General features: G+C 64.8%; 46 protein-coding genes and 1 other RNA gene (1 of these 47 running past the window's edge). 16 read left to right on the plus strand and 31 right to left on the minus strand.

The genetic code is table 11. The features are described from left to right. Positions 1-2 precede the first annotated feature (2 nt). The 4 genes from G503_RS0109925 to arcA form a co-directional block, all read right to left on the minus strand. Positions 3-1,148, minus strand: a complete 1,146-nt coding sequence (locus G503_RS0109925) for a serine/threonine protein kinase (RefSeq protein WP_028026562.1) — start codon at positions 1,146-1,148, stop codon at positions 3-5. A gap of 322 nt (positions 1,149-1,470) precedes the next feature. Beyond that, a complete protein-coding gene (arcC, locus tag G503_RS0109930) occupies positions 1,471-2,427 on the minus strand; it encodes a carbamate kinase (protein WP_028027447.1) in 957 nt (318 codons plus the stop codon). A 201-nt stretch (positions 2,428-2,628) separates the two neighbouring features. Continuing rightward, positions 2,629-3,627 carry an ornithine carbamoyltransferase gene (gene argF, locus G503_RS0109935; RefSeq protein WP_028027448.1) on the minus strand — a complete coding sequence of 333 codons (999 nt, stop codon included), beginning with the start codon at positions 3,625-3,627 and terminating at the stop codon, positions 2,629-2,631. 190 nt (positions 3,628-3,817) lie between these two features. Continuing rightward, positions 3,818-5,041: an arginine deiminase gene (gene arcA / locus G503_RS0109940; protein WP_028027449.1), complete on the minus strand. Its 1,224-nt coding sequence runs from the start codon at positions 5,039-5,041 to the stop codon at positions 3,818-3,820. 696 nt (positions 5,042-5,737) lie between these two features. Between arcA and G503_RS0109945 the strand changes: the two genes are divergently transcribed. Then, the gene (locus tag G503_RS0109945) at positions 5,738-7,465 is read left to right on the plus strand and encodes an amidohydrolase (RefSeq protein ID WP_028027450.1); all 1,728 of its coding nucleotides are present in this window, start codon (positions 5,738-5,740) and stop codon (positions 7,463-7,465) included. Between the two features lie 127 nt (positions 7,466-7,592). Here G503_RS0109945 and mazG read toward each other — a convergent pair whose 3' ends face one another. Beyond that, positions 7,593-8,468: a nucleoside triphosphate pyrophosphohydrolase gene (gene mazG, locus G503_RS0109950; protein WP_051191119.1), complete on the minus strand. Its 876-nt coding sequence runs from the start codon at positions 8,466-8,468 to the stop codon at positions 7,593-7,595. A 335-nt stretch (positions 8,469-8,803) separates the two neighbouring features. Here mazG and mihF point away from each other — a divergent pair, with 335 nt between their 5' ends. The 3 genes from mihF (at position 8,804) to G503_RS0109965 (ending at position 10,732) form a co-directional block, all read left to right on the plus strand. After that, complete coding sequence (gene mihF / locus G503_RS0109955) at positions 8,804-9,112, plus strand: integration host factor, actinobacterial type (RefSeq protein ID WP_028027452.1); 309 nt, start codon at positions 8,804-8,806, stop codon at positions 9,110-9,112. A gap of 252 nt (positions 9,113-9,364) precedes the next feature. Continuing rightward, positions 9,365-10,279, plus strand: coding sequence for a TrmH family RNA methyltransferase (locus tag G503_RS0109960; RefSeq protein WP_028027453.1), 915 nt, complete (start codon positions 9,365-9,367; stop codon positions 10,277-10,279). Between the two features lie 3 nt (positions 10,280-10,282). Continuing rightward, positions 10,283-10,732, plus strand: a complete 450-nt coding sequence (locus G503_RS0109965) for a hypothetical protein (RefSeq protein ID WP_028027454.1) — start codon at positions 10,283-10,285, stop codon at positions 10,730-10,732. Positions 10,733-10,981: 249 nt separating this feature from the next. Here G503_RS0109965 and htpG read toward each other — a convergent pair whose 3' ends face one another. The 4 genes from htpG to G503_RS0109985 form a co-directional block, all read right to left on the minus strand. Then, complete coding sequence (htpG, locus tag G503_RS0109970) at positions 10,982-12,994, minus strand: molecular chaperone HtpG (RefSeq protein WP_028027455.1); 2,013 nt, start codon at positions 12,992-12,994, stop codon at positions 10,982-10,984. Between the two features lie 235 nt (positions 12,995-13,229). Further along, positions 13,230-13,679, minus strand: a complete 450-nt coding sequence (locus tag G503_RS14755) for a type II toxin-antitoxin system RelB/DinJ family antitoxin (protein ID WP_235715546.1) — start codon at positions 13,677-13,679, stop codon at positions 13,230-13,232. Between the two features lie 124 nt (positions 13,680-13,803). Then, positions 13,804-15,774, minus strand: coding sequence for a DHA2 family efflux MFS transporter permease subunit (locus tag G503_RS0109980; RefSeq protein WP_035022796.1), 1,971 nt, complete (start codon positions 15,772-15,774; stop codon positions 13,804-13,806). A 266-nt stretch (positions 15,775-16,040) separates the two neighbouring features. Then, positions 16,041-17,588 carry a helix-turn-helix transcriptional regulator gene (locus G503_RS0109985; protein WP_084636517.1) on the minus strand — a complete coding sequence of 516 codons (1,548 nt, stop codon included), beginning with the start codon at positions 17,586-17,588 and terminating at the stop codon, positions 16,041-16,043. A 210-nt stretch (positions 17,589-17,798) separates the two neighbouring features. Between G503_RS0109985 and G503_RS0109990 the strand changes: the two genes are divergently transcribed. The 4 genes from G503_RS0109990 (at position 17,799) to G503_RS0110005 (ending at position 22,427) form a co-directional block, all read left to right on the plus strand. Then, positions 17,799-20,216, plus strand: a complete 2,418-nt coding sequence (locus G503_RS0109990) for a DMSO/selenate family reductase complex A subunit (RefSeq protein WP_028027458.1) — start codon at positions 17,799-17,801, stop codon at positions 20,214-20,216. A gap of 13 nt (positions 20,217-20,229) precedes the next feature. Beyond that, on the plus strand, positions 20,230-20,862 hold the full coding sequence (locus G503_RS0109995) for a DMSO/selenate family reductase complex B subunit (RefSeq protein ID WP_028027459.1): 633 nt from the start codon (positions 20,230-20,232) through the stop codon (positions 20,860-20,862). A gap of 81 nt (positions 20,863-20,943) precedes the next feature. Continuing rightward, the gene (locus G503_RS0110000; protein ID WP_028027460.1) at positions 20,944-21,579 is read left to right on the plus strand and encodes a 4Fe-4S dicluster domain-containing protein; all 636 of its coding nucleotides are present in this window, start codon (positions 20,944-20,946) and stop codon (positions 21,577-21,579) included. After that, positions 21,576-22,427, plus strand: coding sequence for a dimethyl sulfoxide reductase anchor subunit family protein (locus tag G503_RS0110005; protein WP_028027461.1), 852 nt, complete (start codon positions 21,576-21,578; stop codon positions 22,425-22,427). Before G503_RS0110000 ends, G503_RS0110005 begins: the two co-directional genes overlap by 4 nt. A gap of 121 nt (positions 22,428-22,548) precedes the next feature. Here the strand turns inward: G503_RS0110005 and G503_RS0110010 are convergent, their stop codons facing one another. The 5 genes from G503_RS0110010 to G503_RS0110030 form a co-directional block, all read right to left on the minus strand. Continuing rightward, positions 22,549-23,544, minus strand: coding sequence for an acyl-CoA dehydratase activase (locus G503_RS0110010; RefSeq protein ID WP_028027462.1), 996 nt, complete (start codon positions 23,542-23,544; stop codon positions 22,549-22,551). Further along, on the minus strand, positions 23,541-24,740 hold the full coding sequence (locus tag G503_RS14760; protein WP_235715544.1) for a hypothetical protein: 1,200 nt from the start codon (positions 24,738-24,740) through the stop codon (positions 23,541-23,543). Before G503_RS14760 ends, G503_RS0110010 begins: the two co-directional genes overlap by 4 nt. Further along, a complete protein-coding gene (locus G503_RS0110020; protein WP_028027463.1) occupies positions 24,733-25,758 on the minus strand; it encodes an acyl-CoA dehydratase activase-related protein in 1,026 nt (341 codons plus the stop codon). Before G503_RS0110020 ends, G503_RS14760 begins: the two co-directional genes overlap by 8 nt. A gap of 311 nt (positions 25,759-26,069) precedes the next feature. Then, entirely contained in the window at positions 26,070-26,834 is a 765-nt protein-coding gene (locus tag G503_RS0110025; protein ID WP_028027464.1) for a DnaJ domain-containing protein, read from the minus strand. An 8-nt stretch (positions 26,835-26,842) separates the two neighbouring features. Continuing rightward, complete coding sequence (locus tag G503_RS0110030) at positions 26,843-28,051, minus strand: putative ABC transporter permease (RefSeq protein ID WP_051191121.1); 1,209 nt, start codon at positions 28,049-28,051, stop codon at positions 26,843-26,845. A 115-nt stretch (positions 28,052-28,166) separates the two neighbouring features. Here G503_RS0110030 and G503_RS0110035 point away from each other — a divergent pair, with 115 nt between their 5' ends. Together G503_RS0110035 and G503_RS0110040 are read left to right on the plus strand one after the other, a co-directional pair. Further along, positions 28,167-28,595 carry a hypothetical protein gene (locus G503_RS0110035; protein WP_028027466.1) on the plus strand — a complete coding sequence of 143 codons (429 nt, stop codon included), beginning with the start codon at positions 28,167-28,169 and terminating at the stop codon, positions 28,593-28,595. 103 nt (positions 28,596-28,698) lie between these two features. Next, on the plus strand, positions 28,699-30,024 hold the full coding sequence (locus G503_RS0110040; RefSeq protein WP_028027467.1) for a hypothetical protein: 1,326 nt from the start codon (positions 28,699-28,701) through the stop codon (positions 30,022-30,024). Positions 30,025-30,257: 233 nt separating this feature from the next. Here G503_RS0110040 and G503_RS0110045 read toward each other — a convergent pair whose 3' ends face one another. Continuing rightward, positions 30,258-31,139 carry a DUF4013 domain-containing protein gene (locus tag G503_RS0110045; RefSeq protein ID WP_028027468.1) on the minus strand — a complete coding sequence of 294 codons (882 nt, stop codon included), beginning with the start codon at positions 31,137-31,139 and terminating at the stop codon, positions 30,258-30,260. Positions 31,140-31,462: 323 nt separating this feature from the next. Further along, the gene (locus tag G503_RS0110050; protein ID WP_156891995.1) at positions 31,463-32,794 is read right to left on the minus strand and encodes an MFS transporter; all 1,332 of its coding nucleotides are present in this window, start codon (positions 32,792-32,794) and stop codon (positions 31,463-31,465) included. Between the two features lie 231 nt (positions 32,795-33,025). On the opposite strand from G503_RS0110050, the gene map reads away from it, so the two are divergent. The 3 genes from map to G503_RS0110065 all read left to right on the plus strand — a co-directional run bounded on the left by map (position 33,026) and on the right by G503_RS0110065 (position 36,508). Further along, positions 33,026-33,910 (plus strand): type I methionyl aminopeptidase, encoded by an 885-nt coding sequence (gene map, locus G503_RS0110055; RefSeq protein WP_028027470.1) that lies wholly within the window; start codon positions 33,026-33,028, stop codon positions 33,908-33,910. 365 nt (positions 33,911-34,275) lie between these two features. Next, the gene (locus G503_RS14765) at positions 34,276-35,391 is read left to right on the plus strand and encodes a helix-turn-helix transcriptional regulator (protein WP_051191122.1); all 1,116 of its coding nucleotides are present in this window, start codon (positions 34,276-34,278) and stop codon (positions 35,389-35,391) included. 202 nt (positions 35,392-35,593) lie between these two features. Then, positions 35,594-36,508, plus strand: a complete 915-nt coding sequence (locus G503_RS0110065; RefSeq protein WP_028027471.1) for a hypothetical protein — start codon at positions 35,594-35,596, stop codon at positions 36,506-36,508. A gap of 413 nt (positions 36,509-36,921) precedes the next feature. Here the strand turns inward: G503_RS0110065 and pdxR are convergent, their stop codons facing one another. From pdxR to G503_RS0110090, 5 genes are all read right to left on the minus strand, one after another. Beyond that, positions 36,922-38,325, minus strand: a complete 1,404-nt coding sequence (gene pdxR / locus G503_RS0110070; protein WP_028027472.1) for a MocR-like pyridoxine biosynthesis transcription factor PdxR — start codon at positions 38,323-38,325, stop codon at positions 36,922-36,924. Between the two features lie 21 nt (positions 38,326-38,346). Further along, positions 38,347-39,030: a TorD/DmsD family molecular chaperone gene (locus G503_RS0110075; protein ID WP_084636521.1), complete on the minus strand. Its 684-nt coding sequence runs from the start codon at positions 39,028-39,030 to the stop codon at positions 38,347-38,349. Between the two features lie 83 nt (positions 39,031-39,113). Further along, a complete protein-coding gene (locus G503_RS0110080) occupies positions 39,114-39,692 on the minus strand; it encodes a 4Fe-4S dicluster domain-containing protein (RefSeq protein ID WP_028027474.1) in 579 nt (192 codons plus the stop codon). A 13-nt stretch (positions 39,693-39,705) separates the two neighbouring features. Then, the gene (locus G503_RS0110085; RefSeq protein WP_051191123.1) at positions 39,706-42,372 is read right to left on the minus strand and encodes a molybdopterin-dependent oxidoreductase; all 2,667 of its coding nucleotides are present in this window, start codon (positions 42,370-42,372) and stop codon (positions 39,706-39,708) included. 202 nt (positions 42,373-42,574) lie between these two features. Next, positions 42,575-44,173, minus strand: coding sequence for a YfcC family protein (locus tag G503_RS0110090; RefSeq protein WP_084636525.1), 1,599 nt, complete (start codon positions 44,171-44,173; stop codon positions 42,575-42,577). 364 nt (positions 44,174-44,537) lie between these two features. Here G503_RS0110090 and G503_RS0110095 point away from each other — a divergent pair, with 364 nt between their 5' ends. Further along, on the plus strand, positions 44,538-45,494 hold the full coding sequence (locus G503_RS0110095) for a helix-turn-helix transcriptional regulator (protein ID WP_028027477.1): 957 nt from the start codon (positions 44,538-44,540) through the stop codon (positions 45,492-45,494). A 154-nt stretch (positions 45,495-45,648) separates the two neighbouring features. Then, entirely contained in the window at positions 45,649-45,969 is a 321-nt protein-coding gene (gene nrdD / locus G503_RS0110100) for an anaerobic ribonucleoside-triphosphate reductase (protein ID WP_028027478.1), read from the plus strand. A gap of 348 nt (positions 45,970-46,317) precedes the next feature. On the opposite strand, the gene recR is transcribed toward nrdD, so the two are convergent. From recR to ffs, 5 genes are all read right to left on the minus strand, one after another. Further along, a complete protein-coding gene (gene recR, locus G503_RS0110105) occupies positions 46,318-46,914 on the minus strand; it encodes a recombination mediator RecR (RefSeq protein ID WP_028027479.1) in 597 nt (198 codons plus the stop codon). Between the two features lie 24 nt (positions 46,915-46,938). After that, entirely contained in the window at positions 46,939-47,247 is a 309-nt protein-coding gene (locus G503_RS0110110; RefSeq protein ID WP_028027480.1) for a YbaB/EbfC family nucleoid-associated protein, read from the minus strand. Between the two features lie 55 nt (positions 47,248-47,302). Then, complete coding sequence (gene dnaX, locus G503_RS0110115) at positions 47,303-49,639, minus strand: DNA polymerase III subunit gamma/tau (RefSeq protein ID WP_028027481.1); 2,337 nt, start codon at positions 49,637-49,639, stop codon at positions 47,303-47,305. 3 nt (positions 49,640-49,642) lie between these two features. Next, positions 49,643-50,308: a VTT domain-containing protein gene (locus tag G503_RS0110120; RefSeq protein WP_028027482.1), complete on the minus strand. Its 666-nt coding sequence runs from the start codon at positions 50,306-50,308 to the stop codon at positions 49,643-49,645. 61 nt (positions 50,309-50,369) lie between these two features. Further along, an RNA gene (ffs, locus tag G503_RS16055) (signal recognition particle sRNA small type) lies at positions 50,370-50,463 on the minus strand. A gap of 233 nt (positions 50,464-50,696) precedes the next feature. Between ffs and G503_RS0110125 the strand changes: the two genes are divergently transcribed. Further along, positions 50,697-52,394 carry a serine hydrolase gene (locus G503_RS0110125; protein ID WP_028027483.1) on the plus strand — a complete coding sequence of 566 codons (1,698 nt, stop codon included), beginning with the start codon at positions 50,697-50,699 and terminating at the stop codon, positions 52,392-52,394. Positions 52,395-52,450: 56 nt separating this feature from the next. Here the strand turns inward: G503_RS0110125 and cimA are convergent, their stop codons facing one another. The 5 genes from cimA to hycI form a co-directional block, all read right to left on the minus strand. Further along, positions 52,451-54,052, minus strand: a complete 1,602-nt coding sequence (cimA, locus tag G503_RS0110130; RefSeq protein ID WP_028027484.1) for a citramalate synthase — start codon at positions 54,050-54,052, stop codon at positions 52,451-52,453. A gap of 201 nt (positions 54,053-54,253) precedes the next feature. After that, a complete protein-coding gene (locus tag G503_RS14770; RefSeq protein ID WP_051191124.1) occupies positions 54,254-55,510 on the minus strand; it encodes a chloride channel protein in 1,257 nt (418 codons plus the stop codon). Positions 55,511-55,574: 64 nt separating this feature from the next. Further along, a complete protein-coding gene (fdhD, locus tag G503_RS0110140) occupies positions 55,575-56,372 on the minus strand; it encodes a formate dehydrogenase accessory sulfurtransferase FdhD (RefSeq protein WP_051191125.1) in 798 nt (265 codons plus the stop codon). A gap of 53 nt (positions 56,373-56,425) precedes the next feature. Next, positions 56,426-57,256: a formate/nitrite transporter family protein gene (locus tag G503_RS0110145; RefSeq protein WP_035022800.1), complete on the minus strand. Its 831-nt coding sequence runs from the start codon at positions 57,254-57,256 to the stop codon at positions 56,426-56,428. A 15-nt stretch (positions 57,257-57,271) separates the two neighbouring features. Beyond that, a protein-coding gene (gene hycI / locus G503_RS0110150; protein WP_084636527.1) for a hydrogenase maturation peptidase HycI crosses the window boundary here: on the minus strand, positions 57,272-57,671 show its 3' portion. 113 nt of this gene lie beyond the right edge of the window; 400 of the gene's 513 nt are visible here — the last part of the coding sequence; the start codon falls outside the window, past its right edge; the stop codon is at positions 57,272-57,274.

Consider the following 57,671-nt stretch of genomic DNA (forward strand, 5'->3'; position numbering starts at 1 on the left):
GCTTACTTCCACATCTCGGGGCGCACGAGGGTGGGATCCTCGACGCGGTTCGGGAAGTAGTCGAGGCACTCGCCCTCGCGGTAGACGTCGGCGGTGGAGCAGTGCAGGCCGCCGCCGAACGGGTAGGCGTCGCGCAGGTCGCAGGGGATGACGTTCATGCCCAGCTTGTCCATCTGCTCCTGCTGGTGCACCTCGGAGGCCTCCACGATGACGGTCTTCGGGTCGAGGACCAGGCAGTTCATGGACAGCCACACGGAGGAGTAGCACAGCGCCGGCGGCTCGGTGTGGGCCGGGTCGGCGGCCTCGACGATCTGCCAGTCGTTGGCCTCGAAGATGGCGCGCTGCGGCTCGGGCAGCGGGCGGTGCGGGTTGTTGATGATCAGGCCGGGGCGCAGCGGCACGAAGGTCGCGTCGATGTGGATCGGGTAGGGGTCGCCCGGGAAGTTCACGGCGTGCACGCGGAACTCGGGGTAGTAGCGCTGGAACCAGTCCATGGCGGCGCGGTTGGTGGTCAGGCCGTGCTGGATGAACAGGTCCTTGCCCATGCGCATCACGTCGGCGGCGTCCCACATGGGCTCCACCTCGGTGGTCACGAAGTCCTTGGCGGCGGTGCGCTCGAGGCGCTCCTCCAGGGTGATCTTCTCGTCGTAGTAGTTGTGCTTGTAGGACTTGTCGGTCAGGCGCGGGCGGGGGGCCTGGGTCCACTTGAAGTCGGGGTCCTGCTCGAAGTACATCTCCATGAGGGGCCAGTAGGCCAGGTACTCGAAGTAGCGGCAGCGGAAGGAGTTGGCGGCGGCCATGATCTCGTTGCCGATGGTCAGCAGGATGTCGCGCGGGGGCATGCAGGTCATCATGGAGTCGTTGCGGAAGTCCGGGGTGCCGATGGCCTGGTTCCACTGCAGCGGGGTCGGGCGGTCGACGACGACGCCGCGGTCCTCGAGGATCTTCACGAGGTTCTCGAGGCACTCGTTGCCGCGCTCGACGGTCTCGAGCGGGCGCAGGCCCCACATGCCGCGCATCTCGGAGTCAACGGGCACCTTCTCGGAGGTGGCGGGCTCCTCCGGCGGGATGACGGAGTTGTCGCAGCGGCCGACGATGACGCGCTTCAGCGGGTCCCAGTCGTTCCAAGAGCTGACGATCTTTGCCATGATTCATTCCTTTCTTGAGTACGCCTTAACCGCACTCGCGACGATGAGGAATAGGAACAATCGATAAAGCCTATGGACAATTGTCATGCTTTATCAATGGGGTCAATATAGCACCGTTTTTGTTCACCTGCAAGAAAAACTTTCCCTGTTTAGAAGATATTTTTTTGTTGACCTATTGCGCATGTGTACAATAAGAAAAAGCGCGCTTTCCACCATCGCGGAAAGCGCGCTTTTTTCGCCATATGGCGGACCCGAAAAAGGCCCGATGGAGCCGCCGAGGGCGTCAGAGGAGGATCAACTGACGCCCCGACAGCGGGTCAACCTAGTCGGCAACGATGACGGTGCCGGTCTCGCCGCGCAGGCCGGCGGCCGCGCACTCCAGCGAGGTGATGAGGGCGCGGCCCTCGGGGAACTTCTCGACGTACTCGATGCAGGCCTCCACCTTCGGCAGCATGGAGCCGGGGGCGAACTGGCCCTGCTCGATGTACTCGCGGGCCTGACTCACGGTCATCTCGGAGATCTCCTCCTGCTCGGGGGTGTTGAAGTTGACGCACACCTTCTCCACCGCGGTGAGGATCACCAGCATGTCGGCGCCCAGCTCGGAGGCCATGAGCGCGCTGGAGCGGTCCTTGTCGATGACGGCCGGGGTGCCCACGTAGCCGCCCTCGGTCTCGAACACCGGCACCCCGCCGCCGCCGGTGGACACGACGATGTAGCCGCCGTCCACCAGGTCCTTGACGGCGTCGAACTCGACGATGCGCTTGGGGATGGGCGAGGCCACCACCTGGCGCCAGCCGCGGCCGGCGTCCTCCTTCACCGTGATGCCCATGGCCTCGGCCTTGGCCTTGGCGGTCTCCTCGTCCATGAACGCGCCGACCGGCTTGGTGGGGTTCTGGAACGCGGGGTCGTCGGCGTCGACGACGGTCTGGGTCACGATGCAGGCCGTGGAGCGCGGGATGTCGCGGGACTTCACGTCGTTTAAGATGGCCTGGGACAGCTGGTAGCCGATGTAGCCCTGGCTCATGGCGCCGGCCTCGGGGAAGGGCATGTCCGGGGTCTTGTCGTCGTTGGCCGCCGCGTAGGCGAACGCGTTGTTGATCATGCCGACCTGGGGGCCGTTGCCGTGGGACACGACGACGTTGGTGCCCTCCTCGATCATGTCGACGATGTGCTTGGCGGTGTTCTGCACGAGCTCCAGCTGCTCCTGGGGGGTGTTGCCCAGGGCGTTGCCGCCCAGAGCGATAACAACGGTCTTGCCGTCGCCCTTTTCGTAAGCCATTTACTTTACCTCAATCTGTTCGGTGAACCGCCGGCCAGCCTTGGTTGCATGTAAGAGCGGCGAGACGGTTGCAGGTAACATGGAACATGCAACGGATTCGATTCTACGGTTTTCGCCCGTGACGGGCCTTTTCGTCGCGCTTCCGTTGGCAAATAGTAAAGGGAGGGAGCGGGCGCGCTGCCCGCTCCCCGGAGGTGCGATTTAGCCGCACAGGGTGGCGTACATGACCGCCTTGATGGTGTGCATGCGGTTCTCGGCCTCGTCGAAGACCTTGGACTGCTTGGACTCGAACACCACGTCCTCGACCTCCATCTCGGTGACGCCGAAGCGCTCGGCGATGTCGGCACCGATGGTGGTGTTGGTGTCGTGGAAGGCCGGCAGGCAGTGCAGGAAGATGGCCTCGGGGTCAGCCATGGCCATGACCTCCTTGGTCACGCGGAACTTCTCGAGGTGCTTGATGCGCTCGGCCCACACCTCGTCGGGCTCGCCCATGGACACCCACACGTCGGTGTAGATGACATGAGCGCCGGTGCAAGCCTCGGCCACGTCGTCGGTGCACTTCACGGTGCAGCCGTTCTCAGCGGCGATGGCGGTGCAGGTCTCGACGAGCTCGGCGTCGGGCATGTTCTCCTTCGGGCCGCAGGCCACGAAGTTCATGCCGAGCTTGGAGCAGACGACCATCAGCGAGCGGGCCACGTTGTTGGCGGCGTCGCCCATGAACACCAGGGTCTTGCCCTTGATGTCGTAGTTGAAGTTCTCCTGCACGGTGAGGATGTCGGCGAGCATCTGAGTGGGATGCCACTCGGTGGTCAGGCCGTTCCACACCGGCACGCCAGCGTTGGCAGCCAGGTCCTCAACGTCGGTCTGGGCGAAGCCGCGGAACTCGATGCCGTCGTAGAAGCGGCCGAGCACGCGGGCGGTGTCCTCGATGGACTCCTTCTTGCCCATCTGGGAGGAGCCGGGATCCAGGTAGGTCACGCCCATGCCGAGGTCCATGGCGCCGACCTCGAAGGCGCAGCGGGTGCGCGTGGAGGTCTTCTGGAACAGAAGCACGATGTTCTTGCCCTCCAGGTAGCGGTGCGGGGTGCCCGTGCGCTTGAGGTCCTTGAAGTTCTTCGAGAGCTTGAGCAGGTAGTCGATCTCCTCGGTGGAGAAGTCCAGGAGGCGCAGGAACGGGCGGCCGCTGAGGTTTACAGGCATGTTGCTTCCTTTCACTAGAAAGTGTTTTATATCGCGCAGGCCTCCTGGGGTTCAGAGAGGCCCGCGCGTCTTTTTCGGCCCAGCGCTGGCTGGCTAGACTGGGCCGGAAAAGCCGTTACAGGATGCGTCCGAGGGACGCGGGTGCGCCGGACGCGAACGTCGGCGCGGGGTGCGCGGTTGCGCGTGAGACCTACAGGGCCTCGCGCCAGGCCGGCATGGACATGCAGCGCGGGCCGCCGCGGCCGCGGGAGAGCTCGGCAGAGGGCATCTCCAGGCAGTTGATGCCGTTCTTGTACAGCACGTCGTTGGTGACGTTGTTGCGCTGGTACACCACCACGGTGCCGGGGCGGACGCACAGCGTGTTGCTCCCGTCGTTCCACTGCTCGCGCTCCGCGGCGATGCGGTCGCCGCCGCCGCAGGGGATCAGCTGCACGGGCTGGCCGACGTACTCGGTCAGGATGGACTCCAGGTCCTCGTCGCGCTCGCGGATCCTGGTGCCGCCGTTGCCGTCGGGGGTGATCTCGAAGACGGTCAAAGGTCCCATGATGCCGGGGTGGATGGTGAACTTGTCGTAGTCGATCTGGGTGAACACCGTGTCCAGGTGCATCATGGCGCGGTTGTTCGGGATGTTAAACGCCAGGATGGTGTCGATGGAGGAAGTCTCGTCGTTGAACACGTTGTGAGCGATGGCGTCGATGGCGTCGGGCTCGGTGCGCTGGGAGATGCCGATGGCCAGCACGTGGTCGTTGATGTTCAGCACGTCGCCGCCCTCGATGTGGAAGGTGTCGTTGCGATCGTAGTAGGTCGGGGTGCCGGCGAAGTCCGGATGATAACGGAAGATGTAGTCGCCGTAGATGGTCTCGCGGTTGCGAGTGTGGGCGTACATGCGGTTGATGGACACGCCGTTGCCGATCATCGCGAAGGGGTCGCGGGTGAAGTACAGGTTCGGCATGGGGGCGCACACCAGCTTGCAGCGATCGGACACCATGTCCACCAAAAGATGGGTGTCAGAACCGGGCAGCTCCTGGAGGTTGATGCCCGCCATGGTCTTCATGACCATATCCTTGGTGCCGGCGTACTCGGCGTTGATGTAGTCCTTGATGATGTTCTTGTAGATGTCGGTGCGAATGCCGGCTTCGAAGATCCACTGATCGAGGAACTGGTCGCGCAGCTCGGGGTTGCCATCGATGACCTGGGTCATGAGGTCCTCGAGGTAGACCACTTCCACACCCTCGCCACGCAGGATGTCGGCGAACGCGTCGTGCTCGGCCTGGGCGACCTCCAGGAACGGGATGTCGTCGAACAGCAGCTCTTCCAGCGTGTTCGGGGTAAGGTTCAACAGCTCATCGCCAGGACGGTGAAGAATGACCTTCTTCAGGTTGCCGATCTCGCTCTTGACGTTTACTCCTTGCATAAAGCTCTCCAATCCGGCGCGTGTGCCGCGCCAACACTGCTGAGAAGTCGCAGCCCCTTCAGCTGCAACCCACCGCATTCGGTGCGATGCCCACAATGCCGCAGAAACACCCCGAAGCGGAAGGGCTAAAGAAGGCCTAGCCGTAGGTATAACTGATGATTATGCCTCGTGCTAACCGCCTACACCCTTCGTAAACGCTGGGCGAAACGCGCCGTTGTCCTCGGGTTTCTTGGATCGCAGCGAAAACCCGGTGGGCAACACCCCTGCAACCGACGTCACGATTTTTCTCGGCTGGGGAACATCATCGCAACCGTTCGATTTGTCGATGGTCTCAAAATATCATCATTTTTGTTCACTTGCAATAAAAATATTCCTATAGCTTCGCCTTCTTTTCAAATTTTCTTCTAGGAAGGCACTCATATTGACCGACGGACGTTTTCGGCGTGAATGGAGGCAACCGGGATGACCTCTTTATATAATACCTGTTCAAAGCTTTAGTCTATCAAAATTACGGACTATGACCGCCCCTTGTTGACTGGATGAGCACTGATATCAACAATAGAGCTGCCGCCCTTGTATGGGCTGGTCGGATGCCCTTTTCGCCAGTGGGTTGAGAAAAATATCTAGTGCAGGTGAACAATTTTTCTGAAGGGCGTATACTCCGAGAGGCACATCCCGTCGATCAAGGAGCGCTCCATGGATTCTCCCCTTTCCGCTGCCGATCTTCTGCTGACATCCCAGGCGGTCTTCACTGGCCTGGACGAGGAGCCGGTTGCGGCTACCGTGGCGGTCACAGGCGATCGCATTATTTGGGTGGGACCAACCGATCAGGTGCCCCCCGAGCTGCGCGGGCCCGCCACGGTGGAACGGAGTCTCGGCGATGCCCTGCTCATGCCGGGCTTTCACGACGCCCATCTGCACTTCTTCCATTCCGCCCTGTATCTGTCGCCCTTGGCCGAGCGCTTCTGCGGCGAGAACGAGGCCGACGCCGTGGCGCGGCTGGCGCCCCTGGCGGTCCGGCGGCCCGCGGGCTCGTGGCTGCTCACCCAGGGTTGGCGCGATTACCTGTGGAATCCGGCGGGTATGCCGAGCCGCGCCTCGCTGGATGCGGTCTATCCCGACCGACCCGTGGCCATGTATTCCGGCGACGCCCACACCCTGTGGCTGAACTCCTGCGCCCTGGAGCGCCTGGGCATCACGGAGGAGAGCGAGCCGCCGGCGGGCGGTTCCTACGACCGCGACGAAGAGGGACGCCTCACGGGCATCGTGCGCGAGGCGGCGGCCATGGCGCTGATGCCCCGCATCGTGGACGAGTTCTCGCGCGAGGAGCTGCTGGACGCCTACCGATCGTTCGCGGCCTACTGCAACGAGCACGGCATCACCGGGGTGTGCGACGTGTCGCTCATGGCCATGCCCGGGCTCGATTTCGTGCGGGACGACCTGTTCGCGGCCTTGGAGGAAGCCGACGAGCTGACCCTGCGCGTGTCGATGTTCCCCACCCTGTTGGAAGATCGGGGGCGCCTGGCCGCGCTGCAGGCGGCCCACACCGGACCGCTGCTGAGCGCCCGGGGATTCAAGCAGTTCTTCGACGGCGTGTCGAGCCAGCACACGGCCTGGGTGCACGACCCCTACAGCAACGCCCGCTTCGAGGGCGACTGCGGGCGGCCCACGGTGGGTGCCGCAGCGATGGAGGCCCTCGTGGCGCCCGCGGCGGCCGAAGGCTCGGCGGTGCGCATCCACGCCATCGGCGACGAGGCCATTCACCAGTGCCTCGACATCTTCGAGCGGCATCCGGTGGCGCAGGCCGAGGAGGCGGGGGCGCTGGCCAAGGCCTCGCTGGCCCCGACCCCCACGGGCCCCGCCGAGGCCAGCGCGCAAGCGGAGGCACTCGCGCGCCGCCACACCATCGAGCACTTGGAGAACTTCCAGCCCGACGACATCGCGCGCCTGGCAGCCGCGGGCATCGTGGCCAGCGTGCAGCCGCGCCACATCACGCTGGATCCGGGCGGCCCCGAGCGCGACCTGGGCCCCGAGCGCGTTCCTTATATGTGGCCCTTCCGCACCCTGCTGGATTCCGGCGCCGTACTGGCCTTCGGCACTGACTCGCCCGTGACCGACATCGACCCCATTCCGGCCGTGTACACCGCCGCCACGCGCCGCGACGCCGACAGCCGCCAGCCCGAGGGCGGCTGGCTGCCCGCTGAGCGCATCACACTGGCCGAGGCTCTGCGCGCCTATACGGCCGGCAGTGCCATCGCCGCCCAGCGCGAAGGCGAGGTGGGCCTTTTGGCCCCCGGCATGTTCGCCGACATGACCGTGCTGGCCCCCAACCCCTTCACCCTGGACGCCGAGGATATCCAGCAGACTCAGGTGCAGGCCACCTACGTGGGCGGCCGCACGGTGTACGAGCGGCAAAGCCGGTAGAGGCTGCGAAACGAGCGGGGCTCCGCATCCTGCGTCCCGTGGAGACGCGGGGCGCGGGGCTCCGCGAACAGCCGATTTACGGGAGCCCAACGACGGGCTCGGCAAAGGCGTGTCGGAGGCCGCTCCCCTAGCCTTCCAGCGTCTTGGCCATCTGCCAGAGGGCCTCCAACTCGTCCATCGTCATATCTTCCACGCGACGGCCCTGACCGGCCGCGGCCCCCTCCATGAAGGCCCAGCGCGTGCGGAACTTCATGCAGGTGGCGCGCAGGGACTCCTCGGCCTGAACGCCCATCTTGCGAGCCACGTTCACCAGGGAAAACAGCACATCGCCCATTTCCAGCTCCACGGCAGCCAGGGCAGCGGAGTCGGCCGAGCCATCCACCTTGCCGTTGCTCGACTTGGGCGCCGCGGCGTAGGCGGCGCGCAGCTCGGCGATCTCCTCTTCCACTTTGGCCCATACGTCGTCCACCGTATCCCACTCGAAGCCCGCCGAGGCAGCCTTCCGCGAGATCTTCTGGGCCTGCTTCAGCGCGGGGAAGCTGCGTGGCACGCCATCGAGCAGGCCGGCCGGCGCCGCGGCGGCGCTGTCAGCCGCCTCTTTCTCGGCCATCTTCACCTGGTCCCATACATCGAGCACCTCGTTGGCGTCCCCCGCGGCGGCATCGCCGAACACGTGAGGATGGCGGCGGACGATCTTCTCGTTCACCGTGCGGCACACATCATTAATAGTGAACTCGCCCGCATCGGCGGCGATCTGCGACTGCAGCACCACCTGCAACAGCACGTCGCCCAGCTCCTCCTGCATGTGGGGCACGTCGCGCGCCTCGATGGCATCCACGGCCTCGTAGGCCTCTTCCACCATGTTGCCGGAAATGCTCTGATGGGTCTGCTCTTTGTCCCAAGGGCAACCGTCGGGGGCGCGCAGGGCCTCGATGGTGGCGACGAACTCATCGAACGCCGGATGGGGCCGCACCTGCACGTCGGCTACTAATGTCTCTGCCATAGACTTCGCTTCCTTCCTCGGAGGTTTTCTCGGCATTATAACGCCCCCGTGCCAGGCCGCCGTCGCCCCGTCGCGATTTTCGGACCTGCTCGTATCAGGTCTTGCAACGCATGTGAACGATCATTTTCACCATTAAATCCCCATTTAGAGGGTAGAAAAGTGGGTTATTTCGACAAATCATGGCCCAATCGGCGGAAATGGGGTGTACAAGTGCATCATTTCTATTATTATCGTCTCTGCTAAAAGCGAGGAACGCTGGCATCTGGTCCCAACGATGCCAGCGTTCCTCGAGTGAATGCCCTGGTAACAGGGCGCCGAGAAGAAAGAGAAGTGATATGCCCGCACCTACCATGACCCCCGAGCAGCGCGCCGCAGCCCTCGAGAAGGCCCGCATCGTCCGCGCCGAGCGCTCCGAGCTCACTCAGAAGCTGTCCATGGGCCTGCTCACCCCCGCCGAGGTCCTCGACCAGACCGAGAACCCGGTGATCGGCCGCATGAAGGTGAAGGCCTTCGTGAACGCCCTGCCCGGCTACGGCAAGGTGAAGACCGAGAAGCTCATGGAGGAGCTGGGCATTCCGGCCGAGCGCCGTCTGCAGGGTCTGGGCTCCAACCAGATGCAGGCTCTGAAGGACGCCCTGGCTTAGGTCATCGTCCTTTGAGCACTTCCAAGCGCCAGCCTTTATAATGGGCTGGCGCTTTTTTTGTTCTGGCCCATCGAGAATCTGGCTTGGAATGAACGGTTTGGGGTACGAAAGCCCCCCTTTCGCGGCCATTCCCCATCCGCAGCCAGGGGAAACACGGGGAACATGTCGCGCCACGCAGCATATTTTTCCCTCAATTTCCCCCAAACCGTCCATTCCAAGCCCATTTTCCGGTTTCACCCCGAAAGGACGCCCATGACGCTCGTATATCTTGACTCGCTGAGCGATCCGCGGCTGGACGCCTACGCGCGGCTGACCGAGGCGCAGCTGCGCAGCAAGCTGGAGCCCGAGCGCGCCGTGTTCATCGCGGAATCGGAAAAGGTCATCGAGCGCGCCTTCGCCGGCGGCATGGAGCCGCTATCGCTGCTGATGGAAGAGAAATGGCTGGATGCGATGGCGCCGCTCATCGCATCCATGGAAGCGCGGGCTCGCCAGCGGCTCGGTGCACCGGAGCTGCCCGTGTTCGTGGCGCCCCACGACGAGCTGGCGCGGCTGACCGGCTTCGAGCTGACCCGCGGCGCCCTGGGAGCCTTCCGCCGGCCCACCCTGCCGAGCCTGGCCGACACCCTGCGCGATGCGCGCCTCGTGGCGGTGCTGGAAGATGTGACCAACCACACCAACGTGGGGGCCATCTTCCGCAGCGCAGCGGCCCTGGGCGTGGACGCCGTACTCGTCAGCCCCGCCTGCTACGACCCGCTGTACCGCCGGGCCGTGCGCGTGTCCATGGGCACCGTGTTCCAAGTGCCGTGGACGCGCATCGGAAATCTGGACGAGCCCAACCGCCCCGGCGAGGGCGCCTGGAGCGCCGAGGGCCTCTCTGCGCTGCATGATTTGGGCTTCACCTGCGCTGCCATGGCCCTGTCCGATGACTCGGTCACTCCTGATGAGCTTGTCACCCTCTTGGCCGAGCGCAAGGCGGCCACAGGCGAGGCTGCAAAACTGGCGCTCTTGTTCGGCACCGAGGGCGACGGGCTGGCGCCAGCTACCATCGCCCGCTGCGACTACACGGTGCGCATCCCCATGGCCCACGGCGTGGACTCGCTGAACGTGGCCGCCTCCAGCGCCGTGGCCTTCTACGCCTTCCGCCATTTGAGCCAGCTGGGGAGGTAGCCCGTGAGCGAGAACCGCCAATCCCGCTGCGTCGCCATCGCCGCCTGGGCGGTGCGGCTCTGCTTCGCCTTTGTGTTCGCGGCGAACGTGCAGTGCGCCCTGGGGTTCGCCCTTATGCCCGAGGCCTACATGGGCGCCTACGAGCTGGCCGGTGCATCGGGGCGCGTCGCCACCCAGGGCATCGGCGTGGCCTTCCTCATGTGGAACTGCACCTATCCGCTCGTTATCTGGCAGCCGTGGCGCCATCGCGTGCTGGCGGTTGTCGTGCTGATCCAGCAGGTGGTAGGACTCGTGGGCGAATCGCTCATCCGCGCCACGCTGCCCGCAGGCCACGATCTGCTCGCCCGTAGCATCGACCTCTTCATCACCTTCGATGCGGTGGGCCTCGTGCTCATGGGCGCGTCCTTCGCCGCGCTGCTCTTTGCCGCGAAATCTTGCAACAAACGCCGATAGATAGACACCTGCCGAACTCTGCCGGCGAAAACATGGGACGCCGGTCAGAGAAATGCCTGGTCGACGTCGCGAGATTGGCCGCCATGCCAGGCGGCATCCCTCTGTCGCTGCGGAAGATGTCTACCTACTGGCGTTTGTTGCGCAAAATTCACCCTTACGGAAACGAAGACGGCCACCCAGCAAGGGCGGCCGTCTCTTCCTTGATCGGAAAGCTGCGAAGAGTCCGCGCGGGCCTTTCCGTTTGCCGCCTTACTTCATGAGGGCGGCGATGGCCTGGGCGAAGGCCAGGGGGTTGTCGGGCATGATGCCCTCAACGATGAGCGCCTGATCGAACAGGAGGCTCGCATAATCGCGCACCTTCCCGTCGTCGCCAGCCTCGTGGGCCGCTTGCAGAGTGGCGAACACGGGGTGCTTCACGTTCACCTCCAGGGCCAGGTGCAGCTCGGGCAGCTCCTCGGCACCGGGCTGGCTCTTGAGCACCTGCACCATGGCCAGCGACACGCCGCCCTCGCTGGTGACCACGGCCGGAGCGTCGGTGAGCCGGGTGGACACCACCACGCGCTCCACCTTGTCGCCCAGCGCCTCGCGCATCGCCTCGAACAGCTCGGCGTTGCTCTCGGTGGCCTCCTCGGCCTCCTTCTTCTCTTCCTCGGTGGTCAGGCCCAAATCGTCGGCGCCCACGTTCTTGATGAAGTAGGGCTGCTTGTTCTCGTCGTCGCCGTCCACCGCGTGCTCGCCGTAGGTGCCCATAGCCATCATGCAGAACTCATCCACATCCTGGTCGCACAAAAGCACGTCGTAGCCCTTGGCCAGCACCGTGGTCACGAGCGGCATCTGCGCTAGGCGCTCGCGCGAATCGCCCGCGGCGTAGAAGATGGCATCGGCACCGGCCGGCGCATCGGCCAGGTACTCATCCAGCGTGATCATCTTCTGCTGCTTGGCGGAATAGAACAGCAGCAGGTCGGCCAGGGCATCCTTCGCCATGCCGTAGCTCTGGTAGATGCCGAACTTCAGCGTGCGGCCGAACTGCTCGAAGAAGCGCTCGTAGGCCTCGCGATCATCGTCGCGCATGTTCGCCAGGTCGGCCTTGATCTTCTTCTCGAGGCGACGGGCGATGGCGCGCAGCTGGCCGTTGTGCTGCAACGTCTCGCGGGAGATGTTCAACGTGAGATCGGAGGAGTCCACCACGCCGCGCACGAAGCCGAAGTAGTCGGGCAGCAGCTCCTCGCACTTGTCCATGATGAGCACGTTGGCCGAGTACAGGGCCAGGCCGCGCTGGTAGTCCTTCGAGTACATGTCCCAGGGCGCACGGCTCGGCACGAACAGGAGGGCATCGTAGTTCAGCGAGCCCTCGGCATGCACCGAGATCGTGCGGGCCGGGTCCTCGAAGTCGTGGAAGTCGGTCTTGTAGAACTCGTTGTACTCCTCCTGGCTCACCTCCGACTTGCGGCGCTTCCAAATGGGAATCATGGAGTTGATGGTCTCGATCTCGGTGTAGGTCTCCCACTGGGGCGCAGCGGGCGCCTCGGCGTCGTCGCCCTTGGCGGCCTCGGGCGCCTCCACCTTGCGCGTGCGGGTGACCTCCATCTTGATGGGATAGCGCACGTAGTTGCTGTAGCGCTTGATGAGCGAGGTCAGGCCATGTTCGGTGGCGAAGGTGCCGAAGGACTCCTCATCGGTGTCGTCCTTCAGGTACACGATGACGTCGGTCCCGTGCTCGGAGCGCTCGGCGATGACCATGTCGTAGCCCTCCACGCCATCGGATTCCCAGGCCCAGGCCTCATCCGAGCCCACAGCGCGGGAGATGACGCGCACCTTCTTGCCCACCATGAAGGCGGAATAGAAGCCCACGCCGAACTGGCCGATGATGTCCACGTCAGTGAGATCGGCAAGGCCCTTGGGCTCGCCTTCGGCCTCGCCCTCGGTTACGGCCTCGGCGGCCTCCTCGGCACGGGCGGCCTTGAACTCGTAAGAGTCGGAATGGGCGATGGTGCCCAGGTTCTTGTCCATCTCGTCTTTGGTCATGCCGATGCCGTTGTCGGACACCGTTACCGTGCGCGCCTCGGCATCGAAGGCCACGGAGATGGCCAGGTCATCGCGGCCCACGGCCACGTCCGGATCGGTCAGGCTGCGGAAGTACAGCTTGTCCACGGCATCTGAGGCGTTGGAGATGAGCTCGCGCAGGAAGATCTCGCGATTGGTGTAGATGGAGTTGATCATGAGGTCGAGCAGTTTCTTGCTCTCGGTCTTGAACTTGCGCATCGGGCATTCCTTCTTTCATACGGTCGGAAGACACTTAACCGCCCGAGTGTAGACCGTCCGCAGGTGAGGTCTCGCGGGTCCCTTGAGCTGAAAGGCAACGGTTGACCTGCGACGATAAGGACGTTAGCAGTCTTCCCTTTTGAGTGCTAATAGCACATTGTACGCAGAAGGAAACCTAAGTCAACCCCTATCAAGTTTTGTTCACAGAGAAGGGAGCGCCACCTGCACCGCTGCCTCATCCCGCATACGGAGGTAGGCGAGCATATCGGCGGCATCGAACACACCGGCCGGAGCCTTCCCGCGCATCTGCCTGGGAGAGACCGCCCTTCTCCTCTCGCACAAGGCGCTTGACTTCGCTGCAAATGATATAGAAGGCATCCTTCGCTGACGCGGACGCATAGGCGCTTTTCATGTTCGCAGTCTCGGTAAAATCCATGAGGGCCTTCGACATACCGGACCCCGCCGGCGCATCTTCCAGGAGCTGGCGCATCTCCCTCAGCTTGCGCGGGTTGCGGCGATTCCGCGCCGCGCAGGCCCACACCGCCCGAGCCGCCTGAGACGGCGTCCATCCGATGCCCTCGAACGCCTCGTTGCCCGCGATGCGAATACCGTCGTCAATCCGCATGTTCATCTGACCAGTCGTCATGGCAACCTCCTCAAAAGCTGTTTCAAGGAAGTACATCATGATCTCCAATTGCTATACATTCATAACGCCATCCACCAGAAGGGCCATCACCCATGGCTGGCGATGGCCCTTCAAAATGCCCGTTCAAGCACTCTAATCGAGGCGCACAACCTCGCGGGCGACCCTACTTCTCCAAGGCGTCGATGGCCTCTACGAGCGAGCGCATGATGTTGCGGCGCGACAGGGTGCCGACGAGCTTGCCATCCCGCACCACGGGCACCTTCTTGATGCGCTTGGCGGCGAACAGGGCGCACACCTCGTCGATGGGCGTGTCGGCCCCCACGGCAACGACGCGGCGGGTGGCCACGGCCATGACGTTCAAGGCCAAAAGCTCGCGCAGGCGCGTAGCGGCATCCTCGTCGTCCACGTAGCGGTAGCCGTTCAGCAGGGTGGAGTCCAAAAGCGAGATCTCGGTCTTGCCCAAGTAACTGGCCACGTCGCCGTCGGACACAAAGCCCACAAGCGCCCCCTCCCCGTCCACCACGGGCAGGCCGCTCGTCTGGTTCTCGTCCATAAGACGAATGACCTCCTCCATGGTAGCGGAATCCAGCGCGCAGACCGGCTGGCGGTTCATCACATCGGAAGCCACGTAGATGCGCTCTGGATCGATGGCCTCGTCGCGCGAGGCATCCACGGTCACGCCGTCGAAGCCGGCCGCGTAGTCCACGGGCTCGGGGCCGCCCTGGGCCGACGTCACCACCGCTGTGGCGCCCTTGCGGCCGTCGCGCACGAAGAACAGGATGACGAGAGCCGCCACGCACATCAGGACGAAGGTGGTCATGAAGGCCATGTGATCGCCCAAGTAGGCCTGCTCAAGCGGCGCGGCCTCGGGCGCCACCGCCGGCGCCAAGGCCGAGATGGATACGAGTACAGCCGTACCGAGGGAAGCCGCCACCTGGTTCAATGTGTTCGATACGCCCTGGGCGTGCTGGATGACGCTGTTGGGCAGCGAATTCACGCCCCAGGTGTTCAGCGGCGTCATGGTGAACTGCAGGCCCACCACGAGCACCGTGTAGGTAAGCGTCAGGGTAATGAACCCGCTGTCGATACCCAGGCGCGCCAGACCCGAGGCGCCCAACACCGCCACGATCACGCCGGGAATGACCACGCGGCGCACACCGAAGCGGTCGAACAGGCGACCCGACACGAGGCCCATGAAGGCGCCGATGAGCGCTCCGGGCAGCATGGCCACGCCCGACATGGTGGCCGAGAATCCCAGCACGCCCTGGATGTAGAGCGGCGTGATGACACCCGTGCCCATGAGCGCCGCCTGCACGATAACGATGATAATGACCGAGGTGGCGTACTTGCGCGTGCGCAAAATGCCCACCTGCAGCATGGGCTCGGGCAGCCTCAGCTGACGGCGCACGTACAGCAGGCACAGCGCCAAACCCGCCACCATGAGCGCCACGGTGACAATCATGTTATCGGAGGAAGCAAAGGTGGAAAGCCCGTAGAGCAGGCACACGAGGCCAGCCGTAGATAGCACTACCGACAGCCTGTCGAAGGGAGCGCGAGCGAAATCGCCGTAGTTCTTCAGCACTGCCACGGCCAGCACGATAACCACGACCGACAGCGCGGTCACAATGGCGAACAGGGCGCGCCAACCCACCGAGTCCACCAGCAGGCCGGCCACCGAGGGGCCCACAGCCGGAGCGAAGCCGATGATGAGGCCGATGACGCCCATGGCCGTGCCGCGCTTCTCGCGGGGGAACACAAGCAGGATCACCGTGAACACCATGGGCATCGACATGCCCGTGCACGCAGCCTGCAACACGCGGCCGAGCAGAAGCACCCAGAAGTTCGGCGCGATAGCGGCGGCCAGACTGCCAGCCGTGAACAGCGCGAACGCCGAGATGAACAGCTGGCGCGTGCTGAACCGCCCGATCAAGTAGGCCGACAGCGGAATGACGACTGCCTCCACGAGCGAGTAGCCGCTCGTCAGCCACTGCACCGTGGTGGCGTCCACCTGCAAGTCGGCCATAATGGCCGGCAGTGCCGGCGACAGCAGCGTCTGGTTCAGCACCGCCAGCAGCACGCCTACCAGCAGCACACCCACCATGACCATTTCTTTTCTTCCAACGCCCAATGCCATACGCGTCTACCTCTTTCTCAGAACTCTCGCGGTCAGAAAAGCGAATGTTCCGATGCTACAGGTTTTGATTGGCAAATGTAATAGCTGCAATCGGCCAGCGGCCGAATTCCCCACCGTTCTACTCCGCCGCCCTGCGGGGAAGGAAGGAGAGGCGGCCCACCGCGGCGGCGGGCGGGCTGAAGCTCGCCCCTACGGGACTTGCCCGACCCGCGGCCTGTTCGCAAACGCGCCCCTCTGTGGGGGCGGCCTTCAGGCGGCCCACCGCCCTACGCATCCAGCTGGTGCAGCATGTCCAGCAATTCCTGGCGCTTGTGGATATCAAGCTTCGTGTAAATATGCTTGGCGTGGGTGCGCACGGTGTTCTCGCTGATGACGAGGCGCTCGGCGATGGCGGCCATGGAATTACCGCGAGCGATCAGCTCCATCACCTCGGTCTCGCGCAGGGAAAGGCCGTGGGATTGCTGCAGAAGCAGGCACTGCTTCGAGATGCGGTCGCGAATGGCCCCGGCGTCTTCCGAGGCCGACGGGCGGTTGCGGCGGCGCTTGGGCGGTGCCGGCACCGTCGCCGTATCCCCCGCCCCGCGCACCTGGGGCGCCAGCGCCGTGAACTCGATGGGGTTGGCCGTCACCGTGCCCCGCGCCGCCACGGCCCTAAACAGCGTGCCCGTGGCCACCAGCAGGGTGAGCCCCAGCACGTAGCTGGATACCATGGAGATGAGGAACAGCCACTGCGACCCGGCCGGCGCCACCAACCCGCTCGACCACCCCAGCAGAAAGCCCCCGCTCTGCATGATGTAGGCCACGCCGCCGAAGAAGCCGTAGATGAACACCGGGTTGATGCCGCGGTCGCGGGAGATCTGAGCGCACTGCATCATCATGAGCATCTGCACCAGCGAGAACACCATATAGGTAAAGGCAGCGAACAGGTTCAGGTACACCGGCCCCTGAAACGGCAGCAGCAGAAACCCCGTGATCATCACCGGATAGACCACGCGAAACACCGAGGTCAGCCCGAAGCGGAAGCTGATGCGGTACCACAGCACCAGCAGCACCGCCGCCGACAGAAGAGCCCCGATCATGGAGGCCCCGTTCACCACGGCGCTGATCTCCTCGTGCAGCAGCGCGACCCCGCGGATGACCCCGCCGGCGAAGGCGAGCGAGCCCACGCACAGGGCGCTGCGCCAGTAGTCGGCCACCGCCTGGCGGTACACCCGGGGATGCTGGCGCGGCACGTCCTCGAACATGGGCTGGTCGAAGCGCATCTCGCGCACCGACAGTGCCACGCACAGGCCGCACAGGGGCACGAACACCAGCGGCACCAGAAACGCCGTCAGCGCGATGGGCACCAGGTACAGCGCGAAGTAGATGAAGGGCGCGATGGCGGTGCCCACAATAAGGCGGAAGTTGCCCGCCCGCGGCGGCAACGAGGCGAAGTAGCGCTGCCACAGCATGAACATGCCCGCGCACCCGATGCCCAAAAGCACCCCGCCGGCCGCCACCAGCACCAGAGCCGCCGGTGCCACGTACATGGCGGCGATAAGGCAGGCCGATCCCAAAAACAGCAGAATGGCCGACAGCGACACCATCATGCGGCGCGCCCCATGGGGAAAGTAGTACGACCCCCACATGCTGGCGACGAACGCGCCGCCCAGCGCCACGGCCTGAGCCAGAAAGAAAGTCAGCGTCACTTCGATGGTCTGGAACTCCAGGGGCAAAAACGGGAAGATGCCGCCCCACACCGAGGTGGCATTCACCGTGAGAAAGCACGCGTACCCCCAGCTGGATGCGTGCCCTATGCCCTCCCTGTGCGCCATGGGCCCCATCTTCCTCTCGTCGCGACCGCGGCCCATGGTAGCATAGGGGCGAGCCCGTACAGACCGCAGCGGGGGAATGCGATCTGCGCCAATCGAATGCGACCTGGGGTTTCTTCCTTAAATCACACGACGAGTGTGATTTGCCACCCTGCCCTTTCGGGTACTTTTGAAAGCGGCGAGAGGAACGAAACCCGAGAAGAGGAGGGACCTATGACCGAATCCAAAGCCACCGTGTCGCGCCGCACGTTCGTGACCGGATCGCTGGCGGGCCTGGCCGTCGCATCCGCCACCGGAGCCCTGTACGGCTGCACGCCGGCCGCCGACGACGACTTGGCCGCCACCGGCGAGGGCGCCGAGACCGCCCCCGACACCGTCGCCTGGAGCCAGTGCGTCGTAAACTGCGGCGGCGCCTGCGCCCTGCAGTGGCACATCCGCGACGGCAAGATCGCATACGCCGAGACCGACAACGTGGGCGACCCCAATGGCCTGCAGGCCCGCGCTTGCCTGCGCGGCCGCTCGCTGCGCCGCTGGATCAACAGCCCCGACCGCCTACAGCACCCCATGAAGCGCGTGGGCAAGCGCGGCGAGGGCAAATTCGAACAGATCAGCTGGGACGAGGCCTATCAGATCATTGCCGACAAGCTGAAGAGCGTTATCGACACCTACGGCAACGAGGCTGTCTACATGAACTACGGCAGCGGCGTGAGCAGCAGCACCTCGCGCCTGTTCCCCCGCCTGGCGAACCTTATGGGCGGTTACCTGAAGAGCTACAACGACTACTCCACCAATATGATGTGCGCTGGAATGCCCTTCCTGTACGGCGACGCCTGCTCCCCCTACGACAACGTATCCGCGTCGTCCATCTCCGAGGCACAGAACGCCGACCTCATCATCATGTTCGGCAACAGCCCTGCGGAAACCCGCATGGGTGGCGCCAACATCGCCTGGGACTTCGCTCAGGTGCGCGAAAAGGGCGGCAAGATCTACCACGTGGACTACCGCATGAACGAGACTGCGTCGGGACATCCGGACGAGTGGCTGCCCATCCGCACGGGAACCGACGCGGCCCTCGTGTCCGCCATCGCCCATGAGCTCATCGTGAACAATCAGGTGAACAAGGAGTTCCTCGACACCTATTGCGTCGGCTTCGACGAGGCTACCATGCCCGAATCTGCCCGGGGACAGCATAAGTCATACCAGGACTACATCATGGGCACCGGCTACGACATGGTGGAGAAAACCCCAGAGTGGGCCGCTCCCATCACTCAGATTCCCGCCGCCCGCATCCGCGAACTGGCCAGCGAGATCGCCAACGCCAAGGCGCTGTTCGTGGCCCAGGGCTGGGGCCCGCAACGCCACAGCAACGGCGAGAACACCTCGCGCGCCATCTGCATGCTGCCCATTCTGACGGGCATGATCGGCAAGCCGGGCACCAACACCGGCATGCGCGAAGCTGAGGCCGGCGGTCTGGTGGGTTCCATCCCCGCAGGCAAGAATCCCGTCGAAGTCGCCATCAACTGCTATCAGTGGCTGAATGCCGTGGACCACGGCGCAACCATGACCGCCGCCCGGGATGGCGTGCGCGGCGCGAACGCCCTGTCCAGCGGCATTAAGTTCATATGGAACTACGGTGGCAACTGCATCACCAACCAGCACTCCGACATCAACCTCGTCCATGACATCCTGCAGGACGAAAGCAAGCTGGAGTTCCTCGTGGTTGTCGACACGGTGATGACGGACTCTGCCAAGTACGCCGACATTCTGCTGCCCGACGCCATGCGCGCCGAGCAGTTCCATATGGCGAACAACGGCTACGCCGAATACTACCTGGGCGTACTCGTGGGCGAAAAGGCCCAAGACGCCCCAGGTGAGGCGCTGCCGGAGTACGAGTTCATGACGGGCATCGCCGACAAGCTGGGCCTGAAGGACGCCTTCACCGAGGGCAAAACCCAAGAGCAGTGGATCGAGGAGCTGTACCGCCAATCCGCCGATGCCATCGAGGGAATGCCCACCTGGGAGGAAATCCTCGAGCAGCATCACTTCAAGATGGAGGCGCCCGCGGCTATCGGCTTCGCCGACTTCGTGGCCGACCCGACGGCCAACCCGCTGGAAACCCCCTCGGGCAAAATCGAGATCTACTCCGAGCGCCTGGATCAGATGATCGCCGAGCTGGAGCTGGCCGAGGGCGACAACATCTTTCCTATCCCCGTGTTCGATCCTGGCTTCAACGGCTACGGTAGCGTGAACGAGGAGTTCCCCCTGTACTGCTCAGGCTTCCATCACAAGAGCCGCACCCATTCGTCTTACGGCGGCGTGGAGGAGTTGAAGCAGGTAGCCCGCCAGCAAATGTGGATCAACCCGCTGGACGCCGAAGCCCGCTCCATCGAGAACGGCGACAAGTGCCGCGTGAAGAGCGCCGTGGGCGAGCTGGAGATCGAAGCCCTGGTCACCCCGCGCATCATCCCTGGCACCATCGGCATCCCCCAGGGCTCCTGGCACGAGGCCGACATGGACGGCGACCGCGTAGACAAGGGAGCTTGCATCAACACCATCACTCCGTATCACCCCTCGCCGCTTGCCAAGGGGAACGGCGTCCATTCCCTCATCGTGCAAGTAACCAAGGCGTAAAGGAGGAAGCGACATGACTCAGTACGGATTCTATTTCGATAGCACGCGCTGCACCGGCTGCCGCACCTGCGAGATGGCGTGCAAGGACTACAACGACCTGCCGGCCACCTACGCCTTCCGCCGTGTGTACGACTACGAGGGCGGCGACTGGACCGACAACGGCGACGGCACGTTCACCCCGGCGACCTTCGCCTACCATGTGTCGGCGGCCTGCAACCATTGCGCTGCTCCGGCCTGTGTGGCGAACTGCCCCCAGGGCGCCCTGGATAAGGACCCCGACACCGGGCTGGTGCTGCACGACGACGAGAAGTGCATCGGCTGCGCCACCTGCGTGAACAGCTGCCCCTACGAGGTGCCCGTGGTGGACACCGAGCTGATGAAAAGCCGCAAGTGCGACGGCTGCTCCGCGCGCCTGGCTGAGGACAAGCAGCCTATCTGCGTGGAGGCCTGCCCCCTGCGGGCGCTGGAGTTCGGCGACATCGACGAGCTGCGTGCGGCCCATCCCGAGGCCGTCGACGGCATCGCGCCTCTGGCGGCGCCCGACGCCACCACACCCTCGGTGGCCATCCTGGCCTGCCCGGCGGCGAAGGAGCCCGGCGACACCACCGGCACCATCGCCAACCCCAAGGAAGTGGCCAACGCCTAAGCCCCCCTCCCAAGCGGGGTCCGCACCCGCGGGCCCCGCTTCCCCCGTTTTTAAGACCCCTCAAGAAGGGAAGCGCCTTCCATGCCCCGCGGATTCTTCTTCGACAACACGCGCTGTACCGGGTGCCGTACCTGTGCCCTGGCATGCAAGGACTTCCACGATCACGGTCCCGAACAGGCCTTCCGCCGCGTGATCGACTACGAGGGCGGGTCGTGGAAGGTGGCTGACGACGGCACGGTGGCCACCGATGCCTACGGCTATCACATCTCGCTTTCCTGCAACCACTGCACGAGCGCGGCCTGCACCAAGGTGTGCCCTACCGGGGCCATGCACCGCGATACCATGGGACTCGTGTGGCCCGATATGAACCGGTGCATCGGCTGCGGCTACTGCACCATGGCCTGCCCGTACCACGCCCCCGCCATCGACCAGGAGCTGAAGCGGTCGAGCAAGTGCGACGGCTGTCACCAGCGCGTGGCCGCGGGACAGACCCCCATCTGCGTGGAGGCCTGTCCCCTGCGGGCGCTGGACTTCGGCACCACCGGCGAGCTGGCCGAGCGTCATCCCCATGATTTCGACCGCTGCACGCGATCGATCATGCCGCTGCCGCCGAAAGAGGCCACGACCCCGAACTTGTTCGTGCTGGCCTCCCCGGCCGCACGGCGGGCCGAAGCGGGCGACGGCCGCATCGCCAATCGCGAGGAGCTGGGGCTATGAGCGGCTTCGACTCCTTTTCCCTGGCCCTGTTCACAACCCTGGCCCCCGCAGGTGTGGTGGCCTTCATCGTCTTAGCGCTCGTGCGCCTGACCTGCCGCAACCACGACGAGGCAGTGCGCGTCGACCGCATAATCGCGCTGCCCTTCGCCGTCACCCTCATCGGATTCATCGCCTCGGCCACACACCTGGGCACGCCGGCCAACGCCCTGCACGTGTTCTCGGGTGTGGGCACATCCCCCCTGTCGAACGAGGTGCTGGCAGCAGTGATCTTCCTGTTCCTCGTGGGCGCCTACTGGATGAGTGCCTTCAAGGTGAATTTTCCCGACTGTCTGGCGCGGCCCTGGCTTACCGTAGCCTGCGCGGCCGGTTTGGCGCTGATCGCCTGTACGTCGCTGGCCTACTCGGCGCGCACGGTGCCCACTTGGGACACCCCCTACACGCCCGCGAATCTCATCCTGGCCGCATGCCTGGCGGGCCCGGTGCTGGCCCTGCCGTTCCTGGCCCTGGCGAGGGTGCGTCGCCGCAGCATCGAGCGAGCGCTCGTGGTGGGCGCGGCGACGGCCCTGGTGCTGGGCACCGCATCGCTGGCGATGCAGAACGACGATTTGGCCACCATCGCGAACAACGAGGTTTCCGCGCTGTCGCTCGCGCCCCACTACGGGCTGATCATCGTGGCCTACGCAGTGCTGGGGGCGCTGGCCGTGGCGGCCGCTGGAGCCTCGCTCGGCCGCGCGCTCGCACCCCGCGGCGTGCTGGCCCTGCGCATCATCGCCACCATTTTGGCCTTAAGCGGCGTTTTTCTTGTGCGCACCGTGTTCTACGCCCTGCACATGACCGTGGGGTTTTAGGCGGCCGACGGATGGCCGAAGCCCGCCCCCTATGGAGGGCGACGGCACGGGCCGGTGGCGGGTCGGCAATACCCGTGGGGACGGCCTTGAGGCCGCCCGCCACCCCGCAGGCGCCCCCCGTTTACGCCGTGGTCTTCACGGCGCCTTTGTCGCAGCGGTTGCCCCAGCTGTCGATGATGTCCTTGTCGCGGTAGACGCAGATGATCTCGCAGTGGTTGGCGCACTTGTTGCACTCCACCTCGCGGGTCTTGAAGTCGAAGTCGAGCATGGCCTCGAAGTCGAAGGTGCCGCTCGCGAACGGGCCCGACTCGGCATCGTCGATGGGGCCCGCATCGGCCGCCAGAAGCGCCGCGCCGAAGGCGCCCATGAGGTGCCCGTCCGGGTCCACCGCCACGGGCATGCCCAGCTGCTCCTCGAAGGCGTGCACCACGCCGGCGTTCTTGGACACGCCGCCCTGGAACACCACGGGCGCAGCGATCTTCTTGCCCTTGCCCACGTTATTCAAGTAGTTGCTGGCCACGGCGTTGCAGAGCCCCGCGATAATGTCCTCGCGGGCGTAGCCCACCTGGATCTTGTGCACCAGGTCGCTCTCGGCGAACACGGTGCAGCGGGCGGCGATGTTCGCCGGCTTCTTCGAGGTGAGGGCCACGTCCCCGAACTCCTCCACCTCCACGCCCAGGCGATGGGCCTGGGAAGACAGAAACGAGCCCGTGCCCGCGGCGCACAGGGTGTTCATGGCGTAGTCCACGGCGATGCCGTCCGATACGCAGATGATCTTGGAGTCCTGGCCGCCGATCTCAAGGATGGTGCGCACGTCCGGATGCAGATAGGTGGTGCCCACGGCGTGGGCCGTGATCTCGTTCTTGATGACCGAGGCGCCCAGCATGGCACCCACGAGCCGCCGTGCGCTGCCCGTAGTGCCCGCGCCCACGATCTGGAAGTCGTCGCCAGCCTCGGCCAGCTGGGCCTCAAGCTCGCGCACGACGTTCTTCGACGCCTCGGTGGGATTGCCCTCGGTCCACAGATACGACCGCGCGATAATGGTGCGGTTCTCGTCGATGACGACGCCCTTGGTGGAAATGGACCCGATGTCGATCCCTAAGTAAGCCTTGGTCATTTTCTCTTCTCCTTCTTCATGGCGAGCATGTCGTAGAACGCCTCGAGGCGCGTGTCCAGGCCGGTATCGGAGGTCTGGGAGTCGTAGGTGAGGTACAAAATGGGCACGGCGAAGTCCTCGCTCACCTTCTGCAGCACCGGGATGCAGTCGATCTCGGGGGTGCAGCCCGCCGACTTCGCATGGATGATCCCGTCGAAGCCGCCCTCGGCGTACTTCTTCGCCGCGAGCACCGTCAAGGTGGAGGTGGGGCCCATGTCGTAGGTGAGATAGTCCTTCGCGCCCACGCGCAGGTTCGGCTCGTTGTAGCGCAGATAGCGGTTGGTGAAGTTCAGCATGCGGTGCACTTCCACACCCATGGCCACAAGCTTGTGGTCCAGCCCCAGGTTGCTGCGCTCATCGATGGCGGTGAACATCTCCCCCACAATGCCGATGCGGATGGGATCGGCGGGCTTGTCCAGCGGAATGGCGCGCATCTCGCCCATGGTGTCGCGATAGGCCTGGGCGATGTCGCGCTCGTCGGTGCAGGCGCGCATGGCGTCCATGGCGCGCGCCCAGGCGGCGTCGAAGGCCCCGCGCTCGCGTTCGAAGCCGGCATTGGCCAGGTAGAAGTCGCGCAGACTGTCCAGATGGGCAATCATGCGGGCCAGAGCCTTCATCTGCACCACACCGTGGGGAATGTCCACATCCGGGTTCACGGTCTTCAGCACTTCCTTGGCCCAGCCGATATAGCCCTTCTCGATGCCCCGGGCGAAGTTCAGCATGATGAAGTCGTAGCCCATGTCCCGCAAAATGGAGTCCTGCAGCTCGCCGTAATAGCCGAGCCGGCACGGGCCGCCGAACTGGATGAGGATATCAGCCCCCAAATCGAGCGCCTCGGCGAAGTCGCCCAAAATGTGCTTGAAGGGGGTGCACACGTAGTCGCTGGAATTCTGCACGCCCACCTCGCTGGCGGTGCGGGTGGCCTCGGGCAGGGGCAGGTAGTCCACATCGAGCACCTGCTCGCAGAAGAACTTGAACGCCGGATCATAGTAGCAGTAGCGGAAGAAGGCCGCCTTGGTGTACTTGTGGTGCTTGGCCTTGTGGCGGGCGCGCTTGGCCGCCTTGCGGTCGGCGTGCAGGCTCGGCGGGCGCAGCCGCTCCCGCTCGACGGACACCTTCGAGCGCACCTGCTCGATCATGGTCTGGGGCTTAGCCACGGACGTAGCCTCCCTTCTGCTGGAAACGCAGGATATCGACGAAGCTCTCCACGCGCGTCTCCACGCCGGCCGTGCCCGACTGCGCGTCGATCATCAGGTTCAGGATGGGAGTGCCCTGGATGCAGCGCATGATGGCGTCGTCGGTCATGGAGTCGGGGCCGCAGGGGAACGCGCTGATGAGCACGATGCCGTCGATGTGATCCTCCAGCATGAGAATGGCCCCGATGAGCTCGCGGTTGATAAGCCACGGCATGGTGTCGGAGAACTCGAAGCTTTTCTTGTAGGCCTTGTCGTGGTCCACGGCATCGGCGTAGACCACCGTGGCGCCCATGTCGGAAAGCGCGTCCACCACCGCACCCGACAGGTAGGGATCGTGGGTGATGTAGGGATGGGCCACCACGAGGATGCCCAGAGGGGCCGCGTCGGCCGAAGCCGCGCCCGCGCCCCCGGCGGCCCCGCGCGCAGCCGCACGGCGCTCGTCCAGGGAGCGCATGAGGCGCACCTGCGCATCGGAGAGGGCCTTGTCGTGGGCCTCCTGGGCATCCCAGGCCGCCTTGAATGCCCGGCGCCCGTCGCGGGGCGATACCCCCATGCGCGCGGCCATCTCCTCGAAGGGACGGCGCACGTCCTTCATCTTGCGGGCGTCGCGCACCTCGCAGGAGACAACGCGCAGGTGCTGATCGCGAAAGGTGCTCTTCACCATATCGGTCGCCGACTGGAACTTCGTGCAGAAGCCGGCGCGATGGTCGCCCGTGGGATAGCTCGGCACGAACACGGCGTCGCAGCGGCCGACAAGGCTCGCCACATGCCCGATGAACACCTTCGACGCCAGGCAGCACTCGTCCACCGACAGGCGCTCGCCCTCATCGGCGATGGCCTTGTCGGTGGCATCGCTCACTACGACGGTGCGGCCGATGCCCTCGAAGAACGTCGTCCACAGCACGCCGAACCGGTAGAACAGAAGCGCCCGCGGAATGCCCACCACGCGGACGTCGGCCCAATCTGTCGCTTGGGGCACAGAAACCTCCTAGCAGTCGAAACGCCGCAGGAATGCGGCGCAGATTCAGTCGATCAATTATCTTAGCACAGGGCCGCCCCGCGCCCGCGGCCCTCGCACCATTCCAACGGAAGCGGCACTTCCGCGCTCAAGAGCGGCGAAAAGCGACCGAAATGACGTTTGGGCGAGGGATCGGCCGCCTTCAAGGACCCGAAAGCGGCGGTTTTCGTCGAAAAAACGGGTTTTGGAGCCCTGGCACCTCGCTCAAACGTCATTTCGGTCGCCTGAGAGCCCATGAGCCATCCCATCTCCAGGACGCCTTCCCCCATGTTTTACAAGCAGCACAGAAACGGCTGGCAGAAGGTGGGGCCGCACAGCGCGCAGCAGCACAGGGCGGAAGGGTCGCAGCCCCCCGAGAACCCGCGACGCTCGCTCTCCTGCTGATAGGCCCGGGCCCGAGCCCCGATCACCGCCTCAGCCTGGCGATAGTCGCCGTTGGTGGGATCGGCCTTGCGGGCGGCGCGAATCTGATCCACGGCCGCCACCGTGTTGCCGGCACCGTAGTTCGCCAGCGCCGCCAGGTAGTACCAGCGCCCGTTGCGCGCCTCCAAAGGCAACCCCGCCAAAACCGAGAGCGCCGCCCGATAATTGCCGGCATCGATGAACAGCACCGCTTGGCGCACCTCGGCCGAATCGGTGGCCGACACCTCGGGCCGCGGCACCGCGCTCGCCTGGGCCCAGCTGTTGAAGATATCCTCCCAGTTCACTTCCACCCACTGGTACTGATAGCCGCCCGGCCCGGTACCTGCGCTCCCGGCACCGCCGGCGAAGGGGTTGCCACCCGGCGCGCCGTAGCCGGTATAGCCCGGGTTGTAGGGGGCGCTGTAGCGGCGGCGAGCATCTTCCCGGGCGTACTTCTCGGGATTGGTGATGCGGTCGTAGGCCTCGTTGATCTTTTTCAGGCGCTCCTCGGCCTCGGGATCATCGGGGTTCAGATCGGGATGATTCTCTCGGGCCTTCTTGCGGTAGGCCTTCTTGATCTCGTCGGCCGAGGCATCACGAGGCACGCCCAGCACCGCGTAGGGGTCGTCAATCATGAAAGCTCCTAGGAAGAACGATGGGCCGCGTCGGGGTTGATGCTCATGGACTCGAAGCGGTTCTCCATCCATTGGTTGTCGAAGTGCTCGGCGCAGAACTGCTCGAGCGCGTTATCGGGCGTCACCCCCGCCAGCCGCGAGTACCAGCAGTCCAGCGCCACCAGCGTCATCACGCCGTTGAAGATCATCAGCACCGCGCACACCGCCGTGATGGAGTAGCGCCAGCGCCAGGGAATGAGGTTCACCGTGTGCAGCAGGGCCGGCAGGGCCAGCTTCACCCACACCACGCCGAGCGCACCCCACATGCACATGAACATGAAGTTGGTGCGCCCGTTGATGTTGAGGAAGGTGCCGGTGTAGTCCCAGGCCACCGCACCGAAGGCATATTCCATGAACCAGCTGACGAAGTACTCGAAGGCGCCTCCGATCACCGCGCTCACCAAAAACACCACGGCAATGGGCGCGTTGTGGAAACGGTTCAGGGCCAAAGTCATGAGCAGGGCCCCGAAGCCATAGATGGGCGAGAACGGGCCCCACAGAAGCCCGGCGCGATCCTCGTAATGACCGAAGTCCACCACGAGCACATGGTAGATGGACTCGATCACCACACCGGCCACACTCGCGATAACGAAGATCCAGAACAGGTTGAAGAAGTCCAGCTCGATGAAGCCCGAGCCCGATTTGTCCAAGCCCAGCGTGCCCTCTTCCATTTCCTCGCGGGTCTCCATGAGGCGCAGGCGGCGCTGCAGTTCGCGCTCGTCGGACAGCGAGGGATCCACGAACACGTGGGCCACCACGAGCACCAGGGCCGCGACACCCAGGGGCCACAGACCCTCGTTGATGCCGAACAACATAAGGTCGCAGGCGAGGGCCACCACCAGCGCGATGGCCATGGACTCGGCCAGAAGCCGCGCGCGGCGGCGCTTGCCGCGCAACAGGCGAATGCCGAGCACCACCGACGACACGATGGCGAAGCACACCGCCGCCGTCAGGATGAGCGACAAAATGACGGTAAGCATCGACTCGTCGCTGAACGAGCCCTTGACGAATTCCTGGCCCACGGCCAGCCACACCAGCACCACTTCAGGGATGAGCAGCGCGCCGCCCACCACCAGAAGCGCCCCGAATATCTTCAGGGCCAGCGGCGTGCGCGCCTGCCCGCTCCCAATGCCGGGGTCGGGCTGCAAGGGGGTTTGTTGAAGAAGCGTAGAATCCATGGCGCTATGGTATCATGACCCCCGAATTCAGACCTCAAGCCCACAACATACCCGTAAGATGGCACCAATCTGACACCCTTGCAGGCCGGGCCGAACCCTATGGAAAGGAGCGCCGGTGACTACCGAGCAGACCGACAGCGCTACCTGGTACCTCCGCATGTTCTCCTACCTGCTCATGTTGTGCGGCGTGTTCGGCTGCATCACCGGCATCGTCGTCATCTACCAGGCCTTCGCCGAGTCCGCGCCCACCGAGGCGACGCTGTCCCTTGCCATGCTGGCCTTGGGCGTGGCCGCCGTGGCGACGAGCGGCATCACCTTGGCCGCGGGCATCGTCGGGCGCATCGCCTCGCGCAATCCCCGCCGCTTGTCATCGCTCTACACTGTGGCTATGGCCGGCATCGTGGGCACTGTGGTGGGCCTGGGCCTGTGCTATGCCACGGGCGACGATCTGCCTACATCGCTCATCTTCAACCTGTTCCTTATGGGTATCTGTCTAGTGGTTACCAACAACCTGCGGAAGGACGCCGACCGCACATCCGCCTAAACTCTGGCAAATCTGCGCCCAAAGGCCTCCTGATCTTGTACAATGCACATCAAACGGCATTGGCCGCGTGGGGATGCGGCCGCGCTACTTTTCAGGAGGATTCATGACTGAACACGATCCACAGAAGGCCGCTCGCGACGCGGCAGCCGCCTTCATTCAGAGCGCCGGCCCTGAAGCGGCCCCCACGTCCGGCACCGCGGGCAGCCCGGCCGAAGCCGCCCGCGCGGCCAAGGAGGCCTATGGCGCCACCGAGGCGGCCCAGGCCCAGACCGGCCAGAAGAACCGCACCATCGCCGTCGTCGTCGGCGTGGTGATCGCCCTGCTCGTGCTGGCCGGCGTCGGCGCCTTCCTGTTCACTCAGGGCGTCTTCACCAAGGGTGCCACCCCCGAGCAAGTCCAGCGCGTACCGCTGTCCGACGCCCGCGTGATCGCCGCCTTCGACGAGGTCACCATGGAAGCCCCGGACATCACCCGTTACGCCTACGTGCCCCAAGACGCGCTCATCGGCCCCAAGTTCACCGACATCGTGGTGAACGAGCCGGTGGACCTGGGCGCCCCCAGCAACCAGATCGTGTCGTGCACCGCCACGGCCACGGCCGTGTTCAAGAACAAGGGCATCGAGATCGACGTCCCCGTCACGCTGCCCTTCGAGTATTCGGTGGAAGGCGAGACCTGGGTGCCCGGCGAGCTGACCCAGGGCGACCCCACGGCCATTCCCCTGGCCTCGGCCAGCGCCACCGAGATCGTGGACAACCGCAACGCCATCCTGACCGCCTATGATCCCACCTACGGCGAGGCCATGGCCGACGCCACGGTGGTCAGCACTGCGGCTGACCTCACCATCGACGGCGGCCCCATCACCATCGACCTGTCGAAGAGCGTCCAGCAGAAGCAGGAGGACGGCTCCACCATCGACGAGCTGCGCAACTGCACCGTGGGCATGACCGTGGCCTGGTCCAACGATCAGGGCTGGCTCGTCACCGTGACCGACGCCGGCGAGATCGACACCCAGACGAGCCGCATTCCCGATCCCAACGCCGCGGCGACGGTGGCCCCCGCCGACACCTCGCCCCAGAATCTGGGTGCCGTGAACTTCGGCGACACCATCGCCGTCGCAGGCACCCTGGAGGCTGTGGAGAACACCGGCGAGCTGGCCAAGGGCAACAACTACACCAACGGTGCGGCCAATCTGGACGCCGGCGGCTCGGTGCAGCTGGTGCTGCGCCTGACGCGCCCGCTGGACATGACGCTGAACGGCACGGCCTACCACCTGACCACCATGGCCGTGGCCCTGGGCCCCAACGTGACCGAGGATGAGAAGAACAGCCTCATTGGCCGCAAGGCCGACGTGAAGGGGCCGCTGGATGAGAACTTCCTCACCAACTGGTGCCCCGCCGGCATCAAGGCCATGGAGATCCACGTGGAGTAACAGGGCGGCGGCCAGTCTGCGCCGAGCAGGAGAGTTGGGGGGCCTCAAGCAATGGGTCGCGGCAGGCGGCCTAAAGGCCGCCCCTACGGCAGCGCGGTACGTTGGAAAGGATGTCGGCGTTGCAGACTGGAGGCCCTTTCGCAGGCGAGGGCTTCAGCCCTCCCTCCCCCAGACACAAGAAGAGCGACCCGCGCCACCAACGCGGGTCGCTCTTTTCATGCGAGCCGAGCTCGCTACTGCAGCGGCGCGCCCGGATTCTGGGGATAAGTAGGCGTAGTGGGCTGCACGGGCTGAGTCGGAGGCACCACAGGCGCCAAGGCCGTCCACTCGGGAGCATAGCGGGCCACCCAATGGCCGAGACCGCGCAGCGTAATCGTATTGGCCACGGTTTCAGCGATCATGGCCAGCACGTACACGACCAGTCCGGCAAGCAGCGCCGGGCCGAGAATGAAGCTCATGATGGCCAGCGCATCCGTCATCGAAGCCGTACCCACAGAGGACGACGACACGATAGAAGGCAGCGCGCCGCCCAGGCCCAGTAGCATGGCCACGAACATGATCACACCGCCCACGATGCCCACAACGAAGCTGACCACCAACCCCGGCACCAGCGTCACCAGCAGCAGCTGACCGATGTTGCGCTGGGCCACCTTCCAGAGATCCTTCACGTTGAAGCCATCACCGATGCTGTAGCCCATGATCATGCGCATCTGCATCAGCGCGATAACGGCCATGGCCGCCAGCGACAGAGCCATATAGACGAGCCATCCCAGAATGGGAATGATGCCCAGAATCATGCCGACCACACTCATGACGATGCTCACCGCCAGCGCGATCACAAAAGCGTAGAAGCCGAACTCGAAGTTCTTGCCGGTCACGCGCTGGACGGGCAGCGGCGTGCGGCCGCCGAAGGGAACCTCGCGGGCCCAGTGCAGCAGATAGCCCAGCACCACGAAGTTCAGAATGGGCACGCACATGATCAGGCCGAGCACCACAAGTTTGCCGACGTAGCCCGGCGTCGCCTTGATGTCGGCCCAGGCGGCGCCGAGGCAGCCCTGGGCGTACGCCGGCTGCGTCGGCTGCGGCTGAGGAGCCGTGTAGTTCATTTGATCCATGACGATCCTTTCTCTTCTGCGGGCAGCACCCGCCTCACCAGGGCGGCGGTCAGCTCGTTTCGCGCGAGAATGCGTCCGTCCGCGTCGTCGCGCCAAATGGCTGGCATCGTCGCGTCCCCATTGTGACAGCCCGAACTTACTGACGCACAATCAGTAGCGGAATCGTCATCTTTTCAGCAGAGAGCGGGGATCGCGGGCGAGCTGAAGCCCGCGGCCCTACGGAGCCTGCCGAGTTCCGTGTCCATGCCGGATGCCAAGCACTTGCAGGGGCGGGTTTCAGCCCGCCCGCTCAACCGCCCGTCGGCCGTCCGCTCGGCCTCCCCTTACGACAGCTCGCGCCTCTCCATAACCGTATAGGCGGGGCGAATGTTGCGCTTCACGATGCGGTAGCACAGAAGCGCGGTTAAGGGCATCCCCAGGCACAGCACGGCACCCACCTTGAAGGAGGCCATGGTGCCGAACAGGTCGATAATGGCCCCGGCCGTAGTGGGCCCGAAGGCCGCGCCGCAGGTGTAGCCGGCATTCAGCCAGGTGATGGCCTCGGTCAGACGGGCGTCGGGCACGGCTCGCTCGCACACGCCGTTGGCCACGATCAGCAGCGGCGAATAGGTGGCCGCCCCGATCAGCGCCACCACCATAAGCGAGGGTGCCGAATTGATGAAGAACATGGTGCCGAAAGACAGCCCCAAAGCGCAGGCGGCCACCACCAGCTGCTTGGCCAGGGGCGCCCGCAAGCGCACCATGCCGAACAAGAACCCCACAACCATGGACACCGCACCAGAGGCCATGAGCACGGTCCCGGCAAAATCGGGGCTGTGCAAATCTTCAGCCAGCGACACCGTCGCCGTGTCGAACAGACCCAAGAAGGCCCCGGCGAAGGCATAGATGATAAACAGCACCCGCACCGCCGGCGACGTGCGCATGAGGCTCTTCTTGGGCACCGAGCGACCCGCCCCCGCGCCCACCGCCGCCGGCTCGCCCTCCACCTCGGCAGCAGCAGTCTGCGCGCCCTCGGCCAGGTTGTCCGACCAGCCGGGCACCGGCTCGGTGGACTTCGACGCGCACAAGAGTGCCACGCCCACGGCAAAGGCGGCCCCACCTGCAATCATGCCCGCCGTCGGCACGATGGCCGCCGCCAGGGCGATGGAGATAGACGGGCTGAAGATGAACGCCATGTCGTCCAGCACGCTCTCGTAGGAGAACATGGTGCGCAGATCGGGAGCCGCCTCGCCCAGCTTCCCCGACCGAATCAGATAGGTCCACCGCGCACGGGCCATGGCCTGGGGGCTCGGGTAGAATCCCACGAGCAGCGCACCCACGAACAGCGGCCACACCGGTCCGTGCACTGCCGTGTTCCCCACTAGAACGACCAGGCCGAGCAGCGACACAGCGGCCGCCTTGGGCACCACGGCCGACTGCCCGCGCTCGTCGATGCGCTTGGACACCCGCGGCGTTACCACGAAGATGGACAGCGCGATCAGCGACGAGGCCAGCCCTGCCGTGAGAAACGAGTACCCCGACAGGGTGAGCATGGTCACCACGCCGATGTTCAGCATGGCGCCGAAGAAGCGCATGAGCAGGCAGGCGATGTCGAAGGCGTAGGCCGATCGCACCTGCAGCACCTTCTTGTACACACCGGGACTCACCGCCGCCATGACCTTCACCTCGCTTTCGTCCGTGCAATCCTCGACAAGAGACGCCCGGCCAACCAGCCGAGCGCACGTTATCAGGGTACCACGCCGCCCGCACCTCGCGGAAGGAGAACCCGCCAAGAAGCCGGCCGCCCCGTTGGACGCCCCCACAAGAGGACGGTCCTAGCCGCCAACTTGTAGTACCATAGGCGGCGAACTTTTCACCGAGCAAGCCTATTTCAAGGAGCATCACCTATGTACGATGGACTGACGAGCCCCGGCCGCAACGACGAGTGCTGGTGCGGCAGCGGCAAGAAGTACAAGAAGTGCCACCTCGATTTCGACGAGCGCCTGGAAGGGCTCTTCGAGGCCGGCGAGGACGTGCCGAGCCGCGATCTGCTGAAGACCGCCGCCGACATCGAGGGCGTGAAGCGCTCGGCTGCCGTGAACGTGGGCGCGCTCGATTACGTGGCCGAGCGCATCGGGCCCGGCGTGACCACCGAGCAGATCGATACATGGGTGCACGACTATACCGTCGAGCACGGGGCCATCCCCGCGCCGCTCAACTACGAGGGCTTCCCGAAAAGCGTGTGCACCTCCGCCAACGAGGTGGTGTGCCACGGCATTCCGAGCGCCGACGAGGTGCTCGCCGAGGGCGACATCGTGAACGTGGACTGCTCCACCATCCTGGACGGCTACTTCTCCGATTCCTCCCGCATGTTCTGCATCGGCGAGGTATCGCCCGAAGCCGCCGACCTGGTGCGCGTGACCAAGGAAGCCGTGGAGGAAGGATTGAAAGCCGTGAAGCCCTGGGGGCATTTGGGCGATGTGGGCGCCGCGGTGAACGAGTACGCGAAGGCCCACGGCTACACGGTGGTGCGCGAGTTCGGCGGCCACGGCATCGGCCTGGAATTCCACGAGGATCCCTTCGTCAGCTTCGTCACCGAGCCGGGAGAAGGCCCCATCATGGTGCCGGGCATGATGTTCACCATCGAGCCCATGATCAACGCCGGCGCCCAGGAGATCGACATGACCGACCCCAATGGCTGGACCGTGCGCACGGCCGACAAGTCGCTCACGGCCCAGTGGGAAGTGCAGATCGTCATCACCGAGGACGGCTACGAGCTGCTCAGCTGGTAAGAAGCCGCCGTCGAGCGCGGCAGAGGGACGCGGTTCCGGGGACGTCTGAGCGCCCCCTGGAGAACGCGATTGTTAAGCAATAGCTTCCCCTTCAGCATCAGCGATTACGGGATGGTACCGAGATGCGTGCGTTATCTTCGCTATTGCTATGATCGCGTTCGGAAGGGGATGAGCGCGAAGTCGGCCACGGAACCGCGTCCCTCTGCCGCGCTCGACACCGAAGCGTTGGCCTGACCTGGGGTTGGCAACCGCAGGGCGCTTGAAAATGATGCCGCAAGTTGGTGGATTCGGCTCGCCGGCTACCGTAGAGTGGAATGCGTCGACACCGCCTGACCGATCGCATATTCACCCCGAGAGGACCCGCTATGAGTTTCCGAGACAACCTGCAGTATCTACGCGCCACCCACGCCATGACCCAAGAGCAGCTGGCCATGATGGTGGGCGTGAGCCGCCAATCCGTCACCAAATGGGAGGCCGAGCGCGCCTACCCCGAGATGGACAAGCTGCTGAAGCTGTGCCAGATATTCGACTGCACCTTGGACGACCTGGTGACGGGCGACCTGACTGCCACCTCCCCCACCCCGCGGGCCCAGGCCGCCGCCGACGCCATGCGACAGAGCGCGGGCGGCCCGCCTCAGGACGTATGCGGCTACGACGAGCACATGCGCGCCTTCGCCAACCGCATCGCCGCGGGCGTGGGCGCCTTGCTGGTCGGCGTGTCGCTGCTCATCCTCGTCGGCACCCTCGCCGAGTGCTTCGCCCCGAACCTGGAGGCCCTGGGGCTCATCCCCCTGTTCGCAGGCATCGGCATCTGGCTCGCGCTTATCCTCCCCGCCATCTTCCGGCACAGCGAGTTCCAGCGCAACCACCCCTACATCCAGGACTTCTACACAGCCGACGACCGCCGCGAGACCCAGCGCACCTTCTCTATCAGCCTCGTGGCGGGGCTTCTCCTCCTGTTCGTCGGCGTTGTCGCCGCGAGCTTCTCCGACGGCCACGGCGCCCTTGCCGAGGGCATCGCCTCCGCCGCGATGGTGGCCCTCCTCGCCGCAGGCGCATGGCTCATCGTGCGCGCCTCCATCCTGCTGTCCCGCGTGAACGTCGCCAACTACAACGAGGCCCGCGAGCAAGCCATGGCCGAAAGCGACACGTGGAAGTACCTCCGCGAATCGGACGCAGCCCAGCTGCGCGGCTTGTACACCGACGAGCAGATCTGCGAGCTGTTGGGCATACCGAACGCCTCGGATGCGGAAATTGCCCGCGCCCGGGCGCGCCTGGAACGACGCCATCGCAAGAGCCAGCTCACGAGTGGTCTGTGCGGCATCATCATGATCATTGCCACCATAGTGGGCATGGCGCTGCTGCTCGTGCCCCAGTGGCACACGGCCTACTTCTGGATGGCCTGGTTCGTCGGCGGCCTTTTGTGCGGCGTGGTCGGCATCGCCGTGTCCACCTTCATCAAAGACGATCCCGCGGCCTAGGAAGCGATCCGGGCCCTTCGCACCGACACAGCACCAAGACCCACAGTGGCCGCCCCTTTTCACGGGGCGGCCACGGCTTCTGGCGAAACGATGGCGGAAATCCTACGGTCGCCATACGCTTACCGAGCGGCTCGGCGCAAACGGCTTGAGGGGTCCTATGCTGGGAAGCACTTGCTGACACCTTCCCCTGAGAGGAGCCACCATGGCTGAAAACACCAATCCGGCGCCCCCGGTCTCCGACGGCTACACCGCCGAGGGGCGCACCCTGGAACAGGAGTCCCTCGCGAGCACTTATCCCACCAATCCTGCCACTCCTATCAGCGACCCCGTCACCGCCGCCGCAGGCGATACGAGCGAGATGCTGGGCGAGGTCCTGCAATCCCAAGCATTGAACCCCCTCGAACCGGCCGTGACCAACGATCCCGTACCGCTGGAGGGCGCGGCGAGCGCCGGCGCCGTGGCTGGGGCGGCCGGGGCCGAGTCGACGACGGCCGCTGCGGCTGCACCCTTCGTACCGCCCACCCAGGAAGGCTACGGATTCCAAGGTCGCGCCATGGAGCAGGAGGCCCTGAATCAGGCCTACCCGGGCCAGCCCATCCGCACAGAACAGCCCGCAATGCCCTATTACGCCGCCCCGCAACCCCCTGAGGCCGGATACGGCGCGCCGACGGCTCCGTCCTCGGTCGCCGCCTCCCAGGCGGCCTACCAGGCGGCCTACGGTGCACCGAGCGCCACTTCGGCAGCCGCGTCGGGAACCGCCGCACCGGTGCCCCCAGCCTATACTCCCCAAGCTGCCGTTACGGCCGCAGCCCTGAAGAAATCGCGTGAGGGCCTCGACCCCCAGCGCATCTTCCTCATCTGCGGCATGGCCGTCGGCGCCATCATGATCGTATTCGGCCTGTGCATGCTGGCCTTCTACACCCCCGCTGAAATCAGCGAGTTCTACGATCCGTCGCACTTCGGCGGCAACCAGGCCTTCACCAATGCCGGGGCCACTGCCGCCCAGGTGCTGAAGGCCGGCTTCTCCATGCTGCTCATCGGCCTTGGTGCCGCCGACATCTGCGCCTTCGGTGCCAAACTCACCAAGCGCGCCTGCAAGCCCCAGCTTGACCGCTAAAACGCCGTCCCGCCCCGGAACGCGATCCCCCGCGCGCCGTGGCGAAGGGCAGCTCTGCGGCATGGCGCTTCCGTAGGGCCCCCAGACTGGCCGCCCCCGCCCGGGAGACCCCGGGGACCCTACGGAGCATTCGCCACTTCGACCCACCCTCCTCTGCGGGGCGCTCTTCCTTCGCATCGCCCCCTCCTCAAACCGCTGAAGAGAAAAGTAACGGTTGAAGTTTTTGTTTTGCTTTTTCTATGATGCTGGTATAATGGTTTCCAACTTACGAGGAAGCTCACAAGCTTCAAATAGATGAGGGTTCTGTTTTTGGAGGGGACAGAACCCTTTGTCTTTTCTCGGGGCCATGGTTTGCAAGGCGCTCCTCTGGATGAAGAAGCCCAAAGACGTGCTCTGCTCGAGAGCAGGCGCCTTCAGCGCCAAGCACGAGCCAAGGCGCGGATGCCGGGGGCAATGAGGCGATGGGAAATGGCAGAGTAGCCCATGAGCAACGTTCCTGGCTGCGCTTTCTTCGCGTCAACCCAATAAGGATGTGAAGGATACACCCGCACGCCCTCCTCAAGTCCCAAGGCTATCAGCTCCTCAGTTGGACGAGCATCGTCCACATGGAGCCACAGATGCAGTCCCGCTCCTTCTCCGTCGATGGCAACCTTATCGCCGAAGGCCTCATGGAGCGCCCCTATGAGAAGTCGTTGGGACGTGCGATGGTACTTCACCTGCCGCCGCACGTGCTTTTCATAGAAGCCATTCCCGAGCATAACGCCCAGGGCTTTCTGCGTGACCCATGAGACAGGACACCAGTACGACCTCATTCGATCGCGGTAAGGCCCTACAAGCTCAGGAGGCAGTACGAGATAACTCACCCGCATAGCCGGCGAGAAGGCCTTGGAAAATGTGCCCGTGTAGATGACGCATCCGTAGCGGTCCAAGGATTGAAGCGAAGGTATGGGACGCTCCTGGTATCGGTATTCGCTATCGTAATCGTCTTCGAGGATAAAAGCCCCCTGGGCATGGGCCCATTCAATAAGCCGCATCCGATCCGCGTAGGACATGATACGCCCCGTGGGAAACTGATGGGAAGGGGTCACGAATACGATCTTTGCGCCGCTGCGCTCCAAATCGCCGAAGAACGCCTCGCTTGACGACACATCAAGCGAGGCTATCGAGAACCGGTTGCTTGCAAGCACCTGCGCCACACCGGCAAAACCCGGCTGCTCGATAGCGACAATATGGCGCTCAGGATCGAACAGGTGCATGAGCCGCTCAATGCCGTCCCGCGTTCCCGATTGGATGGCAATCTGCCCGGCCGAGCACCGCACGCTGCGGGCGCGGCCAAGATAGCCGCTCAGAGATTCGCGCAACGAGAGCAACCCGAACTCGTCGGAATAATCGTTGGAACCCTCTAGGGAGCACAGCGCCTCCCCCACCGCCTTGCGCAGCGCTTCAGCGGGAAACAGCTCCGTTGGAAGGCTTCCGTAAAAGAAGTCGTAGGGAACCGGGGGGTCTGCGGGGGCCTTGAGCATCTCTGCCAAAATGCCCTCCGAACGCTCGGGCCAATCGGCCCCGCATCCTTCCGTCGGCATAGCCGGATCGACGTAATAACCCGAGCGGTTCCGGGACACGACATAGCCCTCGGCGTAGAGCTGCTGGTAGGCCTTATCCACGGTGTTGCGCGAAACGCCCAGCTCTTCCGCCACATAGCGCACCGAAGGCAACTTTGCGTCGGGCTCGTAAATGCCGCGCACAATGTCTTCGCGCAAGCCCTCGTACAACTGGACGTAGGCCGGTGTTGCCGAACTTCGCTCAATGGAAATCATGCCCGCCCCCTCTTCTCGGGTCTATTGTAAGGCGTTTTCCGCTCGCGAGCCATCTCCCTGCACCAGGGTGCTCGCCACCTGGGCGAGCGCCGCATAAGCCGAAGACGGCTCCTGTGCCGACAGGCGAACGGAGAACGTGCCGATCCACCGCCCCACGTGCTCGCGCAGAAACCTCTGCCGAGTCCCTCTCGCACGGGTAACAGCGGCGTCGTCCCCCTCGCTCAGAGCATAGAGCTCTTCCCGGCACAGAGCTGCCACGAAATACAACTCCGTAGCAAGAAAATCTTCGGAGACCCGCGGATAACCCTGAACGCGGTATCCGAAGGATGCGTAGAACTTTCGCACCGACAAGGTGTCACGGGAGAACAGCCCCCGCGAGCCGGCCGTGTGCGCCGATTCCCAAGGAGGCACCGGCAAGACGCCAGGGCCGAGGAACAGCCTTGTGTATTCGGGGCGAGACAGGGCCGCCGCCAGATCGGAGCGCCGCAGATCAGAATCGAGCTCGCCGCATTTCTCCACAGCCCCCGCTTCCACCAGGCATCGCCAAGCCTGCGCCGTCAGCGGCGACGACAGCGCTTCCCGCAAGGCGTCATCGGGCTCTTCGGCGAACACGCGGGCAAGCAACTGGTAGAGGTAGTGGCGCGCGGCCGCCTGCTCGGCAAGCGCTTCGGTCTCGATCATGTCGGCATGAGCGATTTCCATCATCACTCCTTTGACGAAACGGGAATCGGCCGTGCGGCAGCCGAGGACAAGACGCCTCGTCCGCCGCACGGCCCGAGGAGGGGTGCCTATACGGTAAACGCCGAGCCCTCGTTCTCAAGGGCAACGGCCTTCGCCCGCATAATCAGCGAGGGGGTCGTCTCGCTAGCGGAAGGCATGCACGGCAGCTCGGACACGCATTCCCCGCCATACTGGGCGCGCAGCTCCTCGATATCTCCGAACCTCAGCGCGCGCATGGTGCAAGCGGCCACGCAGACAGGGTCTTCCCCCTGCTCGCGAAAGCCGAGGCAGCCATCGCATTTCTGCACGATCTTCAAATCGTCGCGGAACTGCGGCGTCCCGTAGGGACATGCCTTCACGCAAGACTGGCAGCCGATGCACACCTCGTCGTCGTGCTGGATGGTACCATCCGCCTCGTCCACGGCCATGGCGCCGGCGGGGCACACCTCAACGCAGGCCGGCGACTCGCAGTGGTTGCACCCCAAGCTCACGTGAAACATGGACGCTTCGGGATAGGCGCCGCCCGTCAGGCTGAACACCCGGCGAAACGACACCCCCAACGGGACATCGTGAGCCTCGATGCAAGCCGCCTGGCACGTACGGCAGCCAACGCAGGCGCTCTCGTCGAAATAAAAACCTTTTCTCATGGCAATCCCCTTCTTACTCGTTCGCGGCAAGAACCACTTGGGCAGCCGCATCTGCCCTCAAAGCGGCTCCGGCATATGGCTCGACCTTCACGTTGAGCGTGTTGTAGCCCGCCGTGCCCATGCCGACGCACACCGACCCCGTAAGGGAGTTCACCGCACCGGCAACATCCACGCCGCTCTCGTCTAATTGAGCCCAGGCGCCGTTGGGCAGCCCCACGCAGCCGGGCATCGTCAGCGGCGAGAGGCTGGCATGGCGCAGCACCGAGCCGTATCGACTGGAAACGAGCACCGTGTCTCCGTCTTCGATACCCAAAGCCGTCGCATCCTCGTTGTTCATAAAGACCGGGTGCTCGAGAATGCTTGCCAACATCATGGTGTTTCCGAACACCCCGTTGGCGAAGCGCATATAGTGGGGGTTGTAGCACTGGAAGGGGTAATCACCCTTCTTTTTGGCTCCCCAATCGTCGAAAGTCTGCTCGAAGCCCTCGACGGGCACATGGTAGGTGGGATAGGGCTTGTACGTATCCTCGGAGTACCCCATGGCGTTCAGGGCATCGGCCTTCCACTGGCAGCAGATCTCGAACTTGCCGCTCTCGCTTTCGCGCGGGTTCTTTTGGGGGTCGGCGATAAAATCCTCGTAGGCGATATAGCCGTAGCCGTCATCGGCCGAGGACCGCGGAATCTGGTAGACGCCTTTCTCTCGGAACTCGCTCCACGAGATAAGGCCCTCCTGCGGGGTGCCCTCCACCCCCCAGGCGTCGATATCCTCCTGGGTGATGGATACCAGGGTTACCTGGTTGTCCGCAGAGCCGTCGGCCACCGTGGTGCCGGCAATCTCGTTGAAGGTCTTCTGCCGCTCCGACAGGGGATGCAGCCCGCGGTGGTCGTAGCCCATAGCCTCGAGAATCAGGTTGTCTATCTCATCGCTCGATTTCGACTCGTAGACCGGCTCGCAGACCTGCGAATAGCAGAACACGACCTCGCGACCCCCATCGCCCGTGCCCATGAGCGTGCCGCCGTCGCGCTCCAAGTCGCTGCAGAGCGGCAAGATGATATCGGCGTACTGGGCATCGAGGCGCGGAACGAAGCTGCGGTTCACAACAAACTCCACCCGGTCGCTGCGCAGCGCCTCCACGGCTTGGTTGGTGTCGAGCAGAGAGCGCATGGGCGACCAGTTTCCGTTCTCGATCATGCGGATGTCGATGGTGCGCTCCTCGCCGGGCACGACGTCGATGCCGCACGGGTTGCCGACAAAACGGTAGGAGCCGGTGGCCACCGCCCGCCACAACTCCGAGGAGCCGATGAGGTCGTCGGGGGCCTCGAAACCGAAGTCGGGACCATCCACGCCCAGCGCCTCGGCAGCCTCGGCCTCGCCCGAGCCGCCGGTGAGAATGAGGTTTACCGGACCGTCTGAGGCGCTGTCAGCATAGTAGACGCCGCAAGCATGCCCGGGCTTTCCGAAGTGGCCGCCCATAGCGCCGACGGTCATCATCAGCTGGGGCAGGTCCTCGGCGCCGTTGCAGCGGTAGGCCGCGAAGGAGCTTGCGATGAAGACAGCCTTGTCGCAGCCGAGCTCGCGAGCAAACCACGTGATGTCCTCGGCGGGGGTGCCGCATATCTCGCTCGCCCACTCGGGCGTCTTGGGAACACCGTCGTAGTCGCCGCGCACGTAGCCGAGGAAGTGCTCGCCGTCCCGAGAGGGGCTCTCCTCATCGAAACCGATGCAGTAGGTATGCAGGAAATCCCAATCGATAAGGCCCTCGCCAGCCTCGTCCTGTCGCACCATCTCGTAGGCCACGGCAAGCAGCAAGGCGGTATCGGTGCCGGGACGCGTGCGAACCCAGCGCGCTTCCAGCATGCTGGCACTGGCATTGTAAGTGGGCCCCACGAAAACAAACTGGGCGCCGCGCTCTTTGGCGGCCAGGAAATGCCACGTGGGAGATCCCATGGCCGACCATGCGGGGTTGCAACCGTACAACACGATGGTCTCGGCATTGGTCGCCATGTCGTAGCGATCGTTGCACTGACCGCGCTTCGCGTTGTCGGTGAGGCCGAGCTTCGAGGGCCCGAGGCGAGCCGAGCCCTGGGAGTTCGTATCCCACATGCCCACATAACCCCCGAGATAGCCGTGCAGCGCGCTGCCAAAGGCACTGGGCACGAGCACGGAGCGCGGACCGTAGGTCGAGTAAATGCGCTTAGTCTCGTCGGCGACATACCGAATAGCCTCATCCCAGCTAATGCGCTCCCATTCGTCGCGGCCACGCAACTCGGGATGGAAGTTCTTGCCCCCCGGCTGCCAGCCCTTGCGCTTCAGGGGATACTTGATGCGGTCGGCCCCGAACGCCATCTCCCCGATAGCACGCCCGCGCAGGCAACCGCGCTGCTGGGGGAACTCCTGGCTGTCCTCGTGGGTGTCATCGGTCTTCTGACGCAAGATGACGCCGTCTTCCACGAGCGCCTTGTTCAGACAGCGGCCGCCGCACGACTGCATGCAGGAGATCGTCGTCCACACCCCCGCCTGCTCCTGCGGCTCAGATGGCGCATCGCCGGTTTCGGCCATCTTCTCCACCGAGGGCGCGCATCCAGCCAGGGACAGGCCCGCCGCAGCCGCCGTCGAGGCAGCCACAAACGCACGGCGGTCCATAGCCGGCTCTCGCTGCGCGAATCGGTCGTCAGTCATTTCCTCTCCTCTCTCCAAAAGGGTGGAAGGGTTTCCTTCCATCGCGCATGGTACGAAGCGGAAAGACACAAGCCACAGGGGCAGTTTCGGTTTCTTCGAGAGGACAGATGGCCCCTTCCTCAAAAGGCGAGGCCCTCTCCGGCATAGCGGGGAGGGCCTCATGGCAGAGAGATACAGGGACGCTCTATGCCGATGCGCGGCGTTAGGCGGCGAACACCACGGAGCAGATGCTCAGCAGGATAGCACCGAACACCAGGGTGAACACCATCATGGGCCATACGAACTTGAACCAGTGGGACATCTTCATGTCCAGCATCTGCAAGGTCGCCATCACCAGGCCAGTCGGCGCGATGTAGAGCATGGCGTACTGACCGAACTGGTAGGCGGCCACGATGATCCAGCGCGGAATGCCCACGGTGTCGGCCAGCGGCGCGAAGATGGGCATCGACAGCACGGCCAGGCCACTAGAGGAGGGCACCACAAATCCGAGCACGAAGAAGATCAGCAGCAAGCAGATCACGAACATCGGGCCGCTCATGCCGGTGACCATGTTCGACGCGGCATTCAGCATGGTGTCGCTGATCATGCCCTCGGTGAGCACATGATTCACACCGCGAGCCAGGCCGATGATGAGGGCCACGGGCACCAAGCTCGATGCGCCAGAGCCGAAGGCGTCCACCATCTTCGCCTCTCCCACGCCGTCCTTGCCCGTGCCGCCGATGAACATCACCAGAATAGACAGGGTCACGAACTCGGCCGCCATCTGCGGGAACCACCAGCCGAGGTTCATAACGCCGATGATCATGATGATGAAGGCCATAACAAAGATCACCAGCACGATCTTCTTGCGGATCGAGAACTCATGAGCCGCTGCGCTGTTGTCGTCCAGCTCCCACTGGGCATTGAACTTCTCGCGATCCTCGTAGGAGTAGCTGAATTTCGGATCGGCCTTCACCTTCTTGGCGTACCAGTGCAGGTACAGCAAGAAGACGATACCGCCCACCACCAGGGCGAATGCGCGCACGGCAATGCCCTCGGTGAACACGGTGCCCGCCGCATTCGATGCGATAACGGCCGAGAAGGGATTCACCGTGGAAAACGTCGTGCCGATGGAGCCGGCCATGAAGATCGCTCCCACGACCACGATGGAGTCGTAGCCGAGCGCGATGAATATGGGTGCCAGAATCGGATAGAAGGCCACGGCCTCCTCCTCCAGGCCGCACATGGTGCCGCCGAAGATCATGAACACCGACACGCCGAAGACGAGCAGGAACTCGCGACCCTTGGTCTTCTTCGTCAGGGCCGAGAGCCCGCTCTCGAAGGCACCGGTGACTTTCACCACGCCGATGAGGCCACCCAAGCACAGGATGAACACCATGACGTCGATGCCGTCGATGACGCCCCATACCATGGAATAGGGGATATCGGCTATGGACACCGGGTGCTGATCGAGGCCCTCGTAGGTACCGGGGATCGACACAGCCTTGGTGATGGCGCCGCTCGTGAACTGATCGATGCTGATCTTCACGCCCAGCTCGTCAAGAGTTTCCTGGGTCGCGTCCAGGGTGGACACCTCGCCGGTAGGCGAGGTCATCTCCAACTTGCCGCTGTCGGCATCGTACAGCAGCTTGGAATACTGGCCCGCGGGCACGAACCACGTGCAGATCACGGCGATAATGGTCACGATGAACAGAATCGTGAACGCCGAGGGGAAGGAGAACTTGCGCTTCTTCTTCTCCTTCTTTTCCTTCGGAGCTTGCTCCGCGTCCAGGGGAACACCCTCCATGGTTGCTTCGGCCATGTCGATCTCCTATCTAACTCGGGGGCAGAGGGTAGGGCGCCACCCCGCGGCCCTTCGTCGTCGCTCGATGAGCCGCGGGGGGATGTCGTTGCTGAAAGTGTAGATTCCATGAACCCCGCAGGGCTAGGCATAACGCGGTGATGGTATCGAGATGCAGCGGATATAACTTGGGGATACTGTGAAGACGCTTTTCTAAACAAGGACTAAACCGCAGGTCAAACCCATTGTGAAAGATGACTCATTCACACATCGACAACAGAATGTCCATTCTTAATCCCGATTGGGTACACTAGTGTCGCGCCGGCGGGACCGCCCACAGAGGCCCACGGCATCGCTCCGCCCACCTTGTATTCCGAGGAACGCCATGACCCTGCTGTTCTACTACACGCTCATCATCATGTTCTTCTACACCATCGTGGCGGCCACGAGCCTCTCGGCGTTCTATGTGTCGCGACGCAAGACCTTCCTCTACGCCACCGTCGGCTTCGCGTTCTACTTCTTCGACGTGTCGCTCGTGTTCATGGACAACTTCATCACCCCCGATGCCGTGTTCAGCGCGCCGACGTTCTACGACGTGGGCAATCCCTACGCCTCCATCATCACCGGCGGCGGGGCCTTCCTGTTTCTGTGGCTTGCCGCCTGCCGGTACTGCCGCGAGGGGCATTGGGCCATCCGCTACCTGCCTGTGGCCGTATGGGCCGCGGCCAGCCTGGCCGCCTACCAGCTGATCGGGAACATCCAGTGGCGCGAGTTCGTCTACTATTCCATGCGCACGGCCCTGCAGCTGTTCTGCTACGCCGTACTTGCCCTGTGGTACTGGCGCTCGTCGGATCCGCAGCGGCGCTCCATCATGAAGGGGCATCGTGTGGCCTTCTTCTGGGCCATCGGGCTCACCTGCGGCATCATCATCGAAAACGTGTACTTCCAGTTGATCTACGACCCGTCGAATCTGCCTCATGGGATGTGGATCATGGCCGAGCGCAACCCCTTCGAGAACGCCCTGTTCATCTGCGTCGGCCTGGCCGTGCTGCGCGGCGCGGCCGTGTCGCTGCGGCTGCGCGCCCGCAGCCTGCCCGAAGGCGAGGACCCGCTGCTCGTGGAATCTATCGACCGCCTGCTGCCGCTGTACAGCCTGGGCCACGATTTGTCCAAACGCGAGGAAGAGGTGCTGCGCCTGGCCCTGATGGGCAAGGACAATCAGAACATCGCAAGCACCCTGTCGCTCACGGCGGGCACGGTGAAGGTGCACATGCACAACATTCTGAAGAAGACCGGTCACGGCAATCGCACCGAGCTGGCCGAGGACTTCTGGGAGAAGTAACAGCTTTTCCCAGCGTAGGCAGCATCTTTGCAACTTCCCAAAAAAAAGTGTCCACAATCGCCAATATATTGTGGTACTATACCGATTCGCTAACTAGATATGGTAACTCTTGGGTCACCTCAGCCGAGGTGGCCCCGCGACTCAAGGAGCTCTCATGGAGAACAAGACCATCGACGGCGTGAAGGTGACTGTGAATTACGCTCAGGCCGGCGACGCCCCCGTGACCGAGGACGAGATCAAGGCCTACATCAAGCGCGGCTACGACAAGTACCCTCACGGCAAGCTGGAGTCCCTCGTGCTGGACGTGGATGGCGAGGACGTGGGCATCCACTACGGCCTGGCTCCCATGAAGTTCGATCGCATCCGCCGCATCACCGGCTACCTGGTGGGCACCCTGGACCGCTTCAACGACGCCAAGCGCTCCGAGGAGCACGACCGCGTGAAGCACGAGGTCCCTTCCTGCTGCATCAAGTAGCTTTGCTTGCCACAGAGAAACCATTTTCGCAAACAGCGAAGAGGGCCGCTGCCGAACAATATCGGCAGCGGCCCTCTTCGTTGCCACGGAGCCTCGCGCGGGCAAAAGGCTCGCGCGGTGGTCGCTGGCACCCAAGCGTGCAGTTTTTTTTCGATAGAGCGACTTGGAAAATGCGGTGAGGTGCAGAAATTGACGATTTCGCGAGCTTTTGTGTCAAAAGGCGCTCATGTGCGTCTTCGTAACTCGCTCAATCGCACATTCCTGCATCTTCTCCTTCGTCCGTCGCCCAGAAGCCTGCTTCAAAAGAAACCCCGGCGCGAAAAGCTGCCGGCCTATCAGAGCGCCCGTCTACAAGGGCAGGCGCGCCTCGAGGGCGCGACCCAGGGTGACCTCGTCGGCGAATTCCAGGTCGCCGCCCACGGGAAGGCCGCTGGCAGGGCGCGTCACCTTCACCCCCAAAGGCTTGATCAGGCGCGCCAGATAAGCGGCCGTCGTCTCCCCCTCGATGTTGGGGTTCATGGCCAGCAGCACCTCGGTCACCTCTTCGCGGCCCAGGCGACCCATCAGCTCGGCGATGCGCAGATCGTTGGGGCCGACGCCCTCCATGGGAGCCAGCACGCCCCCGAGCACGTGGTACACGCCGTTGAATACGGCGGTGCGTTCGATGGGCGGAATGTCGCGGGGCTCGCTGACCACACAGAGCACCGAGCCGTCGCGCTTGGCGCTGCCGCAGATCTCGCACAGGTCGCCCTCGGCGTAGTTGAAGCAGCGGGGGCAGAAATGAACCTCCGCCTTCACCTCGCGAATGGCGTCGGCCAGGCGCAGCGCCTCGGACGCGTCGGCGTTCAAGATCCAGTAGGCCATGCGCTGGGCCGACTTCGGGCCAACGCCGGGAAGTCGCTCCAGCTCATCGAGGAGCTTCTGAATGGACGGGGCCGCTTGCACGGAAAACCTCGGGTCGCGGCGGGGCTACATCAGGCCGGGGATCTTCATACCGCCCATGACGGCGTTCATGCGGGCATTGGCAGCCTCAGAAGCGGAGCGCAGGGCCTCGTTCACGGCGGCCACTACCATATCTTGGAGCATCTCCACGTCCTCGGGATCCACCGCGGCCGGGTCGATGGTGATACCGGTGATGGCCATGTCGCCAGTGGCCGTGGCCTTCACCATACCGCCGCCGGCAGAGGCCTCGAAGGTCATGGCGGCGATCTCCTCCTGGGCCAGGGCCGCGTCGCGCTGCATCTTCTGGGCCTGCTTCATCATCTTCTTCATATCCATGGGTGCATCTCCTTGTTTCGCGGGAATGATTGCGTCTATTGTAGGCCATCGGGCCCTAGGACACCTCTTCAAAACTGACGCCGTCGCCGAAACCGAAGGCCAGCGAGGCATTCAGATCGCCGTTATCGGGCTCGACCACGGGATTCGGGGAGGGCCCCGATACGCTGTCGGGCTCGGGGGGCAGCCCCGTTGCCGAGGCCATGGTCGGCGGCGCGAAGGCCGGCTGGGGGCTCGGCGCCGCAGACGCGGGGGCCGGAACGGGGGCCGCGGTCGGCTGCGAAGCCGGAGCCGGGCTCGGCGCGGACTTCCCGGGGGCGGGGGGTGCCTCCCAAGGCGGGACCTCCTCGAAGGGAACGTCGCCATCGTCGTAGGGGACGTAGTCGTCATAGGGAGGGCGATCATCGGCGGGGGGCGCCACGGGAGCCGCCGGAGCTGGAGCCGATGCGGGGGCAGGCGCCGGCGCCGATGCGGGGACCGCGGGAATCGCCGGCGCAGGAGTCGGCGCGGGGGCCGTCGGGCGCGGCGTCTCGGCCACGACTGTGGCCGCTCGGGCAGCGGCCGCCGCCACGGGATTCGGCTGGGCGATACCGCCGGCCGAGGGAGCCGCCGCCACGGGAACTGCCGCCCCCGCGCCGCCCTTGCGCAGCTCGAAGGGCACATCGCAGTGGGCCTCGTGGCGCAGGGCGGCGGCCAGCTCCTCCTGGACGTCGGCCTTCTGCACCGCGCGGAAGGCGAAGTCGTTCTCGGGAGCGAACTCCACGATGAAGCGCGCGCCGTCGAAAACGGCCTTGGTGTTCATGAACAGCACGCCATAGGCGGCCTTCGACTTCTTCAGCGACGCCAGAACGCCCGCCCACAGGCGCTGAAGCGAAGCGGGGTTGCCCAGCAGCGCCGCCACCTCGGCAGCCAGCGGGCCGCCGGCTGCCATCGGCGCCGAGGTCGGGGCTGCCGCAGGGACGGCTGGCGGGACCGCAGGAGTCACGGGTGTTGCGATAGAGGGAGCGGCCGGGGCCGCGGGTGCGGGCTGCGACTCGGAGGCCGTCGAGACCGGACGACTCGGCGCGGGAGCCGGTGCAGCAACCGCAGGAGCCGCCTCAGACTGCGGCACGGCCGAAACGGGAGCGGGCGCGACGGGAACTGATACCGCCGGGGCCGGGGCCGCCACAGCCGGGGCCGGGGCCGCGGGAGCCGCCGCAACCGCCGCAGGCGCCACGGGCTTCGCCGCCGCGGAAGCCGTCACTCCCCCGCCTGCCAGCTGGCGCTCCAGGGCCTCCACCCGATCGGCCAGAGCGCGCAGAGTCAGGTCTGCCGCCGGCCGCACCATGCGGGTCAGGGCGATCTCGAAGGACAGGCGCGGGTTCGTGGACGTCTTCAACTCGGTGCCCACATCCCCCAGCACATCCAGCAGGTAGGCCAGGCGGTCCACGCCGAACAGCGGCAACTCGGATGCCAGCTCGCGACGGGTGGCCTCGCTCACTTCCAGCACCACATCGCCGCCGGCCACGGCCATCACGTACATGTTGCGCAGATGCGTCGCCAAGTCGCCCACGAACTGGGCCAGGTCGGCACCGGTTTCCACATACTGGGCCACCCAGGTGAAGCAGGCCGCGGCATCGCGAGCGCCGATGGCCTGCACGATGTCGGCCAGATCGGTGGAGTCCACGGTGCCCAGCATACGCTCGGCCACCTCCATGGTCACGGCCCCATCGCCGAAGGCGATCAGCTGCTCGAGCGAGGTCAGGGCGTTGCGCATGCCGCCCTCGGCCCGGTGCGCAATCAGATCGAGGGCGTCCCCCTCGAATTCCACGTCTTCGGCCACGCAGATCGCACCCAAGCGCGACACCATGGCCTCGGTGGAGATGCGGCGGAAGTCGAAGCGCTGGCAGCGCGAGTGAATGGTCTCGGGCACCTTCTGCGGATCGGTGGTGGCCAGAATGAACACCACATGGCTCGGCGGCTCTTCCAAAGTCTTCAGCAGCGCGTTGAACGCCGCCGTGGACAGCATGTGCACCTCGTCGATGATGTACACCTTGTAGCGACCGCGGGTGGGAGCGAACTGAACGCGGCCGATAATCTCCTCGCGCACGTTTTCCACGCCCGTGCGGCTCGCGGCGTCCAGCTCGTAGACATCGGGGTGCTCGCCGGCGGCAATCAGCTCACAGTCCTCGCAGGTGCCATCGGGCTCGGCCGTCGGTCCCGTCTCGCACAGAAGCGCCTTGGCCAAAAGGCGCGCGGTGGTGGTCTTACCCGTGCCGCGCGGGCCCGTGAACAGGTAGGCGTGGCTCACCTTGTCCTGGGCGATGGCGTTCTTGATCGTACGCTCAATGTGCTCCTGCCCGACCACATCCTCGAAGATCTGCGGTCGGTACTTGCGATAGAGTGCCTCGGCCATGGCCTATTCTCCGTTCTTCGCCTTGCGCCCGTTCAGAGCCGCTTTGATGACGCCGATGAACGCCGGCGCCACCGACACGGCCACAATGCCCAGCACGATCACCTCGAAGTGCTCCTGAACCACCGGAATACCGCCGAAGAAGTATCCCACCAGCACGAACAGGCTCACCCATGTCACACCGCCGATCACGTTGAACAGCGTGAACTTTCCGAAATTCATATGCCCCGTGCCCGCAATGAACGGCGCGAAGGTACGGAAGAAGGGCATGAAGCGCGTGATAATGATGGTCAGGCCGCCGTAGCGCTCGAAGAAGTGATCCAGCTTGGCCATGCGCTCAGGCGTGAGCGCCTTCACCTTCCCCGAATCGATGATGCGGCTGCCGAACAGGCGGGCGATCCAGTAGTTCGAGGTGTTGCCCAGAATGGCCGCCGCCCAGAACACGATGAGCGTGGCCCAGATGTTCAGGCCACCGCCCTCGGCGGAGAACACGCCGGCCGCGAACAGCAGCGAGTCGCCGGGCAGAAACGGGAAGAACACCAGGCCCGTTTCCACGAACACGATGAGGAACAGCGGCGTGTACACCCACACCGGCCCCAGCGCGATGATCCAGCCGGCGATGAAGCCGCGGGGATCTTTCAGCAGATTGATGAAGAACTCGATAATGCCCATGAAGCGTTAAAACCTTTCGCAATGGTGCCGCATCGGCGGCAGCCGTGATACATAAAAGTGCCCCGAATAGGTATGGGCGCTCGTCAGCGGTCCCTTATGGCTGCTTCCTCCCGGACCTGACCAGGTTCGGAACTTGTCGCCGCCCATACCCATTCGAGGCACTCGAACTCGTAAGCCATTAGTATAGGCGAAAGCCACCCGCGCAAAAGCCCCCGTGCGCCGCGCAAACCAAACTTCCACAGCACGCGGGCACGCTCCCGCCCCGCACCACTCCTTATCAGCCGTTCGCGTTAAGGAATTTGTAAGAATCTCCCCCGCTGGGCCTGGGAATTGCTACTATTCTTCCTACGAGAATCGAACCTGAAACGAACCACCTCCGAGGAAACTCATGACCCGTTCCGATCACAGTCGCTCGTGCGGCGACTCCCGCCGCCGGTCCCCTTCGGGCCTGTCGCTTTCGACCGGCCGCCTGGAAGGCCGTCCGCGCAACGGCGCCGACGCGCGTCGCACGCGCCACAACCCCCTGCGCGACGACGATCGTCCCACGAGCCGACGCCCTCAGCGCGCCGCCGGCCCGGCCCCCTCGACCCGCCACTCCGGCCGCGGCCACAGCGCGCGCCGCGATCCCTTCGACACCCCCTCCTACCGCGACGATTTCGACACCGCGCCCCCGCGGCGCGGCAGCTCGCCGTCTGGCCGCGGACCCAAGGTCGGCAGCTCGCTGGCCGACTCCCTCGTCTCGTTTATGCCCACCATGAAACGCTCCAGCAGCCATGGCGGCTCGTTTAATCGCGGCATCGATCTGCGCACCCTGGGCCTCGCCCTGATCGCCCTGGCCCTGGCCGTGGTACTCATCATGGCCGTAGCCCACGTGGGCCCCTTCGCCCCTCCGAAGATGGAGGATCACACCTCGCACGTCGGCGCGCTCAGCGCTCGGGCCGCCACGAACAACGGGGCCTATATCGCCCAGGGCATCGCCACCCAAATCAGTCTGGCGCGTCCCATCGAGCCCGATCTGGCACTGATGCCGGCCCACGAGGTCACCCGCGAGGACATCGGCGCCCTCGGCGGCCAGAAAGAGCCCTTCGCCTTCGCCATGAACGCGGCGGAGGGCGAGGGCGGTGCGAGCACGCCGGTGCTGAGCGACCAGTCCCTGGTGCAGCTGAACAACGCCCTGACCTACTATGAGACCAACGGCTACGATGTGGGCTACCTGCTGATGGATCTGGGCACGGGCCGCGGCATCGCGGGCAACCTGGACACCTCCATCTACGGCGCCAGCTCGTTCAAGGGCCCGTTTTGCACCTACATCGCCGAGAAGGAGCTGCCCAGCGACGTCGACAAAGTGAAGTCCTCGCGCCGCGAGCAGATCGAGAACACCATCATCTGGTCCGACAACACCTCCTACAGCAAACTGCGCCGCCTGTTCGGCACCGACGGCATGGAAGAGTGGCTCGGCGAGGCGGGCGTGGCCACGTCCCTGGTCGACGACACGTCGTTTCCCCACTACACCGCCCGTCAGTCGGCCCTTATGTGGCTGAAGATCTACCGCTACCTGGCCGAGAGCGACAGCTCCACGGCCCAGTGGCTGTCGGACACCTTCGCCAAAACCGAGGTGTCCTTCCTGCGCAATGGCGCGCTGGGCACCACGAGCGCGGGCCACACCGATTGGCTGCCCAGCGAGGATTCCGGCCAAGAAGAGGCCCTGGAAGAGGCCGAAGTGGACGGCGGCGAGGAAGCCGTGAGCACCGAGGGCAGCACCGAGCAGACCGATGCCGAGGGAACAAGCGACGGGGAGGGCGAGACCGAGGCCGTCGATCCCGTGGCCGAGGCCATCGCCGAAGACGCCGCCGACGGGCGCGACGCCGCGGTCATGTCCATCGGCGCGAACATCACCGTGCGCAACAAGGCCGGCTGGATCAACGGCGACAAGGTGGATGCAGTGTGCGACTCGGGCATCGTCACCATCAACGACCGCGACTACCTCATGGTCATCATGACCGGCGCCCCCGACACCGCCGAAAGCGAGCAAGCCTTCGCCCATCTGGCCCGCACTCTGCTGGAAATCCGCATCGATTTGGTGTAGCGGCCGCGCCGACGCCCCCCTCGGGACGGCCCGCCTTTGCGCCGCTCTTGCGAGAACTACTTCCCGGCGCGCACGCGGGCGCGGTGCAGACCGTATTCCAGGGAATCCACCAGCGCGTTCCACGAGGCCTCGATCACGTTCTCCGACACCCCCACGGTGCCCCACGTATCCACGCCATCGGTGGCGGTGATGGTCACGCGCGTGATGGCGTCGGTGCCCTGGGACTCATCCAGCAGACGCACTTTGTAGTCGGTCAATTCCATATGCGCCACCTGGGGGTACGACTCCACAATGGCCATGCGCAGGGCATTGTCCAACGCTCCCACAGGGCCTGCGCTCTCTCCCGTGGCCACGAAACGGGCATCGCCCACGTGGATCTTCACCGTGGCCTCGGACAGCGCGTCCTTGGCCAGGGCACCGGTATCCTCGCGGTCGTCTACGATCACGCGGAAGCTCTCCAAGGTGAAGGAGGGACGATAGATGCCCAAATGGCGCATGAGCAACAGCCCCAGCGAGCCGTCGGCCACCTCGTAGGTGAAGCCGCGCGCCTCCCGCGCCTTGATGTCATCGAGCACCGCCTGGGCGCCACCTTCGGCCTCTTCCAGGCGAAAGCCCAAACTGGCGGCCTTCTGAAGCAGCGACGCCTTTCCCGCCAACTCACTGACCAACATGCGGGCGCCGTTGCCCACCACCGCCGGATTCACGTGCTCGTAGGCCTCGGGGAAGCGGGCAATGGCGCTGGCGTGCAGGCCGCCTTTGTGGGCGAAGGCGCTCGCACCGCTATAGGGATGATGGGGCGAGACCGACACATTGCACAACTCGGCAACATATTGGGACAAGCTCGTCAGCTGCATCAAGCTGTGAGAGCCGACAGCCCTCAGACCCATTTTCAGCTCCAAATCGGCGATCACCGTCAACAGGTCGGCATTGCCCACGCGCTCTCCGATGCCGTTCACGGTGCCCTGCACTTGGGTGGCTCCGGCACGCACCGCGGCCAGAGTATTGGCCACCGCGCAACCGGAATCGTTGTGGCAGTGGATGCCGAAACGGGCCTGCGGATACGCCGCGCGCACCGCCCCCACGACATCCTCTACCTCAAACGGCAGCGCGCCCCCATTGGTCTCGCACAAATCAACGGAGACAGCGCCCGCCTCCACCGCGGCTCCCACGCACGCAAGCGCGTAGGCGGCGTTCGCCTTATAGCCGTCGAAGAAATGCTCGGCATCGAATACGACCTCGCGGCCTGCCGCGGCCAGGTAGGCCACCGAGTCGGTAATCATGCGCAGATTCTCGTCGAGGGTCGTGCGCAGCGCGCGTTCCACCTGGGCATCCCACGTCTTTCCCACGATGGTCACCACGGGTGCGCCTGAGGCCAGAAGGTCGGCCAGGCCCTCGTCATCGGCCGCCGCCACGCCCTTGCGGCAGGTGGAGCCGAACGCGGCGATGCGCGCGTGGCGCAGGTCCATGGCCGCCACTTCGCGGAAGAAGGCGACGTCTTTGGGATTCGAGGCGGGATAGCCCCCCTCGATGATGTCGATGCCGAATTCATCGAGGCGCCGCACAATGGCCAGCTTGTCCTCCAGCGAAAGCGTAATGCCCTCGCACTGCTCGCCATCGCGCAGCGTCGTGTCGTAGGTCGCAATCCGCTTGTCCGCCATACTAGCCCCACTTCTCTCGCACCGCCCTGCGGCTATCTTTCAACCGCTTATTGTAGCGCACTAAAACCGCCGCAGCACTCATGGCCGTGTCCGTGTCCATGGCCGCGGTGCCGCAACCCGCAACCCGTCCCTCTCCCGCAACCCGAGCCCCCCGCTGCCGCGTGCGCCGCAGAAGCCCCCTCCGCGGCGCCTTCTGCAGCGCTACCCCGACACGGGCTTCTCCGCCCCCGACCGACTTGCGAGGCTGGTCGGATACAAGCTCACGGAACGGGCGATGAGGAAAGCGACGGCTACGGCAGGTGCGGAAACCGCCAGTGCCCCAGGGCCGAGCAGCTCGAGAACGAACATGCCGGCCGTAAGCGGGCAGTTGGTGCAGCCGGCAAAGAACGCGGCCATAACGGCCGCAGCGAGCACGCCCTGCGCAACCTCCGTCGCACCGAGAGCCGCCGCCCCATCGGCCAGGGCGACTCCCAAACAAGCCCCTATGGCGAGAACCGGCATGATCTCACCGCCTTTGAAACCGCCGGCCAACGTGAGCAAGGTGAGGGCGGCCTTCATGGCGAAGGCCCACCACGGCAGATCGCCCCCGGAAAGGGCCACGGATATCTGGGCCGCTCCCGTGCCGCAGAAGGCACGCAAGCCCTCGTAGTGAAACAGCTCCGCATAGCCCAAAACGAGTGCTGTGGCCACCCCTCCCACCGCCAAGGCGAACACCGGGGCGCCCAGTTGCGCCAATCCCCTGCGCAAGGCCAGCAGGGCCCTGCAGAACAGCAGGGCGAGCAGGCCGGCGGCGAGCCCTCCCGCCAGGGCCGCCCCTCCCGCCAACCCGAGCGCCGCAGCATCCAGGGCAAGAGGGGCTGCGACCAGGAACCGAACCCCTACCGCCTCCGTCACGCCCCAGGCCACCAGCGCCGTTACAACCGGCGCGAAGACATCCGCAACAGACTGGGGGCGCCTTCGCAGCGCCTCGAAGCTGAAGACAGCCCCAGCCAATGGAGCGTCCAGCATGGCCCCCAGCGCCGCCGCCAGGGCCGCCGACGGCAGCAAGCGGGAAAGGCGCCCGGGAAGAAACCTCCGGAAGGGCTCGCTTGCGGCCGCGCCCATTTGAAGAGCGGCCGCCTCCTTGCCCACCGAACCGCCGCAAAGAACCGTCAGGGACGTGCCAACGATAATGGCCGGGGCAAGCGGCGCGGGGACGGGGCGCCCGTCGCGCACCGCTTCCATGACCTGAGCCGTGCTCCACGAGAAATCGAGCCGCAGCGCCCGATAGGCGCCAAAGGCGGCAAACCCTGCCACAGGAAGCAGCCACCCGAGCCATCCGCAGGTTCCGAAAACGGCGGCGGCCCCGTCCACAGCAAGATCGAGCGCCACCGTAAGCGCGCCGACGACGACCCCCAGCGCGGCGAGGGAAATCACGAGCAGCGCGCCCTCCCCCGCGCTCTGCCGCATCATTGCCATCTCCCTCTCCCCTCGCCCGCGCAGCACACGGAAAGCACGTCGTCGCAGCGACCGCGGCGACTTCTCAGCGCCGCATCGGATCGTTGTACACGATGGCCCCGTCGGGCCGGGCCTGGCAGATGAGGGTCAGATCGAACTCCCGGGCCAGGCGAATGGTCTCGTCGGTGGGAACCGCCTTGGTGGCCAGCAGCGGAACCCCGGCGTGAATGGCCTTCATGACCATGTCCACGGGCAATCGCCCGCTAGAGAAGATGAGGGCATCGCGCAGATCGATCCCCTGCCGCAAGGCCAGGCCCACCACCTTGTCGAAGGCGTTATGACGCCCCAGGTCCTCGCAGCAGGCCACCACAGTACCCCCCAGCACCAGATAGCAGCTGTGGGTGCCGGTCGTGCGCCGATGCAGGGGCGTATCCTCGGCGAAGGCCCGGGCCGCGGCGAGCACCCATTCAGCCTCCCAGGGAACGGGCGTCACCTTGGCCGGGGGCGCGTCGCTTGTGAAATAGCGGTTGTAGGCGCGGTTGCCGGTGCAGCAGGAGGGAACCGTCTCCATTCCGCGGCGAGAGAAGTCGGCCCGGTTGCAGCCGAGCAGCACCGAGGCACGGGTCCCCTGCTCGCAGAGGTACACTTCCTCGATCTCGTCGACATCCCCCACAATGCCCTCGGTGAACAGCCGTCCCACCACAAGATCGACCAGATGATCGGGGGTGCACACCACCCGCAGCGTGGGCACAGTGTTCACGAGCACCTCCATAGCGTGCTCGGCGAGCACCGGCCGGCGCACCGGCTCGAAGGATCCGTCGGGACGCAGCAGCGCACCGTCGCAGACCTCCACAGCCTCGCCCTCTCGATATCGGTCGACCACTCTCACGATCCTCTTCCCTTCACCCGTTCCCGGCAGCGTGCGTCGCAGCCTCTTTAAGCCTGCTTTTTATGGTAGATGAACCAGTAGGCCAGGCCCACCACCAGGCCGCCAACGATATTGCCGAGGGTAGCGAGAACCAGGTTGTAGGCCACGCCCCCCGCGGTGATGGCCCCTGCGGCCCCGATACCGGCCACCGTGTTCAGCAGCAGTCCCATGGGCAAGAAGAACATGTTCGCCACGCAGTGCTCGAAGCCGCAGGCCACAAAAGCGGAGATGGGCAGCAGGATGCCGAGCACCTTGTCGGCCGTGGTCTTCGAGGAGAAGCCGATCCACACGGCCAGGCACACGAGAATGTTGCAGAGCACCGCCTTGAAGAACAAGGTCACCGGCTCAAGGGCCACCTTGCCGGCAGCCACCGAGACGAAGGCCTCGCCCACAGCGCCCCCGTTCATGGCCTGCAAATTCGACAAGTAGATGATAGCCAGCGCCACCAGGGAGCCGGCCAGGTTGCCGAGCCACACGATACCCCAGTTACGCAGCAGGCCGGCAAGGCCGATCTTCTTCGACGCCTTGGCGCAGACCATGAGCACATTGCCCGTGAACAGCTCGGCCCCGCAGCAGAGCACCAAGCACAAACCCAGGCAGAAGCACAAGCCGCCTACCAGGCGCTGCACCCCGAAGGCCATGGTGGTGTCGCCCAGAAACGTGCAGAAGTACATGCCGCCAAAGCCGATGAAGGCGCCGGCCAGCATGGCGGATACGAAGCACTTAGCACCGCCCATGGAGGCCTTGGTCACGCCGACGGCCTCGGCCTTGGCCTCGGTGGCGGCCGGTGCCAGCGCATCGGGGCTGATGGACAGCAGATCCTCTTTTACGATTGACATGAATGTTCCTCCCTATCATAACGTTACAAACGGGTATTGCTCGAAATTGCCGCCCTCGGCAAGGGCGGCGTACACCGACTCCACGGCCGCCAGCACGCGCGGGTGCACGGGATCGAAGAACTCGGTACCCCCGGGCTGGATGCCGAGGAAGATCACCTCCCCGCACATCTGCTCCAGCTCTCCCAGCAGGTAGGTGATGGGCAGCGTGTGGGTGGTGATGAGCGACTGCACCGCCACGTCCTCGGCACGCAGGCGCCGGACGGCCCCCGGCTCAAGCCCCATGGCCGCCGCGTCCACCAGGAGCAGACGCTGCGGGGCGAGGCGGCGCAGGTAGCCCAAATCGTTCTCGGGCGTCTGGCCCCCGTCTACCACCAGCCAGCCGGCCACGGGGTCGTCCTCCAGGCGCTTGGCCAGA

Source organism: Adlercreutzia mucosicola DSM 19490 (assembly GCF_000422625.1).
In the GTDB taxonomy this organism is placed as follows: domain Bacteria; phylum Actinomycetota; class Coriobacteriia; order Coriobacteriales; family Eggerthellaceae; genus Adlercreutzia; species Adlercreutzia mucosicola.

Coding starts and splice junctions, on each gene's coding strand:
- G503_RS0110005 (WP_028027461.1), top strand. CDS start 21,576: ATGAGCGGCTTCGACTCCTTTTCCCTGGCCCTGTTCACAACCCTGGCC.
- G503_RS14770 (WP_051191124.1), bottom strand. CDS start 55,510: ATGGCAATGATGCGGCAGAGCGCGGGGGAGGGCGCGCTGCTCGTGATT.
- G503_RS0110045 (WP_028027468.1), bottom strand. CDS start 31,139: ATGGATCAAATGAACTACACGGCTCCTCAGCCGCAGCCGACGCAGCCG.
- G503_RS0109995 (WP_028027459.1), top strand. CDS start 20,230: ATGACTCAGTACGGATTCTATTTCGATAGCACGCGCTGCACCGGCTGC.
- htpG (WP_028027455.1), bottom strand. CDS start 12,994: ATGCGCAAGTTCAAGACCGAGAGCAAGAAACTGCTCGACCTCATGATC.
- G503_RS14755 (WP_235715546.1), bottom strand. CDS start 13,679: ATGATGTACTTCCTTGAAACAGCTTTTGAGGAGGTTGCCATGACGACT.
- pdxR (WP_028027472.1), bottom strand. CDS start 38,325: ATGATTTCCATTGAGCGAAGTTCGGCAACACCGGCCTACGTCCAGTTG.
- G503_RS14765 (WP_051191122.1), top strand. CDS start 34,276: ATGAGTTTCCGAGACAACCTGCAGTATCTACGCGCCACCCACGCCATG.
- argF (WP_028027448.1), bottom strand. CDS start 3,627: ATGCCTGTAAACCTCAGCGGCCGCCCGTTCCTGCGCCTCCTGGACTTC.
- mihF (WP_028027452.1), top strand. CDS start 8,804: ATGCCCGCACCTACCATGACCCCCGAGCAGCGCGCCGCAGCCCTCGAG.
- G503_RS0109990 (WP_028027458.1), top strand. CDS start 17,799: ATGACCGAATCCAAAGCCACCGTGTCGCGCCGCACGTTCGTGACCGGA.
- cimA (WP_028027484.1), bottom strand. CDS start 54,052: ATGGCGGACAAGCGGATTGCGACCTACGACACGACGCTGCGCGATGGC.
- G503_RS0110110 (WP_028027480.1), bottom strand. CDS start 47,247: ATGGATATGAAGAAGATGATGAAGCAGGCCCAGAAGATGCAGCGCGAC.
- G503_RS0110075 (WP_084636521.1), bottom strand. CDS start 39,030: ATGATGGAAATCGCTCATGCCGACATGATCGAGACCGAAGCGCTTGCC.
- G503_RS0110145 (WP_035022800.1), bottom strand. CDS start 57,256: ATGTCAATCGTAAAAGAGGATCTGCTGTCCATCAGCCCCGATGCGCTG.
- G503_RS0109960 (WP_028027453.1), top strand. CDS start 9,365: ATGACGCTCGTATATCTTGACTCGCTGAGCGATCCGCGGCTGGACGCC.
- G503_RS0110125 (WP_028027483.1), top strand. CDS start 50,697: ATGACCCGTTCCGATCACAGTCGCTCGTGCGGCGACTCCCGCCGCCGG.
- G503_RS0110090 (WP_084636525.1), bottom strand. CDS start 44,173: ATGGCCGAAGCAACCATGGAGGGTGTTCCCCTGGACGCGGAGCAAGCT.
- G503_RS0109985 (WP_084636517.1), bottom strand. CDS start 17,588: ATGGCGCACAGGGAGGGCATAGGGCACGCATCCAGCTGGGGGTACGCG.
- G503_RS0109980 (WP_035022796.1), bottom strand. CDS start 15,774: ATGGCATTGGGCGTTGGAAGAAAAGAAATGGTCATGGTGGGTGTGCTG.
- nrdD (WP_028027478.1), top strand. CDS start 45,649: ATGGAGAACAAGACCATCGACGGCGTGAAGGTGACTGTGAATTACGCT.
- arcA (WP_028027449.1), bottom strand. CDS start 5,041: ATGCAAGGAGTAAACGTCAAGAGCGAGATCGGCAACCTGAAGAAGGTC.
- G503_RS0110030 (WP_051191121.1), bottom strand. CDS start 28,051: ATGGATTCTACGCTTCTTCAACAAACCCCCTTGCAGCCCGACCCCGGC.
- arcC (WP_028027447.1), bottom strand. CDS start 2,427: ATGGCTTACGAAAAGGGCGACGGCAAGACCGTTGTTATCGCTCTGGGC.
- G503_RS0110120 (WP_028027482.1), bottom strand. CDS start 50,308: ATGGGCATTATCGAGTTCTTCATCAATCTGCTGAAAGATCCCCGCGGC.
- G503_RS0110065 (WP_028027471.1), top strand. CDS start 35,594: ATGGCTGAAAACACCAATCCGGCGCCCCCGGTCTCCGACGGCTACACC.
- G503_RS0110025 (WP_028027464.1), bottom strand. CDS start 26,834: ATGATTGACGACCCCTACGCGGTGCTGGGCGTGCCTCGTGATGCCTCG.
- G503_RS0110010 (WP_028027462.1), bottom strand. CDS start 23,544: ATGACCAAGGCTTACTTAGGGATCGACATCGGGTCCATTTCCACCAAG.
- G503_RS0110050 (WP_156891995.1), bottom strand. CDS start 32,794: ATGGCGGCGGTGAGTCCCGGTGTGTACAAGAAGGTGCTGCAGGTGCGA.
- G503_RS0110000 (WP_028027460.1), top strand. CDS start 20,944: ATGCCCCGCGGATTCTTCTTCGACAACACGCGCTGTACCGGGTGCCGT.
- G503_RS0110095 (WP_028027477.1), top strand. CDS start 44,538: ATGACCCTGCTGTTCTACTACACGCTCATCATCATGTTCTTCTACACC.
- G503_RS0109925 (WP_028026562.1), bottom strand. CDS start 1,148: ATGGCAAAGATCGTCAGCTCTTGGAACGACTGGGACCCGCTGAAGCGC.
- dnaX (WP_028027481.1), bottom strand. CDS start 49,639: ATGGCCGAGGCACTCTATCGCAAGTACCGACCGCAGATCTTCGAGGAT.
- mazG (WP_051191119.1), bottom strand. CDS start 8,468: ATGGCAGAGACATTAGTAGCCGACGTGCAGGTGCGGCCCCATCCGGCG.
- G503_RS0110080 (WP_028027474.1), bottom strand. CDS start 39,692: ATGAGAAAAGGTTTTTATTTCGACGAGAGCGCCTGCGTTGGCTGCCGT.
- G503_RS0109945 (WP_028027450.1), top strand. CDS start 5,738: ATGGATTCTCCCCTTTCCGCTGCCGATCTTCTGCTGACATCCCAGGCG.
- G503_RS0110040 (WP_028027467.1), top strand. CDS start 28,699: ATGACTGAACACGATCCACAGAAGGCCGCTCGCGACGCGGCAGCCGCC.
- G503_RS0110085 (WP_051191123.1), bottom strand. CDS start 42,372: ATGACTGACGACCGATTCGCGCAGCGAGAGCCGGCTATGGACCGCCGT.
- map (WP_028027470.1), top strand. CDS start 33,026: ATGTACGATGGACTGACGAGCCCCGGCCGCAACGACGAGTGCTGGTGC.